Consider the following 46,435-nt stretch of genomic DNA (forward strand, 5'->3'; position numbering starts at 1 on the left):
GTGTGCTCTTCCGATCTGGCCTGGTTCCAGGCGGTGCTGGAGCGCTACGCGGGCTTCGGGGGGAAGGCTTCAGGCGGGCCGGGCGACACCGCCTGCGGCGCCTGGCTCGAGGCCGAGCTCGCCGGGCTGGGCTATGGCTGCGAACGCCAGGCCTTCGAGGTCCCCTACGCCGAGGTGCGGACGGCGACGCTCACGGTGGGCGCCCACCAGGCGACGGTGTTTCCCCAGGCCCTGGTGATCCCCACCGGTCCCGGCGGACTGTCCGCGCCGCTGCGGCTGGCGTCCTCGGACGGCGGGCTGGACGGAGCGATCGCGCTGATCGTCCTGCCGTTCCGGCGCTGGGTGAGCCTGGCGGAGCCGGCGGTCTCGCGCGCCCTCACCGACGCCTTCAGCCGTGGCGCGGCCGCGGCGGTGCTGGTGACCACCGGGCCGACGGGGGAGGCCGTGGCCCTGAACGTCAGCGCCACCGCGCCGGGCTTCGGCAAGCCCGTCGCCGTCCTGGCCCCCAAGGACGCCGAGCCCTTCGTGGCGGCGGCCCGGCAGGGGCAGGGCGCCACGCTCATCGTCGACGCCGCGTCCGGTCGGCGGCCGGCCTTCAACCTGATCGCCCGCCTCGACCGTGGCGCGCCCAAGACCCTGATCGTCACCACGCCCCGCTCGGGCTGGCACAGCTGCGTGGCCGAGCGGGGGTCGGGCCTGGCGGTCTGGCTGTCCCTGGCCCACGGCCTGGCGGCCGCCGCGCCGGGCGTGAACCTGGAGTTCGTCGCCACCAGCGGCCACGAGTACATCTATCTTGGCGGCGAGCAGTATCTCGAGCACCGCGCGCCCAGGCCGTCCGCCACGCGGATGTGGGTCCATATCGGCGCCAGCGCGGCGGCGCGCGACTGGCACGAGTTCGGCGGCCGGCTGCGGCCCCTGCCCAGCGCCGACCCCCAGCGGGTGCTGACCGCCACGCCGGAGGTGATCGACGCGGTGCGCGCGGCCTTCCAGGGGATCAGTGGCCTGGAGGCCGTCTATCCCGCCGACCGGGCCCACGCCGGGGGCGAACTGGTGAACGTGATCGAGGCGGGCTACGCCCCGGCGATCGGCCAGTATGGCGGCCATCGCTACTTCCACACCGCCGGTGATGATCTGCGCTGCGTCTCGGGCGACCTGGTGGCGCCGGTGGCCGCGGCCTTCCGGGCGGCGATCGCGGCCGCCCTGACCTAGACGCACGGGACCTCGACGGTCACATGTCGGCCTTCGTGGGGCGGCCGCCAAGTGCGCAACACCTTGCGCTGCAACGCCTCGCGGCCCGTGCGGGGCGCGTGAAGGGCCTTGTCTTCCATCCGCGGCGACCGACAGGTGAAACGAGGGGGCCTGGCTTGACTCTCCGCCCCAGCTGTCGCACCGCCGAAGGATGAAAAGACTGCTGATCGCGGCCGCCTGCGCCGCCCTGCTCACCGCCCTCCCGGCCCAGGCCGCCGACCTGGCGACCACCGCCGCGGCGCTGCGCGACAAGGCGCTCACCGACCCCACCGCGTGGGATGTCCTGGAGAGCCTGACCACCGAGGTCGGGGCGCGCCCGGTGGGCTCGCCGGCCATGACCCGGGCCAAGGACTGGAGCGTCGAGACCTTCAAGCGCCTGGGCTTTGCCAATGTGAAGGTCGAGAGCTTCGAGACCTCGGCCTGGTCGCGCGGGGCTGAGAGCGCCTCGGTGATCTCGCCCTGGCCGCAGCCCCTGCACATCCTGGGCCTGGGCGGTTCGTCCCCCACGCCGCCGGGCGGGCTGGAGGCCCAGATCGCGGTCTTCTCCACCTATGCCGACCTGCTGGCCCAGCCCGTGGGGTCGCTCACCGGCAAGATCGCCGTGGTCACCCAGCCGATGACCCGGACCCAGGACGGCTCAGGCTATGGCGGGGTCAACGCCCAGCGCACCTATGGGGCGGTCGAGGCGGCCAAGCGGGGGGCGGTGGCCTATCTGGTCCGCTCGCTGTCCACCGACGACACCCGCCTTCCGCACACCGGGGGGGCGGCGCCGGCCGGCATCCCCTCGGCCGCCCTCTCCACCGTCGACGCCGAGCTGCTGGACCGCATGGCGGCCCGCGGCAAGCCGGTGAAGGTGCGGCTGGAGATGGCCTCGAGCTTCAACCCCAAGGCCCAGGCCTGGAACATCTCCGGCGAGATCGTGGGCCGCGAGAAGCCCGACGAGGTGCTGGTGATCGGCGGCCACCTGGACAGCTGGGACGTGGGCACGGGCGCCGTGGACGACGCGGCGGGCGTGGCCATCATGACCGGCGCGGCCAAGGTCATCGCCGGCCTGCCCAAGGGCCCGCGCCGCACCATCCGAGTCGTCATGTTCGGATCGGAGGAGCAGGGCGGCAGCGGCACGGCCTACGCCGCGGCCCACAAGGACGAGATCGGCAAGGTGGTGCTGGTCGGCGAAAGCGACAGCGGGGCCGGGGCCATCTGGTCGGCCGACCTGCCCAAGGGCAGCCGCGCCACGCCGCAGATGGTGGCCTTCGCCAAGGCCGTCGCGCCCCTGAAGGTGATCATCTCCCGCACCGACGGCCGGTCGGGCGGGGCGGACGTGGGACCCATGGTGCGTCTCGGCGCCCCGGTGGTGGACCTGCGCCAGGACGCCAGCCGCTATTTCGACCTGCACCACTCGCAGGACGACACCCTGGACAAGGTCGATCCCAAGGCGCTGGCCCAGAACGTGGCGGTCTGGACGGCCTTCCTCTACACCGTCGCCGACAGCGATATCGATTTCCGCAAGCTCGCCACGGAGGCCAAGTGAGCCAACCCCTTTCCGGCCGCCATGTGGCCCTGCTGCTTGGCGGCCTTTCCTCTGAACGCGATGTGAGCCTGGTCTCCGGCCGTGAGTGCGGCGACGCCCTGGAGCGCCTGGGCGCCAAGGTCACCCGCGTCGACGCCGGGCGTGACCTGGCCCAGGTGCTGACCAGGTTGAAGCCGGACGTCTGCTTCAACGCCCTGCACGGCGAGTGGGGGGAGGACGGCTGCGTCCAGGGGGTGCTGGAGACCCTGAACCTGCCCTACACCCACTCCGGCGTGCTGGCCTCGGCGCTCGCCATGGACAAGGCCAAGTCAAAGGCGGTGTTGGCCGCCGCCGGCGTGACCGTCCCGGGCGGAGGGCTGTTCAACCGCTTCGAGGCCGCCGCTGAGCACGTCATGACGCCACCCTATGTCGTGAAACCCAACGCAGAGGGGTCCTCGGTCGGCGTCTTCATCGTCCTGGACGGCGCCAACCGGCCGCCCCAGGAGATCGTCTCGCCCGAATGGACCTTCGGCGAAGAGGTGATGATCGAGCCCTATATCCGCGGCAAGGAGCTCGCCGTGGCCGTGATGGACGGCAAGGCCCTGACCGTCACCGACATTGTGCCCAGATCGGGCTTCTATGATTACGAGGCCAAGTACGGGGATGGGGGGTCTGAGCACATCCTGCCGGCCCAGATTCCCTTGAAAACCCTGGAGAAAGCCATGGAGTTGGCCGAGCGCGCCCACGCTGCGCTCGGTTGTCGCGGGGTTACCCGATCTGATCTTCGTTATGACGACATTAACGACATTCTGGTCCTTCTGGAGGTCAACACACAGCCCGGCATGACGCCGACTTCGCTCGTCCCCGAGCAGGCGGCCATGAAGGGCGTGGACTTTGACAACCTGGTGCTTTGGATCACGGAGGACGCTTATGCCCGCGGTGCTGCGGGGGGGATCGCGAGTTTCGGCGAAACCCCGGGCTAGAAAGCCCGCTGGCTCCAAGTCTCGCTCCCAGGCCAAGGCGCCTGCGGGGTACGCCCCCGCGAAGCTGGGCGCCGCCCGCAACGTCGGCCTCTCCCCGCAACACGCCCTGATGGCCGCTGGCGGCGTGCTGGCCATCGTCCTGATCGCGACCCTGGCCACCGGCGACCGCGCCCACAAGGCTTCCGAGGCGATCAGCGGCGCGGTGGGTGGGCAGTTCGCTCACCTCGGCTTCCGGCTGAAGGCCGTCCACGTCCAGGGCGCCTCGGCCATGGCCACCGCCGACATCCTGGCCGCCGCCGGGGTCTACAAGGATCAGCCGCTGCTGGGCCTGGACCTTGAGGCCCTGCGGCAGCGCGTCGAGGCCGTCGGCTGGGTCAAGGAAGCCCGCATCGTGCGCCTGCTCCCAGACACCCTGGTGCTGGCGGTGGTGGAGCGCAGGCAGCTGGCCGTCTGGCAGCACGGCGGCCAGAGCCACGTGATCGACGACCATGGCCGGATCATCCCCGAGGCCCGGTCCGACAAGTTTCCCACCCTGCCGTTGATCGTCGGCGAGGGGGCCAATGAATACGCCGCCCAGATCCTGCCGGAGGTCGCGGCCCGCCCGCGCCTGATGGAGCGGATCGAGGCCCTGGTGCGGGTGGACAACCGCCGCTGGGACCTGCGGCTGAAGGACGGCTCGCTGGTGCAATTGCCGGCGGTGGACGAAGACGGCGCCCTGATAAAACTGGAGCAGCTGGATCAGAGCCAGCGCATCCTGGAACTGGGTTTCGAGCGGATCGATCTGCGTGATCCGAGCGTGGTGGCGGTGCGGCCGCGCGACGGGGCCCTTCCCGGGCAACTCGTCGCGAACGGCGTTTGAGGAAGAAGAGGGCGGACCCGTTGGTGACCCGTGTTGAGGACCGCAAGGAGAGCCGCGAGGGGCTGAAGGCCGCGCTTGGCCGCCAGCCGGTGATCGCCGCGGTGGACCTTGGCGCGTCCAAGGTGAGCTGCTTCATCATGAAGCATGACGGCGTGCGTCGTTCCGACCGCACCCTGACCGCGGCCGGCGTCGGCTATGTGCAGTCGCGCGGCGTGCGCGGCGGGGCGATCGTCAATCTGGACGAGGCGTCGGACGCCATCGCCCAGGCCGTCGAGCGGGCCGAGAACGTCGCCGGCGTCCAGGTGCAGGGCGTCACGGTCGCCACGGGCGGCGGCGCGCTCACCAGTCATCGCATTTCCGGCCGCGTCACCCTCGGTGCGCGCGCCATCTCCGACCATGACCTGGTGCGCGCCATCCAGGCGGCCCTGGCCCAGATCAAGCTTCCCGGCCGCCGCGCCGCCCACATCCTGCCCGTCGCCTGGGCCGTGGACAGCCAGTCGGGCATCCGCGATCCGCGGGCCATGTTCGGTCGCGTCCTGGCGGTGGAGCTGCTCGTGGTTTCGGTCTCCGAGGCGGTGTTCCAGACCCTGGGGGCCTGCGTGGAGCGGGCTCACCTGCAATTCGACGGCGTGGTCGCCGCCCCCTTCGTGTCGGCCCTGGCGGCCCTGGAGGAGGACGAGATGGACCTGGGCGCCGTCTGCATCGACATGGGCGGCGGCTCGACCTCGGCGGCCGTCTTCTCCGGCGGCAGCCTGGTCCACGTTGAGACCCTGCCCGTCGGCGGCAGCCACGTGACCGCCGACATCGCGCGTGGGCTTTCCACCTCCATCGCCGGCGCCGAGCGGATAAAGACCCTGCATGGCTCGGCCATCGCCTCGGCCAACGAGGACCGCGAGATGATCGAGGCGCCGCCGCGCGGCGACGATCCGGGCGCGGGCCCGGTGATCGCACCTCGCTCCCTGTTGAAGGGCATTATCGCCCCCAGGGTCGAAGAGACCCTGGAACTGCTGCGCGACCGACTGAAGGCCTCGGGCGCGCCTGTCGAGCCTGGCGCGGGCCTGGTGCTCACCGGCGGCGCGAGCCAGCTGGCCGGCGTCCGGGAAGTCGCCGTGCGTGTCTTCGACCGCCCGGTACGCCTGGGCCGTCCGCGCCGCGTGCCGCACCTGGCAGACGCCGCCTCGGGTCCCGCCTTCTGCGCGGCGGCCGGGGTCCTGCACCGTCACGCCTTCGGTCCTCGCGAGGCGGTCTCGGCCAAGGCGCTCGCCTCGGCCAAGCTGCGCCGCGATCCGGTGGACCCGGGCGCCAACCCTGTGGCCAAGGCCGCCGCCTGGCTGCGCGAGAACCTCTAGCCCTCCGATCCGGCCGGTTCATCCACAGGTTCATGCTGAAGCTGTGGCCGCCTCAACTTGGCTTTTTGACCTCAAGGTGACTCGTCAGCCCCTGTCGACTCACATTCGACTCAGTTGAGTGGCGTTCCTGTTCTTTGAATGTGATCAGCGTCTTGACGAAATTCGTGAGTCAGGGTGTCGCAGTTCGGGTTGGCAAAACGCACCTAAGCCTTACGCGCCAACAAATTTAGCTTGGTTAGCGGCTCGACGGACCTCCGACTCGCCTTATGCAGTTAACCGCCAATTAACGATGGTAGGCGTTTCCTTAACGCCATCCGTCGAGGGAGCCTGGCGGGCGGGTCGCCTTGTCTCCCAGAATGAATGACGGAGGACGTAGAGGTCCCAATGGCTATTGCACTTTCCGCGCCGCGCGCGACCGAGTTGAAGCCGCGCATCGTTGTATTCGGCATCGGTGGGGCAGGCGGTAACGCCGTCAACAACATGATCGAAGCTGGGCTGGAGGGCGTCGAGTTCGTCGTCGCCAACACCGACGCCCAGCAGCTGTCGTTCTCCAAGACCGACCGGCGCATCCAACTGGGCGTCCAGGTGACCCAGGGCCTCGGGGCCGGGGCCCACCCGGAAGTCGGGATGAGCGCGGCCGAGGAGTCCATCCCCGAGATCGGTGAGCACCTCGACGGCGCCCACATGGTCTTCATCACCGCTGGCATGGGCGGCGGCACCGGCACCGGGGCCGCGCCGATCATCGCCAAGTGCGCCCGCGAGCGGGGCATCCTGACGGTGGGCGTGGTCACCAAGCCCTTCCACTTCGAGGGCCGTCACCGCATGCGCCTGGCCGACGCCGGGATCAGCGAGCTGCAACGCTATGTCGACACCCTGATCGTCATTCCGAACCAGAACCTGTTCCGGGTCGCCAACGAGCGGACCACCTTCGCCGAAGCCTTCGGCATGGCCGATCAGGTCCTGCACTCCGGCGTCCGCTCCATCACCGACCTGATGGTGCTGCCCGGCCTGATCAACCTCGACTTCGCCGACGTCCGCACGGTCATGACCGAGATGGGCAAGGCGATGATGGGCACCGGCGAGGCGTCGGGCGAGGACCGCGCCCTGATGGCCGCCCAGAACGCCATCCAGAACCCGCTGCTGGACGAAGTCTCGCTCAAGGGCGCCAAGGCCGTGCTGGTCAACGTCACCGGCGGCCTCGACATGACCCTGCTGGAAGTCGACGAGGCGGCCAACGCCATCTCCGAGCAGGTCGATCCCGAGGGCAACATCATCTTCGGCGCGGCCTTCGACCCGACCCTCGAAGGCATGATCCGCGTCTCCGTCGTGGCCACCGGCATGGACGGCGCCTCGATCGCGGCCATCGAGCCCAAGGTCGAGCGTCGTCCCCTGACCGCGCCGCCGCTGCGCGCCACCGAGCAGGCGCACCAGCCCTATACGCCGCCGCCCGTTCCCGCGCCCGAACCGGTGCGTTCGATCTACGCCACCCCGGCCGCCCAGGCTCCGGCGCCCCGCTATGAGGCTCCGGTCTATCGCGCCCCGGTCGCCGCGGCTCCCGCGCCCGCGCCGACGCCAGCTCCCAAGGCCAGCTTCGACGAGGACCTGGAGGCCCAGGGCGATCTCTACGCCGCGGCTCCCGCGCCCACCCCGGCCCCCGCGCCGGTTCGGGTCGAGCCGCAGATCACTCAGGCCGCCGCGCCTCCGCCCGCTCCGCCCATGACCCGGATCGTCGATCCGTCCGTGGCTGACGACGAGGATGAGCCGCTGTTCGCCGACGCGGCCTTCGAGGATCGCCGCCCGCAACGCAGCGGCGGCTTTCTGAGCCTGTTCGGCAGCCGTCCGCGCTACGACGCCCCGGCGCCCGCGCCGGCGGCCCGTCCCGCCGCCCGCGGCGGCGCCCAACCCGCTGAGGCTCCAGCCCCGCAGGAACAGGTCGAGGGCCAGGAAGACCTGGAAATCCCGTCCTTCCTGCGACGTCTCGCCAACTAGGCGATCCGCAGTCGATCTTTGCGCAAGGCCGGGCTCACCCCCGGCCTTGTTGCGTTGGGGGCCGCTATTTCGCGTGTGAGGCGAGGGGGCCTAGGTCTTGATTCCGCTAATAAATCCCGACCTCGAGAATCGAAACATTCGGAAACAGGACGTGTCTTGCGGCGCCGCAGCATAACCGTAAAAGGGCATCTGAGGCGTATCGTGGCCACTTCCGGCCCGGCTTCGACTCAAAGAGGGCTCCGGTCTTGGCCGCATCCGCGTTTCAACACACCCTGCAGGGCCCGGCGATCTTCGCCGGGGTCGGCGTGCATACCGGCGCTCACACCCGCGTCTCGGTTCGCCCTGCGTCCGCCAACACCGGCATTGTCTTCGTCCGCACAGACGTGACCGATCGCGACAACCGCGTGCCGGTCAGCGCCGAGGCGGTCTGCAAGACCCAACTGGGCACTGTGATCACCAACGCCGCCGACGTCACCGTGGCCACCATCGAGCACCTGATGGCCGCCCTGGTGATGCTGAACATCGACAACGCCGTCGTCGAACTGGACGGCCCCGAGATGCCGATCATGGACGGCTCCTCGCTGCCCTTCGTCGAGATCCTCGACCGCGCGGGCCGCCGGGGGCAGGACGCCCCGCGCCGCTATATCGAGATCCTGGACACCGTCGAGGTCGTGGACGGCGACAAGCGCGCCACCCTCAGCCCCGCCGACGAATTCGAAGTCGCCTTCGAGATCGCGTTCGACTCCAAGGCCATCGGCCGCCAGCGAGTCGACCTGCCGATGAACGAGCGCGCCTTCCGCAGCGAACTGGCCAACTGCCGCACCTTTGGCTTCCTGCACGAGGTCGAGGCCCTGCGCGCCATGGGCCTGGCCCGTGGCGGCTCCATGGAGAACGTCGTCGTCATTGAGGGCGACCGCATCCTCAACCCTGAGGGCTTGCGCCGTCCGGACGAGTTCGTGCGCCATAAGGCCCTGGACGCCATCGGCGACCTGTTCGTGCTGGGCGCGCCGATCCTCGGCCGTTTCGAGGGCGTGCTGGCCGGTCACGGCATCAACAACGCCGTGGTCCGCGCCCTGGTGGCGCAGCCCCAGGCCTGGCGCTATCGCAGCCTGGTGGACAATCTGGCCCAGGCGGTCTGACTCCCCTTCGGCCCGCCTCTCTTTCGACAATCTCGAGCTTTAGCTGGGCCGTCGTCGGGTGGTTCCCTGCGTCCTCGCCTCCCTTCCGTTTGCGCCTCGCCGAGCGTGGTGTAGAAGCGAGGACTCGCAGCGCGGGGCCGCGCATTTGGTCTGTTTGAGGTGACGGTGTCCTTGCTTCGCAATTCCTGGGGTCGCCCGGCGCTTGTCGCCTGCATCGTCGCCGTGGCCTTGGCCGGCTGCGCCGGCAAATCCAAGCGGCCCAAGCTGGTCTATGAAGAGCGCCCGGTGGAGCTGCTCTACGCCACAGGCGCCGACCGTCTGGATCGCGGCCTCTGGAACCAGGCTGTCGACTACTTCCAGGAGGTGGAGCGTCAGCACCCCTATTCGGAGTGGTCGCGCCGGGCGATCTTGATGACCGCCTACGCCCACTATCAAGCCAACAACTATGCCGAGGCCATCGGCGACGCCGACCGCTTCATCTCGCTGTATCCCGGCAACCCGGCGGCGACTTACGCCCACTACCTGAAGGCCATCTGCTATTTCGAGCAGATCGTCGACGTGGGCCGCGACCAGGCCGCCACGGGCCAGGCGCTGGCCAACCTGCAGGAAGTGGTTCAGCGCTACCCGCGCACCGAATATGCCGCCGACGCCCGCCTCAAGATCGACATGGTCAACGACCAGCTGGCCGGCAAGGAAATGACCATCGGCCGCTGGTACCTGCGCCAGGGCGACACCATCGCGGCCCTGGGTCGTTTTCGGGCGGTGATCGACCGCTATCAGACCACCAGCCACGCTCCAGAGGCCCTCTACCGCCTGGTGGAGGCTTATCTGACCCTGGGCCTGGCCGAAGAGGCCAAGCGCAACGGCGCGGTGCTGGGCTTCAACTATCCGGGCGACGCCTGGTACGGCGATGCCTACAAGCTGCTGACCGACCGGGGCCTGCGTCCCGCGATCGAGCCCACGGGCAAGAAGGGCGGCCTGTTGCGCAACCTGCCGTTCCGCAAGGACAAGGCCGCGACCATCAAGCCGCCGTCTGCTCCGATTGAAGAACCTAAGGCGAACTGATCCCTTCCAGCGGGCCTGATTCCAGGCGATCTTGCCGGCCATGTTGATCGGGCTTTGGATCCGCGACGTCGTGCTCATCGAGGCCCTGGACCTGTCCATCGGGCCGGGCCTGACGGCGCTTACCGGCGAGACCGGAGCAGGCAAGTCGATCATCCTCGACGCGCTCGGCCTGGCGACGGGCGCGCGCGCTGACGCGGGCCTCGTGCGCCAGGGCGCCAGCCAGGCCATGGCCTCGGCCGTCTTCGCCCCGCCCCTGGACCACCCTGTCTGGGAGGTTCTGGAGGACAAGGGGCTTGCCTATGCCCGCGACGAGGATCTGGTGCTGCGCCGGACCCTGTCCGTCGATGGTCGCAGCCGCGCCTTCGTCAATGACCAGGCCACCAGCGTGGGAGTCCTGAAGGAGCTGGGTCAGCATCTGCTGGAGGTGCACGGCCAGCACGAGACCGTCGGCTTGCTGGACGCCCGGACCCACCGGCCGCTGCTGGACGCCTATGGCTCCCTTCGGCCGCTGGCCAGGACCGTGGGCGACCGCTGGGCCGCCTGGCGCGACGCGCGCGCCAAGGCCGACGAATTGCGCGAGGCGGTGGACCGCGCCGCCGCCGACGCCGAGGAACTGACCCTGCGGCTCTCCGAACTGGACCGCCTCGCCCCCCAGGCGGGGGAGGAGACGGCCCTGGCCGAGGAGCGCGCCATACTGGGCGCGGCCGAAAAGGCCATTACCGACATCAATGACGCGCGGGGCGCCTTCGAGGGCCTGAGCAGCAAGCTGGCGGCCGCTGTTCGCGCCGTGGAGCATGCGCGGGCCCGGGCTGTCCAGGCCGGCGCCGCCGAGGACGGGCCCGCCGTCAGCCGCCTGACCGCCGCCAGCGCGGCCATCGACCGGGTGTTCGGCGAGGCCCAGGAGGCCGAGGCCGCCGTGGACGCGGCCGCCGAGGCCTTCGACTTCCGCCCCGACCGGCTTGAGAAGGCCGAGGAGCGGCTGTTCGAACTGCGCGGCATGGCGCGCAAGCTGCAGGTCTCGGTCGAGGAATTGCCCACCCTGCGTGTCCGCTTCGCCGAGCGGCTGCGGGCGATGGAATCCAGCGAGGACGACCTGAAGGCCGCCGACGCCGCCGTCGCCCAGGCCCGCGCCGCCTACATGGCCGAGGCGCAGAAGCTCTCGGCTTCCCGCCGCGCGGCGGGTGAGCGCTTGGCTGCTGCCGTCATGAGCGAGCTGCCGCCGCTGAAACTGGACAAGGCCCGCTTCCAGGTGGCCGTCGAGACCCTGGCCGAGGACCGCGCGGGACCGACCGGGACCGATCGCGTGGCCTTTGAGATCGCCACCAATCCCGGCGCGCCGTTCGGGGACCTGGGGGCCATCGCATCGGGCGGCGAGCTGGCGCGTTTCGCCCTGGCGCTGAAGGCCGCCCTGGCTGGCCGCGCCGAGGGCGTGCAGCCGCTGATGATCTTCGACGAGGTGGACCAGGGGGTGGGCGGCGCCGTGGCCGACGCTGTGGGCCTGCGCCTGCGCCGCCTGGCCGCCGACGCCCAGGTGCTGGTCGTGACGCACTCGCCCCAGGTCGCCGCTCGCGCTGACGCCCACTGGCGGATCGCCAAGGCCGGGGATGGGGAGCGCCTGCGCACCGCCGTGGAGACCCTTTCGCCCACCGACCGCGAAGAAGAGATCGCCCGCATGCTGGCCGGCGCACACATCACCGACGCGGCCCGGGCCGCCGCCCGGGCGCTGATGCATGCTTGAGACCGCCAAACCGGTCGCTGATCTCGACGAGGTCGAGGCCGTCGAGGAGCTGACCAAGCTTGCCGATGAGCTGTCGAGGCACGACCTCGCCTATCACCAGCAGGACGCGCCGACGATCTCGGACGCCGAATACGACGCCCTGAAGCGCCGAAACCTGGAGATCGAGGCGCGGTTCCCGGAGCTGATCCGCGAGAACTCCCCGTCGCTGCGGGTCGGCGCCGCGCGGGCCGAGCAGTTCTCGCCCGTCGAGCATGGCGTGCCCATGCTGAGCCTCGACAACGCCTTCTCCGACGAGGAGGCCGTGGAGTTCGACGCCCGGGTGCGGCGGTTCCTCCGGGCGGACGCCGAGCCCATCGCCTATACCGCCGAGCCCAAGATCGACGGGCTGTCGGCCTCCCTGCGTTACGAGAAGGGCGTGCTGGTCCAAGGCGCGACCCGGGGCGACGGCCGGGTCGGGGAAGACGTCACCCAGAACCTGCGGACAGTGGCGGACATTCCCCACCGGCTGAAGGGCTCAGGATGGCCCGATGTCATCGAGGTGCGGGGCGAGGTCTATCTCGGCCACGACGGTTTCGCGGCCCTCAACGCCAGCGCCGAGGCGGCGGGGCAGAAGACCTACGCCAATCCGCGCAACGCCGCGGCCGGCTCCCTGCGCCAGATCGATCCGAAGATCACGGCGACCCGGCCCCTGCGGTTCTTCGCCTATGCCTGGGGCCTGATCAGTGAGCCGTTTGCTGAGACGCAGTGGGAGGCCCTCGCCAAGCTGAAGGCCTGGGGCTTCCAGACCACGCCGCAGTCGCAGCGGGTGGTGGGTCGCGAAGGCCTGCTGGCCGCCTATCGCGAGATGGAGGCCGCGCGGCCCAAGCTCGCCTTCGACATCGACGGGGTGGTCTACAAGGCCGACCGCCTGGACTGGCAGGCGCGGCTGGGCTTCATCACCCGGACGCCGCGCTGGGCGATCGCCCGGAAATTCCCTGCGGAACGGGCGCGGACCGTGCTGGAGGCCATCGACCTGCAGGTGGGGCGGACAGGCGCCGTGACACCGGTGGCCAGGCTACGCCCGGTCACGGTGGGCGGCGTGGTGGTGGTCAACGCCACCCTGCACAACGCCGACGAGATCGCGCGCAAGGACCTGCGGGTCGGCGACACCGTGGTCATCCAGCGCGCCGGCGACGTGATCCCCCAGGTGGTGGAGGCGGTGCTGGCCGAGCGTCCCACCGACGCCGTTCCCTTTGAGTATCCAACCCACTGCCCCTGTCCGCTGCGCACGCCGCTGGCCCGCGAGACCACGGCGTCGGGCGCCGAGACCGTGGTGCGGCGCTGCACCGGCGAGTTCGCCTGTCCTTTCCAGCGCATCGAACACCTGCGCCATTTCGTCAGCCGCCGGGCCTTCGACATCGAGGGGCTGGGCGAGAAGCAGCTCACCGCCTTCTATGAGCGCGGCTGGATGCGCGAGCCCGCCGACATTTTCCGCCTGGCCCGTGACGAGGAACGCCTGGCCGAGCTGCGGGGCAGCGACGGCTATGGCGAGACCAGCATCACCAACCTGGTGGCCGGGATCGACGCGCGTCGGCATATCCCGCTGGACCGGTTCATCTTCGGCCTGGGTATCCGGCATATCGGCGAGACGACGTCGCTCGCCCTGGCGCGGCACTACGAGACCGTCGAGGCCTTCATCGCCGCCGGGCAGGCGGCGGCGGCGCAACGGCCAGGTGCTGACTACCTGGCGCTCTCCACCCTGGACGGCGTGGGCCCCACGGCGCTTGAGGCCATTATCGCCTGGGCGCGGACAAAGCCCACGTCGCTGATCCCGGCCGAGGCCTCGATGGACGAGCGGCTGCGGCTCTCGATCCCCAGGATCAACAGCCGGGCGCGGCAGGCCTTGATCGACCTGTTCGGCGACTGGGCGAGCTTCGAGGCCGCGGTGACCAAGGCGGCGGGGCAGGGGCCTGGCGACGACTTTCTGGAGCTCGCCACGGTGGACGCCGTCGGCGTGGTGGCCGCCCGGATGATCGCCGAGTTCTTCGGCGAGCCGCACAACCGCGACATGGTGGCCAACCTGGCCTCAGAACTGCGGGAGGTGCAGGCGGTCGCCAGACCCAAGACCGACACCGCCGTGGCCGGCAAGACCATCGTCTTCACCGGCGCGCTGGAAAAGATGACCCGCGACGAGGCCAAGGCGCAGGCCGAGGGGCTCGGGGCCAAGGTCTCCGGCTCGGTCTCCAAGAAGACCGACCTGGTGGTCGCCGGGCCGGGCGCGGGTTCCAAGCTGAAGGTCGCCACGGACCTGGGCATCGAGGTGATCACCGAGGACGAATGGCTGGCCCTGGTGGCGGGCTGATGCCCGAGGCGCCGCCCACCATTGAGGAAGAGCTCAAGATCGGCCTGCAGCGGCTGCGCGAGCACATGCTGAACCTGGCGGAACTGATCTTCGACCGGGTGGTGGTCAGGGCGCCCGACCATGCCGTGGCCCTGCGACTGACCGGCGTCACCAAGCACAAGCTGGGGGACAGCCGCACGGCCCTGGAACGCCTGCAGGCCGCCACGGCCCTGGCGCCCGACGTCCAGATCGGCTGGTGGGACCTCTCGGTCGTGCTGCGGGAGGTGGGTGAGGGCGAGGCCGCCGCCCAGGCCCACGCGCGCGCGGTAGGCCTGATGGGGACCGACCCGGAGGCCGTCTCCCTGCCGCCCCTGGCCCAGCTCTCGCTGTCCCCCGACCGCCTGGTCCACAGCTTCACGATGGTGGACTACCCCTATACCGCCACGGTCCGCTACGGCTCGGGCCGCCCGTCGCATCCGGAGCTTGCCGCCCAGATCGGCGCAGGGCGAGGGCGGTACGAGGCGTTCCTCACCGAGTTGGGAGAGATCCAGGCCGACTTCGCGCAGATCCCCCTGGGGGGAAGCTATGACGACCCGACGCCCTTCTGGCTGAACAGCTGGTTTCCGGCCTTGGACGGCATGGCGCTGACCCAGATGCTTCGGCGGCACAATCCACAGCGGTTCATGGAGATTGGCTCGGGCCTTTCCACCAAGTTCGCGCGCCGGGCCGTGCAGACCTATGGCCTGCGCACCAAGCTGGCCTCCATCGATCCGGAGCCGCGCAGCGAGGTCGACAGACTGTGCGACCGGGTGATCCGACAGCCGCTGGAACGGGTGGACCTGACGATGTTCGCGGGCCTGGAGGCGGGCGACATCCTGTTCCTGGACTCCTCGCACCGCAGTTTCCAAGGCTCGGACGTCACGGTGTTCTTCCTGGAGATCCTGCCGCGCCTGAAGCCCGGGGTGATCGTCCACATCCACGACATCTACCTGCCCGACGACTATCTCAGCGGCCACCTGTGGCGGCTGTGGAACGAGCAGTACCTGCTGGCTACGGCCCTGCTGTTCGGGCCGGACCGCTTCGAGATCCTATTCCCCTGCTGGTTCATCGGCCGCGATCCCGCGCTGCGCGCCCAGGCCGAGGGCCTGCTGCGGAAGGGGCCGCTCAGCGGTCTCGATCTCTATGGCGCCTCGTTCTGGATGCGGACCACCTAGAGCGGCGCGCAGGCCTCCTCCATCCAGGTCCTCACCTCGGCGGGGACGCGGGGCCCGACCACCTTCAGGACGCGGGCGTGGTAGGCGTCCATCTGGGTGCGCTCTTCAGGGGTCAGCAGGGACACCTCGATCAGGCGACGGTCGATGGGGGCCAGGGTCAGGGTTTCGAAGCCCAGCATGGGGCGCTCGCCGCCAGCGATGGGGGCGGCCTCGGTCACATACTGCAGGTTCTCGATGCGGATGCCGTAGGCGCCTTCCTTGTAGTAGCCGGGCTCGTTGGACAGGATCATGCCGGGCTGCAGGGCCACGAAGTTGGGCAGTTTGGAGATGCGCTGCGGGCCCTCGTGCACGCCGAGATAGGAGCCCACCCCGTGGCCGGTGCCGTGGTCGTAGTCGAGGCCCCGGGCCCAGAGCGGCGCGCGGGCCAGGATGTCCAACGCCGAGCCCGTGGTTCCGGCCGGGAAGCGAATGGCGGCCAGGGCCAGGTGACCCTTGAGCACCAGGGTGAAGCGCTCCCGCATCTCCTGGCTGGGTTCGCCGATGGCCACCGTGCGGGTGACGTCGGTGGTCCCGTCCAGGTACTGGGCGCCGGAATCCACCAGCAGCAGGGAGCCTGACACGGTCTGCTTGTTCAGCCGCGTGGTGGGGCGATAGTGGACGATGGCGCCATTGGAGGCCGCCCCGGCGATGGTGTCGAAGGAGAGGTCCTTCATCGCCCCGGTCTCTTGGCGGAAGCCCTCCAGCCTGCTGACCACCTCCACCTCGTCGGGCAGGCTGGTCTGGGCCTCTGTGGCCAGCCAGTGGAGGAAGCGGGCGAGCGCCACGCCGTCGCGGGCGTGGGCCTCGGTGGTCCCGGCGATCTCGACCTGGTTCTTGGCGGCGCGGGGCAGGGCGCAGGGATCCTCGCCGCGCACGACCTCGGCGCCCGCCTCGGAAAGCGCCTCGAAGTACCAGGCCGAGGAGAGGCCGGGATCCACCAGGACCCGCTTGCCCTTGAGGTCGACGAGCGCGCCGGGCAGGTCGTCGGGGGTTTCCAGGGTGACCTGGTTTCCGAGCCAGGCCGGCAGCTCGGCGGTGACCTTGGCGGGATCGAGGAACAGGCGCGCCGTGCCGTCCTTGTTGAGGATGGCCTGGGCGAGCGGCAGGGGCGAGCGGATGACGTCGCCGCCCCGGACGTTGAACAGCCAGGCGATGGAGGAGGGGGCGGTCAGCACGGTGGCGTCAGCGCCCCGGGCCGCGAGCGCCTTGCCAATACGGGCGCGCTTGTCGGCGGAGTCCTCGCCGGAATACGCCAGGGGCTGAGCGACCACGGGGGCGATAGGCTGGGCGGGACGCTCGGCGCCCCAGGCCTGGTCCAGCGGATTGGCGGCGACAGGCTTCAGCTGCGCGCCGGCCCGCGCGATGGCCGCCTTCAGGCGGTCGAGGGCGTCGGGGCTGTGCAGGCGGGGGTCGTAGCCCACCACCTGACCGGGGCCCGCGGCGGTCTCGAGGTAGGCCGGGACGCCGCCCTCCACCAGGTCACGGATCTCGAAGGTGGCTTCGTCGACCTGGTCGCGGACCTGCAGGGTGTAGCGGCCGTCAACAAAGACCGCGGCCTTGTCCTTCAGGATCACCGCCGCGCCGGCCGAGCCGGTGAAGCCGGTGGCCCAGGCCAGCCGGTCGTTGGCCTCCGGCAGATATTCGTTCTGATGCTCGTCCTCGTGCGGCACGAGGAAGCCGTCCAGACCCTGAGCGGCCATGGCCTGGCGGATCAGGGGGACGTGGCGGGGCCCGAAGGAGCGGTCGGTGGTTTCTTCGAAGGTCTGGCGCATGGGCGCATGTAAGCCGTTCGGCGGGGGCTCGCAAAGGGCCCAAGCTTGCGGTTTGGCGGCAAGCTCGGCTACAAACTGCCCATGGTTCGCGCCCAGGCCCTCGCTTGCTCCAATTCCAACGGTCCCATCGGGGTCGTTCGGACGCGCACGCCCTAAGCCAGGGCCGCCTCGAACCAGACCCCGCCAACATCGGCCGGGGTCCGACAGACCAGAGAACCCGTCCGATCTCTTTCAAATCGGAGCGTTCCCATGACCACCACCCCGCCCTGGCTACCCATCGAAACCGAGCGATTGCTGCTGCGCGATTTCCACGAGGCGGACTTCGACCCCATCCACGCCTACGCCACCGACCCCGAGGTCGTTCGCTACATGACCTGGGGCCCCAACACGCCGGAGGTCACTCGCGAGGTGCTGGACCGCAATCTGGAACGCCAGAAAGCCTGGCCGCGCGAGCAACTGGACCTGGCGGTGGAGGTGAAGGCCACCGGCGCGATGATCGGGGTCGTGTCCCTGCACGACGCCAACACTGACAATAGCTCATTCGGTTACTGCTACAGCCGCGACGCCTGGGGGCAGGGCTATGGTACGGAGGCCGCCAAGGCCCTGGCGCGGATCGCCTTCACGGAACTGGGCCATCACCGCATCTGGGCCACCTGCGACGCCCGCAACCATGGCTCCTATGCGATCATGGAGAAGGTGGGCATGCGCCGGGAGGGCCATCTGCTGAAGGACACCAAGGCCAATGACGGTTGGCGCGACAGCTATGTCTACGCCCTGCTGGCCGAGGAATGGCGGGCGGCCAACGAAGAATAATATCCGGGTAGAAATTGACGGAGGCGGGCCCGTGCGCTACAAGGCCCGCCTCCAACTCAAGAATGTAGAGCGGGTCGGAAGGGTGAACCGGCGTCCGCTTCACCCTGACGCGCTGTCGCCGAGGATCAGGCCGTGGACAAGCAACGCCGCCGAGACATCGCCCGGGAATACAAGGAGCGGAAGGTCCCTGTGGGAATCTTCAGCCTGCGCTGCGAGCCGACCGGCGAGGCCTGGATCGGCATGAGCCGTAACCTGGACGGGGCCGCCAATTCCGCCTTGATGAGCCTGCGTCTCGGCTCGCACCGCAACGCAACCCTGCAGGCGGCGTGGAAGGCGCACGGTCAGGCCGCCTTTGTCTATGCCGTGGTCGAAGGCCTGGAGGAGGACCTCACCCCAATCGGCAGGGAGGACTGGCTCAAGGCGCGCCTGCGACACTGGATCGCGGCCCTGGAGGCTCGTCCCATCGTCGCCTGAGCTTGACGGTGGGGGTTGGTTAATGGTCGCGCGGCAAGGTGCAGCCTGAAGCGATCGGAGACCGCCATGACCTGTTGTTCCAAGCATGCCAATTGGCCCCAGCTTTCCCGTCGGGGCGTCATGGGCGCCATGGCGCTGGGGGGCGGGGTTCTCCTGAACAGCGGTCTCAAGCCGGGCGTCTCGCGGGCGGCCGGCCACTGCGAGGCCCTGCTGCTCACCTGCATGGACTATCGTCTGAACAGCGAGATCGACGACTACATGACGGCCCGTGGCCTGAAGCACAAATTCGATCATGTGGTGCTGGCCGGAGCGTCGCTGGGCGCCCTGAACGACAAGTACCCGGTATGGAACGAGGTGTTCTGGACCCACCTGGACCTGGCGGTGCAGCTACACCAGGTGCATCGCCTGATGGTCATCGATCACCGCGACTGCGGCGCCTACAAGCTGGTGCTGGGGGAGGGTGCGGTGAAGGACGCCGAGACCGAATTCAGGAGCCATGTGAAGCAGCTCTACGCCCTGCGGTCCCAGGTCACGACGAAACACCCTCATATGGAGGTGGAGCTTGGCCTGATGGGATTGGACGGGGCGGTCACACAGATCGTCTGACCGCCCCTCCCTACGCCTACTGGGGCGCGTCGGTGGCTTCCTGAGCAGCGTCGGACGCGGCGGCGGCCGTATCCTGCGCCGCCTCGGCGGTGCGGTCGGCGGCGTTACGGGCGCTGTCGGCGGCGGCCTGGGTCGAGGCGGCCATGCTGGAGGCGGCGTTGGCCGAGGCTTCGCTGGCGGCCTGAGCCGCGGACTGCGCCTGGGCCGTGGCCGTCTCCATCATCGCCTGACTACGGCCCGCATCGGTGGCGGCCTGCAGGTCGGTCGAGGTGGAGTTGTTGTTGAACATGAAGACCAGGCCGACGATGGCGACCACGGCCACCAGGGCGGCGATCCACCAACCGGCGGCGCCCGAGCCGCGGGCGGCGGGGGCGGCGGAGTATTCGGTGCGAACCGTGGCCGGCTGCTCGACGACGGTGCGTTCGACGTAGGGGTCGTTGGGATTGCTCATGGGTGCGTCCTCGAAATCGGTGGTGAAGACCACCGTCGCGCTTGAAAACGCCGATCCGTGAGGGCGGTTCCTAGTTCCGCTTGATCACCAGGGTCGCCCAGGCGTCGCGGTGGATGCGGCGGACCAGGGTGAAGCCCTTGGACCGGTAGGCCGCAAGGACGCGGCGCTCCTGGGTGCGCAGCAGGCCCGAAAGGATCGCGACGCCGCCCGGCCTCAAGGCCAACTTGATGTCGTGGGACAGGGCCACCAGGGGCGGGGCCAGGATGTTGGCGAACACCAGGTCGTAGGGCGCCTTTTCCCGCACCGAGGCGTGGCCCAGCCCGGAGGCGTGCAGGAATCGCACCTTGGCCTTGTTGAGCAGGGCGTTTTCTCCGGCGATGCGGACCGAAGGGGCGTCGATGTCGGTGCCCACCGCGATCGGCGTACCGGTGCGCGCCGCGGCGATCGCCAGCACTCCGGTGCCGGCCCCGACGTCCAGGACGCGCTCGTAGCGGTGCGCCTTCAGCAGGTCATGATAGGCCTGCAGGCAGCCGACGGTGGTGCCGTGGTGGCCGGTGCCGAATGCGGCGCCCGCCTCGATCCGCAGGTTGACGGCGTTGACCGGGGCGCGGCCCTTGTCGTGGGCGCCGTAGACGAAGAAGCGGCCGGCGCGCACGGGCGGCAGGCCCGACAGCGCCATGGCCAGCCAGTCGGCGTCGGCCAGCTTCTCCACCAGCACCTTGAGTTCGGGATAGGCCGAGAGGGTCGTGGTCAGGCCCTCCACCTCGTCGTCGGAGGTGGGGAAGGCGTCGATGCGCCAGACGTCGTGATCCTCGTCCTCCTCCAGGATGGAGTAGGTGGCGCTCTCCAGCATGGGGTCGGCGTCGATGGCCTCGGCGGCGGCTTCGGCGACGGCGCGGGGGCCTCGGGCGATGATCTGAACGGCGTCTGTCGTCATGCGCATCCGTCTAGAGGCGGACGCGCGGAAAGGCGAGGGGGTTAGGCCGGCGGCGTCCCGGCTTCGTCGGGCGCCGCTTCGGGCGTGGGCGTGGGGGCGGCGGCCTGCAGCCCGGCGAGGATATCGCCGCCCAGGGACGGATAGGAGGGGGCGGGCGCGACCTCAGACACGTACTTCACCGGGGCCATGCGGACGGGGGGGGCTTCGTCGACCACGCGCGCCGGCTCAGGTTCGGGCTCGGGTTCGGCCTGGGCCATCTCCACCGGATAGGCAGGCTGGGTCCAGTCGGTGCCGATGACGTAGTCCGGGACCTGACCGCCATAGCTGGTCCAAGTGGCGTCTTGCCGGATGCCGGGTCCGAGCCGCTCACCTGACGTCCCCGAGAGCAACTGCGGGCCGTCGAGATCGGTCATTTCGCGGATGTCGGGTTTGGAGACGCCGCCGATGACCAGCCCCGCCACGGTGGCGATGGCCATTCCGTAAAAGGCCTGCCGCAGATCGCGCATCTCTCGACTCCCCTGATTGCTGACTATAGCGCGCGAAAGCCGTTCTGGTTCAGTCAAGGTTGGCGTGTGCCAATACGATGCGAGAGGAAGTGGCCGGTTCGCCGCGCTGACGGCGAACTCGCCCAGCAGGATATGTCGAACCTCTGAAGATTCACCGCCCCGGGAATGTGCCGGTGCCCTGGCTGGCCCTGCTCTTGCGCTGGGCTCAGGCGGACCTGCGTTGTTCCCGCCGGTTCGTCTGCAGGAGATGACCATGACCCTCGAAGTTCTTGAGCAAGAAACCCACGATCCGTTCTTCGACCATTGGGCGCCGATGCTCCTGGTCCACGCCGCCAACGCCGTAGCCTTGGTTCTGCTGGTGCTCTTCTGGCCGGCATTCGCCCTGCTGGACCGCCTGGCAGGCGCCAGGCCCGCCGCCGCCTAGGCGCTCTCCCGCGCCCGCGCGGTGGCCCGCTCGATCAGGTCGGCGATGCGCGGGATGAGCTGGTGCGGCAGGTCGTGGCCCATGCCGGGGATGGTGTGCAGCTCCGCCCCAGGGATGGAGGCGGCGGTGTCCCGGCCACCCTCCACCGGCACCAGCGGATCGGCCTCGCCATGGATCACCACGGTAGGCGCGGTGATCGCGGCCAGCAGCGGACGACGGTCGCCGCAGGCGACAACGGCGGCCATCTGGCGCGCGCGACCCACCGGATAGTAGGCGCGCCGCGCGTCGGCGCGGATCCGCTCGATCAGGATTTCGTCCGGGGTCGGGTAACCGGGACTTCCGATCACCTTGTGGCTCTCCAGCCCGCTCCAGACATGCTTGTCCATATCCACCGCCGGGTCGACGCCCGGCTTGGTGAGGGCCGCCATGGCCTCGGGCTTGGCCGGCGGGACCGCTGGGTTGCCGGTGGTGGACATGATGGAGACCAGCGACGCGGTCTTCTCCGGATGATTGGCGGCCACCAACTGCGCGATCATGCCGCCCATGGAGGCGCCGACGACGTGGGCGCGCTCGACGCCCAGGACCTCGAGCAGGCCGACGCTGTCGCGGGCCATGTCCGCCAGATGATAGGGCACGTCCGGCGTCTGACCGCTCATCAGGGCGGTATAGATGGCCGTCATGTCCGGCTCGCCGTGCTCCTCGAACCGGTGCGAAAGGCCGACGTCGCGGTTGTCGTGGACGATCACGCGGTAGCCCCGGTTGGTGAGCTCGCGGATGAACTGCGGCGACCAGCGGGTCATCTGGGCCCCGAAGCCCATGATCAGCAGGACCGCCTCGCCCTTCTCCGGGCCGTAGACCGCATATTCGAGGGGGATGCCGTTGGCGATGATCTGGGGCATGCGCCCTCCCGAACATGTGAGTGATTGATGATCACTCTGCTTGCGAAGACCCAGGTCCGCAAGGCCACGCAGGGATGCAACTCTTTGCCGCACGACCCGGCAAACAGTTTAGCTTTCCCGGCGACTCAAAGGAGAGTCAAACAGCGTTGATCGGCGTCTTGGCGACGCCTTCCGTCGCTCCCCGGACCTGGCGAGAGCGACCTGGAGAAGACACCATGCGATCGCCCGCCGACATGGACATCGTCCAGATCGACATCAGCACCAAGTGCCATCTGAAGTGCTCCAACTGCACCCGGCTGATCCCGCACCAGACCCAGCGGGCGGACATGGAGCTGGAGACCTTCGAGCGCGCCGTGCAGAGCATGGAGGGCTGGAACGGCCCCAACAAGCTGATCGGCATCATCGCCGGCGAGCCGACCCTGCACGCCAATTTCGAGCAGATCTCGCTGCGCTTCGCCGAGCTGTGGGGCGGAGACAACACCAATAACGGCAAGTTCCCGATCAAGGACTTCAACGACTTCGCCAACGAGCGCCTGTTCGACCGTTCGAACGGCCGCGGCTTGTGGACCAGTCTCGGCGCGGGCTTCTACCGCAACTACGAGACCATCATGTCGGTCTACAGCCACTTCAACACCAACACCCACGAGTCCGCCGGCCAGCACCAGGCGCTGCTGATCACCCGGGCCGATTACATCGCCGCGACGGGGATTTCCGAGCTGCAGTGGGAGCAGAACCGCGACAACTGCTGGGTCCAGAAGCTCTGGTCGGCGACCATCAACGACAAGGGCGCCTATTTCTGCGAGGTCGCCGGGGCCATAGACCGGCTGTACTTCGGCGGGAAACACGCCTGGCCGGTCGAGCACGGCTGGTGGCAGCGCCAGCCGGGCGACTTCGGCGACCAGCTCGAGCTCTGCAACTACTGCGCGCTCGCCCAGCCCGGTCCGTCGCAGCTGGACATCCTGGAGCGCGACATCATCAGCCCGCAGCACCGCGACATCCTGCGCAAGCTGGGCAGCCCGGCGATCAAGAAGCACAACTACGAGATCTTCGATCGCGAACTGCACAAGCAGAAGCGAGAGGTCGAGAGCCGCGACAACTATGTCGGCAATGACGGGGCCGGCCGCCGGGTCGGCATCGGCCACAACTCCACCAAGCCCAAGAAGCTGTCCTGCGTGCTGGTTTCGGTCGGCTATGGCGAAGCCTTGGCCCAGACCCTGCCCCGCAACATCGACCAGTTCGACGACATGATCGTGGTCACCACCTCCACCGACCTGCGCACCCAGGAGGTGGCCGCCGAGCATGGCGCCACGGTGGTGATCTCCGACCGCTGTTTCGATGACGACCACGCCTTCAACAAGGGCAAGATGCTCAATGACGGCCTGGCGGTTCTGAAGGAGCCGGACTGGATCGTCTTCACCGACGCCGACATCGCCGTGAACCCGCAACTGCGCGACGTGATGTTCGGTCATTCCTGGAACCCCGGCTGCCTCTACTTCACCGCGCGGCGCGACAACGCCCCGGTGGAGGGCCAGTTCGACAAGGTGAACCTGGAGCCCAACGGCTACTTCCAGCTGTTCAATGCGCGGGCCAAGGCGATCCGCGACACCTGGCCGAAGATCGTCAGCGAGGACTTCTGCTCGGCCGGCAGCGTCGACACCTGGTTCTTCCAGCAGTGGCCTGTGGCCAACCTTATCGGCATCACCGACATCGAGGTGGACCACATCTCCTCGACCTCGCTGGGCCTGAACTGGAACGGCGTCGATCCGCAGCCGGGCAAATGGCGCCAGCTGGGCATCCTGACCACCAACGGCTTCTCGTCGTTCCTGGGCCTGGAGGCCATGCCGCCGGTGATTAAGCTGACCGACACCAAGTTCGGCCAGACCATCGTCATCGAGACCAAGGACCTGGAGAGCTACGCCCGGATCATCCCGACGGGCCTGGAGTTCCTCGGCAAGGACCTGGGCAAGAGCCACATCCACGTGGCCTTCAAGGACGGCGGGGAGCCCCCGGAAATCTCGACCCTGCCGCCGACCGTGGCGCCCGCGCCCGCGCCGGAGGCTGTGCCGGCCTAGTTCGGTTCCCTTATCCGCAAGGGGAGAAGGATTCGATCTGTCACCCCTTCTCCACGAAGCTGTCGATGACCTTCTTCTCGCCGGCCTTGTCGAAGGCGACGGTGAGCTTGTTACCGTCGACGCCCTTCACCTGGCCGTAGCCGAACTTCTGGTGGAAGACGCGGTCGCCGCGCTTGTAGTCGCTGGCCGCCGAGCTTTCGGCCACCAGGCGGCCCTCGCCCTCGATCACCTGTTGGCGGCCCGGATGGCTGCCCTGGTAGCCGCGCGACTGGGCGCGCTGCCAGCCGGGGGAGGAGTAGCCGGAGCCGAAGGCGGGGGTGGAGTCCCAGGTGCTGCCGTGCTGCTGCTGCATGCCCGGGCCGCCGCCGTAGTAGCCGGTCTCCGAGGACGCCTCGACATTGGCGAGAGGCAGTTCATCGACGAAGCGGCTGGGCAGCTGGCTGGTCCAGCGGCCATAGACCATGCGGTTGGCGACGAAGGAGATGCGCGCCTCCTCCCGCGCCCGGGTGATGCCGACATAGCCGAGGCGGCGTTCCTCCTCGAGGCCCTTCTCGCCGCTCTCGTCCATGCTGCGCTGGGAGGGGAAGACGCCTTCCTCCCAGCCGGGCAGGAAGACCAGGGGAAATTCCAGGCCCTTGGCGGCGTGCAGGGTCATGATCTGCACCGCGTCGGCCTGCGGCCCGCGATCCATGTCCATCACCAGGGAGACGTGCTCCAGATAGGCCTGGAGGGTGTCGAAATTGCCCATCGACTGGACGAGTTCCTTGAGGTTCTCCAGCCGGGTCTGGGCGGTGGGCGTCTTGTCCAGGCGCAAGGCGTCGGTATAGCCGCTCTCCTCCAGCACCTGCTCGGTCAGGCGGGCATGGTGCAGGGTCTCGGCCTGGGACCGCCAGCGGTCGAGGTCGCGCAGGAAGTTGGACAGCGCCGTGCGGGTGCGGGCCGCCAACTCGTCGGTGAGCACCACCTCGCGGGCCGCCGTCATCACCGGCACACCGTTCAGGCGGGCGATCTGCAGCAGCTTCTGGACCGTGGTGTCGCCGATCCCCCGCTTGGGGGTGTTGACGATGCGCTCGAAGGCCAGGTCGTCGTCCGGCGACTGGATCAGCCGCAGATAGGCATGGGCGTCGCGGATCTCGGCGCGCTCGAAGAATCGGGGCCCGCCCACCACCGTGTAGGGGATGGAGAGCAGCACGAAGCGCTCCTCGAAGGCGCGCATCTGGAAGGAGGCGCGGACCAGGATGGCCATGTCGCGGTACTTGCGCGGCTCCTTCTCGGCGCCGCCCTTCTTCGCGCGCTCGATCTCGTCGGCGATCAGCCGGCTCTCGGCCTCGCCGTCCCAGACCCCGCGCACGATGACCTTCTCGCCGCCGTTCTGCTCGGTCCACAGGGTCTTGCCCAGCCGGCCCTTGTTGGCGCTGATCAGGCCCGACGCCGCCGCCAGGATGTGGCTGGTGGAGCGGTAGTTGCGCTCCAGGCGCACCACGGTCGCGCCCGGGAAGTCGCGCTCGAAGCGCAGGATGTTGTCCACCTCGGCGCCACGCCACCCGTAGATCGACTGGTCGTCGTCGCCCACGCAGCAGACGTTCTGGCTGGCCTGGCCCAGCAGGCGCAGCCACAGGTACTGGGCGACGTTGGTGTCCTGGTACTCGTCCACCAGGATGTAGCGGAACCGGCGATGGAACTCGGCGAGCACCTCGGGCTGGCTCATGAAGATGGTCAGGTTGTGCAGCAGCAGGTCGCCGAAGTCGCAGGCGTTCAGCACCCGCATGCGTTCCTGGTACAGGCGGTAGAGGGCCTGGCCCTTGCCGTTCGCGAACTCCTTGCCCTCGTTGGCCGGCAGGCGGTCCGGGGTCCAGCCGCGGTTCTTCCAGTGGTCGATCAGCCCGGCGAGGGTCTTGGGTGTCCAGCGCTTGGCGTCGACGTTCTCGGCTTCCAGCACCTGCTTGATCAGGCGCTCCTGGTCGTCGGTGTCCAGGATCGTGAAGTTCGACTTCAGCCCCACCAGCTCGGCGTGGCGGCGCAGCACCTGGGCGGCCACCGAGTGGAAGGTGCCCAGCCAGCGCAGGCCCTCGGCCTGGGGGCCGATGATGGCGGTGATCCGCTCGCGCATCTCGCGCGCCGCCTTGTTGGTGAAGGTCACCACCAGCAGTTCCCACGGCTTGGCCTTACCGGTGGCCAGGATGTGGGCCAGGCGCGTGGTCAGCACCCGGGTCTTGCCGGTGCCGGCGCCGGCCAGCACCAGGACCGGGCCCTCGGTGGCCTCGACGGCGGCCCGCTGCTCGGGGTTCAGCCCCTCCAGATAGTCGGGGCCATGCACCCGCGCGAGATCGCTGATCCGCGGGGCGGGGAGGGGGGAGTCTTCAAACGAGTCATAGGACGACATTGGAACATATGTAGCACATCGGACCGCCGACTTAAGGGGCCGCGCGCCGTGATCTGCGCCCCAAGGAACCGTGACCACTGGGGTTCGTTGTCTTCCCGACTTTAAACCTGGGAGGCTAAATTGGCTGAGAACTCTGGAAACGGCGGGACGCCCGTCCTGGCCTTCATCGTGGGCGGCCTGCTGGTGGTCGTCGCGGTCATCGGCTTCATGATGTATTCGGGCGGTGGCTTCGGCCAGTCCAAGAGCGTGGACATCAATATCAAGGCGCCCGACATCTCGGCCCCCGCAGCACCGGGCGGCTGAACGTGGCGCAAGGCTCCAACGGGACCGGGCCCTGGCTGGCCTTTCTGGTGGGCGGGCTGATCGTGGCGGTCGCCGTGATCAGCTACTTCGCCTATGCGGGTCGACAGGCCGGGGCGGACCTTGGCCAGAACGTCGACGTCAACCTGACCCTGCCCAAACCGCCACCGATGCCAGACGCGCCAAGGCTCCCCGACGCGCCGATCCCGGTTCCGAAGTGACGCCATGACCGACGATGCGAAAACTCCGCCTCCGGCCGACCACCCGGGCGATCCGATACCCCGCGGGACCAGCCGCAACATCCCGCCGCTGGTCTGGGTGATCCTCGCCCTGCTGGTGGCGGTGACCGCCTGGGCCGCCATCGGGTATGACAAGACCAATGTCACGCCTCAGGGTGAGCCCGTCCCCGCGGTCGAGAACGCCGAAGGTGTGGCGACCGGCAAGGCCCCCTAGCGGCGCGCGAAACCCAGGGCGGCGACCCGGCAGGCCGAGGCCAACGGGCGCTCGCCCCGCGTCTCGTCGAGGCGTGCGATCAGACCGGCCAGGCTCACCGCCTGGTCCTGGGCCATCTCCTCCAGCACCGCCCAGAACTCGGGCTCCAGCGCCATCGAGGTGGCGTGGCCGGCGAGCAGGATCGAGCGTTTACGCAATCTGGGCATTTGCACCCTTAGTCTCAGGTGTCGCGGCGGGGATGCAACATCTTCGAACCAGAGCGCGCTGTCGAAAATCGGGCTTGCCAAAAAATGACGCCGGCGTCACCTTTAATCCGAACATGGTTCGCAAGGTCCCTCCCATGACCACCGCCGTCGTTGACGTTCGCTATTCCACCCAGCCGATGCCCAAGCCCGCCCTGCAGTGGCGCGTGGCGCTCAAGGCCCTGGGTCGCCTTCTGAACGACAAGGAGGCCACCGACCAGGTGTTCGAGATCATGCGGGCCTTGAACGGCACCGCGACCCGCGACGGCTATCTCAAGCTGCTGACCACGCCGCAGGGCGGGCGCATCGCCTATGAGCGTCCCGAACTCGCCGACAAGCTGATGGACGACGCCTGGCTCGACAGCTTCGCGCCCGGCACCGTGGGCGCGGCCTATCGCGACTTCGTGCGCACCGAGCAACTCTCCGCCGAAGGCCTCGCCGAGATCAGCCGCGAGGGCGCGCAGGGCGGCATCGACCTGCAGCACCCCTACGCCTGGATGGGCCGCCGCACCCGTGACGTGCACGACATCTGGCATATCCTGTCGGGCTATCACCGCGACGGCCTGGGGGAGGCCTGCCTGGTGGCGTTCTCCTACGCCCAGACCGGCGGCCTGGGCTGGGCCCTGATCGGTGTCGGCGCGGCGATCCGTTCGCGCAAGGGCGACCAGCCCTACGCCAAGGCGATCTGGCAAGGCTATACGCGGGGCAAGGCGGCTGCCTGGCTGCTGGGCGAGGACTATGAGCGCCTGCTCAACGAACCGCTCGAGGCCGCCCGCAAGCGCCTCAACATCACGTCAGCGACGCGATACATCGCTATTCCGCCGGAGGCTCGCGACTGGAGCTCGGAACAGCTGGCGATGGCCGCCTAGCTCTTGCTCTAACGCCTCGGTCTGGCGCATCCTTCGTGAAAACAAGGGATGGACGCCATGGAAGAGCCCAAGCGCGGACTTGGCGAGGCGATCGCGGCCTTGGGCCGCCTGCGCGCCACCGGCGACACCAAGCATGTGTTCGAGATCACCCGGGCCCTGAGTTCGCGCAAGCCGCCGGCCGGCTATGCCCGCCTGCTGACCACGCCCCAGGGGGGGCGCATGGCCTATGAGCGGGTGGAGCTGTGCGAGCGGTTCGGCGATGACGCCTGGCTGCGGAGTTTCGCGCCCGGCACGGTGGGCGCGGCCTACCGGGACTTCATCGCCCGCAACAACATCTCAGCCGCGGGCCTGGCCGACGCCAGCCAGCGGGCCGCTGTGGGCCAGCCTCAGTACGAGCATCCTCACGCCTGGTACGGCCGCCGCAACCGGGACATCCACGATGTCTGGCATGTGCTGACCGGCTATGGGACCGACGGGCTGGGGGAGGGGTGCGTGGTGGCCTTCTCCTATGCGCAGACCGGCAGCCTGGGCCTGGCCTTCATCGCCCTGCACGTGGCTCGGACGGGCAAGCAGACCCGGCCCGACCTGCCGTTCTTCGCCGCCGTCTGGCGCGCCTACCTGGCCGGACGCCGCGCGGCCTGGCTGCCGGGGGAGGACTATGAGCGGCTGTTCGCCGAGCCCCTGGAGAGCGCCCGTGAGCGGCTGGGGATCAGCCCGCCCGACACATACCGCCAGATCCTGCGCGCCTTCGCGCCCCAGATGGCGGCCGCGGCCTAATCCTCGCGCTTGGCGCCATCCAACAGGCGCACGACCTTCGCGGCCTCAGCCTTCTCGAGGGCCTTCTCGCCCCTGGTGCGCCCGAACTTGGCCCGATTGGCCACCGCCTGCGACTTGGCCTCCTGCTTGGCGCGGGCCTTCTTCGCCTTGTTGAAATTGACGATGTCGTTCATCGCGCCGCCGACTCCCGGGGCTGGATGACCACCGTCGATTCCAGGTGCAGGGGCCGCTCGATGGGGATGGCGTAGGGGGCGCGGCCGGGGAAGACGCAGTTCTGCATGGAGAGCTCGCGGCGCAGGATCCAGCGGGTGATCGGCTGGCCCTGGGCCTTGCAGGCCAGGCCGACGGCCCAGGCCGGGTAGGCGTTGGCGACGGGCCAGGCGAAGCCCATGGCGGGGCCGGCCGCCACGGCCTCGACCGCCGGCGTCACCGCTTCGCCGCGGGAGGCGAAGCTCAGGCGGTCGGGTTGGACCAGCCGCATGGAGAAGCCGCCATAGCCCTTCACATCGTCGCTGCCGCCGAGGCTCAGGCCCGGCGCGCGGGCGGTGATGGTGGTGTCGAACTCGATCCTCTGGCCCGCCGAGGTCGCCGGGCGGACCGTCACCTTGGTGATCTCGCGGGCGACATAGACCAGCTCGGGTTTGGAAGTGACGATCCAGTCGACGTCGACCGTGAGGACGCCCGACCCGTCCGGCTGGCCCTGGAACTTCGTGCCGCGCACGAAGAAGGTCAGGCTCTTCATGAACCAGCCGTCGGCCACCACCTCGTCGCCGAGCCGCACCTGGTGCCAGCTCCAGAACAGGCCGCGCTGGTGCAGGTGGTCGGCGGGTCGATCCTCGGTGAGCACTGCGCCGTCGGGGGCGTAGAGCGGGTGGACGTAGTTGAGGCGGCCAGGCTCGGCCGGGTCATTGGTCCTGGTCCGATAGACCAGCACGGTGCGGCCATTGTCGGTGAGGGTGACGCTGTCGGGCGCTAGCTTGGCGTCGATGGCCGCCTGCGCGGCGACAGGCGCGGACAGGACCAACAGGGCGGCGAGGGCGGAGGCGAACTTGCTCATGAATGCAGCCTAGCTTCTGACAAGACGTCGCGCATCCAGCCGCGGATGAAACTTTGGAAAGCCGGCGTCATGAAACCCCGCCGCGCTCTCAGGGGTTTGTCCCTGACCCAATCCCAGGAGACGCGCATGATCCAGACCTCAGACATCCTCGAACATATGGAAGTCGTCGGCTCGGACGGCGGTCACGTTGGCCGTGTGGACCATGTGCTCGGCACCGACATCGAGCTGGCCAAGATGGATTTCGGGTCGGGGATGAAGCATCACCTGATCCCGCTGACCTGGGTCGAACAGATCATCGACCAGAAGGTGCAGCTCAACATGACCAAGGACGCCGCCAAGGCCGCCTGGCGCGAGAGGCCCTAGCCTTCGAGGTCTGCCTTGCGGAAGGCCGGGTGCAGCGGAACGGCGACTCCCTCGATGCGGGGCTCACCGTCGCCACGCCAGAGGGTGCAGACCACGGCGGTGAGCACCGCCCCCGCGTCGGCCAGATGCGCCGCGGCGTCTCGAACCGCGCCGCCCGTGGAAATCACATCCTCGATCATCACCACCCGGCGCCCTTTGACATCCGAACCCTCGACGGCGAGGCAGGTCCCGTAGGACTTGGCCTGCTTGCGCACGAAGGCGGTGGGGATGCCGCTGATGAGCGACATGGCCGTGGCGATGGGCACGCCGCCCAGTTCCACGCCGGCCAGAATTTCGGTTTCGGCCGGCAGCAGCGGGATCATCGCCTCGGCCACCCGTCTCAGCAGGGCGGGGTCGGCCTCGAAGCGGTACTTGTCGAAATACTCGGTGGCCACCGCGCCCGACCGCAGGACGAAGGATCCCTGCAGCCGGGCGACGGCGTCGATATCGGTCGCGAGCGCGCGCCTGGCGTCCGCGTCCATGCCTATTTCAGCGAGCCGCAGAAGCGCTGGATCCGTCCGCAGGCGTCCTCCAGCACGCTGTTGGCCGTGGCGTAGCTGATGCGGAAGTAGGGCGAGAGGCCGAAGGCAGCGCCAAACACCACCGAGACGCCCTCCTGCTCCAGCAGTTCGACGGCGAAGTCGGCGTCGCTGGCGATGACCTTGCCGCTGGGCGCCGTCTTGCCGATCAGCTTCTCCACCGACGGGTAGACGTAGAAGGCGCCTTCCGGGGTCGGGCAGTGCAGGCCGGCGGCCTGGTTCAGCATGGAGACCACCAGGTCGCGGCGCTGTTCGAACAGCTTGGCGTTGGGCTTGATGAAGTCCTGGGTGCCATTCAGCGCCTCGACCGCCGCCCATTGCGAGATGGACGAGGGGTTGGATGTCGTCTGGCTCATCACCTTGGCCATGGACTTGATCAGCGCCTCGGGACCAGCTGCGTAGCCGATCCGCCAGCCGGTCATGGCGTAGGCCTTGGAGACCCCGTTCATGGTCAGCGTGCGGTCGTACAGCCCGGGCTCCACCTGGGCGATGGTCCAGAACTGGAAGTCGCCGAACACCAGGTGTTCGTACATGTCGTCGGTCAAGATCCAGACGTGCGGATGGCGCAGCAGCACGTCGGCGATCGCCCGCAACTCGGCCTTGGTGTAGGCCGCGCCCGAGGGGTTGGACGGCGAGTTCAGGAACACCCACTTGGTCTTCGGCGTGATGGCCGCTTCCAGGTCAGCGGGCTGCAGCTTGAAGCCGGTGGCGTCTGAGGTGGCCACGGCCTTCGGCGTGCCGCCGGCCAGCAGCACGATATCCCAGTAGCTGACCCAGTACGGGGTCGGGATGATCACCTCGTCCCCGGGGTTCAGGGTCGAGATCATGGCGTTCCAGATCACCGGCTTGCCGCCCGGCGAGACGTTCACCTGAGAGGTCTTGTAGGTCAGGCCGTTCTCGCGCTGGAACTTGCCGACGATGGCTTCCTTCAGCTCCACGATGCCGTCGACATTGGTGTACTTGGTCTTGCCATCGCGGATCGCCTTGATGGCGGCTTCCTTGATGTTGTCGGGCGTGTCGAAGTCGGGCTCACCCGCGGCCAGGGAGATCACATTCCGGCCCTGGGCTTTGAGTTCGCGGGCTTTCGCGTCCGCCGCCAGGGTGGCGGAGGGACTAACGCGGGACAGCGCGGCGGATTCAAGCGACATGGCGGGGAAACTCCCGGTCGAAGGGTTTAAGAAGAACGGGCCGGGGTGTAGCCGAAGGGGGCGCCCAGGCAAAGCCGCGAACCGCGCGGAACAGCCATTCTTCCGCCCGTTTGCCCAAAGGTCACAGGAGCCGTCATGAAACCCGCCCTGATCGCTATCCTCTCGGTGCTATCGGTCGCCGCCTGTCAGCGAAAGGCCGAGGGGCCTCCGCCCCCACCGCCAATCGGCGCGCCGCCGCCCGCGCCGCCCCAGCCGGCCCCGACTCAGGCGTCCTTCATCGGCCGCTGGGCCGCCACGGCCGACCTCTGCGCGACGGGCGCGTGGGTGTTCGACGCCGACCGGGTCTCGACGGCCGGCGAGGTGGGCTGCCGGTTCGGCTCGGTCTCGCCGACCCCCACGGGCTACTTGATCAATGCGAGCTGCACGGCGGAGGGACCGCCGCAGCCCAAGACCTTCACGCTCACCATGCTCGGCGGGACCCCGCCCTCGATGATCGTGGCGGGCGGCCCTTGGTCCGCGCCGGTGACCCTGCACCTCTGCGCAGGCTGAACCCGGCTTGACCGTCGCGCGGCGATGGGCGACGGCAGGCCATGCGTCGCCTTTTCCGCTTCGTGACCGAAATGGACGCCCAGGCGTGGCGAACGCTGGCGGTGTCCTTCGTGCTGTTTGGCGGGGTGGGGATCGTCTTCCTGTTCGGCGCCCAGGTGCTGGGCTTCAACGGCGAGGCCACGGTCGAGCAGTGGCTGGGAACCGCAACCGGACCCTGGGCCCTGCCGGCTGCGGTGGCGGCCTTCGCCCTCCTGGCCTTCATCGGCGTGCCGCAGTTCATGCTGATCGCCGCCGCCGTGGTGGCGTTCGGCCCCTGGACCGGGTTCGCCTACAGCTGGATCGGCACCATGGTGTCCTCGCTGGTGGGCTTCTATCTGGGTCGCTTCGCCGGGGCCCGCGCCCTGCAGACCATTTCCGGCGAGAGCATGCAGCGGTTCATGGGGCTGGTGGGCCGCAACGGATTTCTGGCGAGCCTGATCGTGCGGCTGGTGCCCTCGGCGCCCTTCATCGTCGTCAACATGGCCGCGGGCGTCACGCCGATGCGCGTCATCCAGTTCGCCGCCGGGACGGCCATCGGCATCATCCCGAAAATCGCGCTCACCGCCTTCGCCGGCAACTCCATCGTCCAGGCCATGAAGGGCGGGAGCACCAGGCACATCGTCTGGCTGGTGGCTGTCGCCGCCCTCTGGATCGCCATCGGCTGGTTTGCACGCCGCTGGCTGAAGTCGCGGGAGACTGACAAGCCATGATCAAGCTCTATTCCTTCCCCGGCACCATCAGCCTTGCGGTCCACATCGCCCTGGAAGAGGCCGGCGCTGACTACGAGCTGGTGAAGGTCGACTTCCTGAAAGACGAGCAACGCTCGGCCGAGTACCTCGCCATCAACCCCAAGAGCCGGGTGCCAGCCCTGGTGACCGAGCGGGGGGTGCTGACCGAGGCGCCCGCCCTGATGACCTATGTCGCCCAGGCCTATCCGGAGGCGAACCTCGCGCCGCTGAACGACCCCTTCGCCCTGGCCCAGGTCCAGGCCTTCAACACCTATCTCTGCAGCGCCGTCCATGTCGCGGCGGCCCACCGCCATCGCGGCTATCGCTGGGCCGACGACCCGGTCGCTCTGGCCGACATGCGCCGCAAGGCGCCCCTTGCGGTGGCCGAGCATTTCACGCTGATCGAGACGGAATATCTCGCCGGACCCTGGGTGATGGGAGCCGACTACACGATCTGCGATCCCTATCTCTTCACGCTCACCGGCTGGCTGCCGCGCGATGGGATCGACATGGCGCAGTTTCCGAAGGTCTCCGAGCACTTCGCGCGGATGGGCGAGCGGCCCGCCGTGAGGAGAGTTCTTGCGCAACTGGCCGCCTGAGGGCCGTCAGACGCAAGACTCTTGCGGTGAAGCCGCAGATTCTATAGATCGTGTCCGCATGCACTCGCACCTGCACAGCCAGCTTCTTCTTACGCTGGGGCTTAGCCGCCCCTGGGCGCCCCTGTAGCTGCGCATCTTCGCGGCCGGGCGCTTAGGGGATGACCCCGACGCTCGAGCCTTCTAAAACACCCCCGCGAAGAATGAAGTGATCCCATGACCGTATCTCCCGCCGACCAGGCCCCGTCCGCCAATGACACCGTTCGCAAGGAAAGCGACCGGGTCATCGTCTTCGACACCACCATGCGCGACGGCGAGCAGTCGCCCGGCGCGTCCATGTCGCTGGACGAGAAGCTGGAACTGGCCAAGATCCTTGAAGAGATGAGGGTCGATGTCATCGAGGCCGGCTTCCCCATCGCCTCCAACGGCGACTTCGAGGCGGTCCGCAGAATCTCCGAGATCGTCACCGAGAGCACCGTCTGCGGCCTGGCCCGGGCCGGCGTGGCGGATATCGAGCGCGCCGCCGAGGCGATCCGCCCGGCCAAGCGCGGCCGCATCCACACCTTCCTGTCCACCAGCCCCAGCCACCGTGACCACATCCTGCGCGCCAGCCAGGAAGACATCCTGGAAATGATCACCAAGTCGGTGACCCACGCCCGCAACCTGTGCGGCGATGTGGAATGGTCGGCCCAGGACGCCACCCGCACCGAGCAGGACTTCCTGCGCCGCTGCGTCGACGCCGCCATCAAGGCCGGCGCCGGCACCGTGAACCTGCCCGACACGGTGGGCTATTCGTATCCCAGCGAGTACGCCGACATCTTCCGCGACATCCTGGAGAACGTGGACGGCGCCGATCGCATCATCCTGTCCACCCACTGCCACAACGACCTGGGCCTGGCCGTCGCCAACAGCCTGGCCGGGGTGCAGGGCGGGGCGCGCCAGGTCGAGGTGGCGATGAACGGCATCGGCGAGCGCGCCGGCAACGCAGCCCTGGAAGAGGTCGTCATGGCCCTGAAGGTGCGCGGCGACCAGCTGCCCTACTTCACCAATATCGAGACCCAGCACATCACGCGGGCCAGCCGCTACACCTCGGCCATCACCGGGTTCCCGGTGCAGTTCAACAAGGCGATCGTCGGCAAGAACGCCTTCGCCCACGAGAGCGGCATCCACCAGGACGGGATGCTGAAGGATCGCGGCACCTACGAGATCATGAGCCCTGAGACCGTCGGCCAGGGCGCTTCGAACCTGGTGATGGGCAAGCATGCCGGCCGGGCGGGCTTCCGCGAGAAGCTGAAGGAACTGGGCTACGAGCTGGGCCAGAACGCCCTGAACGAAGCCTTCCAGCGCTTCAAGGATCTGGCTGACAAGAAGAAGCACGTCTTCGACGACGACATCATCGCCCTGGTGGACGATGCCCTGGCCAGCGGCGCCGACCGCATCCAGGTCAAGCACCTGCGCGTCGTAGCCGGCACCGAGGGCCCGCAGCAGGCCGAGCTGACCGTCACGGTCGATGGCGTCGAGAAGTCGGGCGCCGCCACCGGCGACGGGCCGGTGGACGCGGTGTTCAACGCCATCCACCAGGTCGTCCCGCACACCGCCATCCTGCGCCTGTTCCAGGTGCACGCGGTGACCGAAGGCACCGACGCCCAGGCCCAGGTCTCGGTGCGTCTGGAGGAGGACGGTCGGATCGCCACCGGCCAGGCCGCCGACACCGACACCCTGACCGCCTCGGCCAAGGCCTATGTCAACGCGCTGAACAACCTTCTGGTCCGCAAGGAAAAGAGCGCGCCGGACGCCATCGCCAGCGGGTTCTGACCGCCCCCCGTTTCTCGGGACAATCTGCGAATTTCCCGCCCCCGTCCGCGACGGGGGTGAGCGGGGGTCTGCGACATGCTCTGGATATTGCTGACGGCGGCGGCCGCGCCGCTGCAGGTGGCGCGCAACGCGTTGCAGCGCGGACTGGTTGCGGACGCCGGGCCCTGGGGCGCGACTCTCGTGCGCTTCCTGTTTGGCCTGCCGTTCTCGCTGCTGATCTTCGCCGTGGCAGCCTTCCTGACCCCAGACGCGGACCCGCGTCTGTCGGCGCGCTTCGTCATCGCCGTGACCGCCGGCGCCATCGCCCAGGTGTGCGCCACCGCGGCCCTGCTGATGGCCATGCGTCACTCCGGGTTCGCGGTGGCGACCTTCATGCAGCAGGCGTCGCTGCCGATCGCCGCCATCATGGGCTTTGTTCTGTTCGGCGACCAAATGAGCGCGGTTCAGTGGGCCGGGCTGGCGGCCACAACCGTCGGCCTGCTGGTCCTGTCCTGGCCGCGTGGCGCTGACGCGGTCACCGGCGCCCTGAGCGGCTCGCTGTTTGGCCTGGCGTCGGGCGTCGCCTTCGCCGTGGCGCTGAACGGCTACCGCCAGGCCGGTATGGCGCTGGACCCCGACCATCCGATCTATTCGGCGACGGCGGCCCTTTGCGTCGCCCAGACCCTGCAGTCCATCGTGCTCAGCGCCATCCTGGCCGTCACCCGGCCTCAGGCGCTGCGGTCGGTGCTGGGGTCGTGGAAGCAGTCGCTGGGGGCGGGGTTCTTCGGCACCGCGGCCTCGGCCTGCTGGTTCTCGGCCCTGGCCCTGGCTCCAGCCGGCCAGGTGCGCGCCATAGGCGTGATCGAGGGGCCGATCGCGGCGGCGGCGGGACGCCGGCTGTTCAAGGAGAAGCTGACCCTCGTCCAGATCGCCGGAGGCACGGCGACGGCCATCGGTGTGGTGATGACAGCCCTGGGGTAAGCCGCGCTATGCTGGGCCATCCGCCGACAGAGCGGGGAGGGAACACGCCATGATCTTCGACCTCGACGCCCATACAGAGGCCCTGCACCGCGACGGCTACACGGTGATCGAGGACTTCTGTGACGCAGACACCCTGGCGTCCATCCGCCGGGGTCTGGCGCCGCACATGGAACAGCACCGGGGCCGCAACGACTTCGAGGGTTTCGCCACCGAGCGGGTCTACACCCTGGTGGCGCGGGGCAAGGTGTTCGAGCAGGTGACCGAGGACGCGCGGGTGCTGGCCCTGCTGGACCGCTTCCTGCAGCCGGGCTACCTGCTCTCGGCCAGCCAGGCGATCTGCATCTATCCGGGGGAGACGGCGCAGGCGGTGCATACCGATGACGGCTTCTACCGCCTGAAACGGCCACGCCCGCCGGCCTCGATGAGCCTGATCGCGGCGGTGGACGCCTTCACCACCGAGAACGGCTGCACCGAGGTGATCCCCGGCAGCCACCTGTGGAGCGACGAGGAGGTGGCGGCGCTGAAGCCGTCGGATCTGCCGGGCCTGTTGAAGCCAATGGTCATGCCGGCCGGCGCCGCCATCGTCTTCCAGGCCACCCTTCTGCACCGGGGCGGGGCCAACCGCAGCAAGGCGCCGCGCCAGGCCTTCACCAACCAGTATTGCGAGCCCTGGGGCCGGACCCAGGAGAACTTCTTCCTCGGCGTGCCGCAGGAGCTTGTGAAGACCATGTCGCCGCGCCTGCAGCGCCTGCTGGGCTACGACATCTGGCCGCCCTTCATGGGCCACGTGACGGCGTCGCATCCGTTGAAGACCCTGGAGGACGGCTATGTCGCTCCGGTGCTGGTGGATCGGGTCGTCGAGAGCTAACCTAGCGTCAAGCGCCGCCGAAGAGCGGCCCACTTCCGGGAGCGAAACATGAGCCAGGCCGCCGAGTCCGTTGAAATCTCCGGCGAATTCCGCCGCCCGCGAAACCTCGCCCAGGAGATCAAGGGCTCGATCCACGACGACGCCACCGCCTCCAAGCTGGGGTTCCGGGGCGGGACGGTGGCCGGGTCGGTCCACATGGATCAGTTCGTACCGGCGCTCTTGGAACTCTATGGGCCGGACTGGTTCCGCAGGGGGACCCTGTCCCTGACCTTCAAGCACGCCACCGTCGACAACGAGGCGGTGCGGGTGTTCGCTCAGCCTGGCGAGGCGCGCGCACGGCTCTGGATGGAGAACGAGGCCGGCGACATCGTGGGCGAGGGGACCGGCTCCTGCGGCGGGCCCGACCTGCAGAGCGAGGTCCGCCAGCGGCTCGAGGGCCAGGGGATCGTGGGCGCCGAGACCCTGCGGATCCTCGGCAAGCTCAAGCTGGCGCCCATGGGGGAGGACGTCATTGTCTCGGCCTCCGCCACCAAGCGCCTCGACACCATCACAGAGCCCCTCCCCGCCTATGAGGGCAAGGACGAGCGGTTCGCGGGCAGCGTCCTGCCGCCTTCGGCCTGCGTGCAGCTGTTCTGCAGCGTCCAGCGCCAGCGCCTCGACCTGGACGGCCCTGCGGTGGGGCTCTACGGCGCCATCGAGATCGAATATATCGACGGCCCGCTGCTGGCCGACACCGAGTACAGCTCCCACGCCCGGATCCTGGCGCTCAGCGAAAGCCCGAAGACTGAGAACCTCTGGTGGGAGGTGGTGCTGAGCGATCCCCGGAGCGGCCGTGAAGTCGCCCGGATGCTGCAGTATCTGCGGTTCCTGAAGGGCTCGTCCAAGCTATATGGCTGAGGGGCGAGCGGGGCGCGTCGAGAGTTGATTCAAGGATTTTCGTGAAGCCTACCCGCCGGATCGCCATCATCACCGCCGGGGCCTGGATGCTTGCCTGCCCCTCTGCGCTCGCCGCCGACAGGCCGGTGACCGTGTTCGCCGCGGCCTCGCTGAAGAACGCCCTGGACGAGGTGGGGGTCGCCTATGCCGCCAGGACCGGAGGGGCGGCGCGGTTCTCCTATGCCGGCTCCCCGGCCATCGCCCGCCAGATCGAGCAGGGCGCGCCCGCCGACATCTGTATCTCCGCCGACAGCGACTGGATGGACTACCTGGCCGGCAAGGCCCTGATCGTCCCTTCCAGCCGGCGAAACCTGCTGACCAACCGCCTGGCCCTCATTGCACCGGCGGACGCCAAGGTGAGCCTGAAGGTCACCCGGGGCATGCCGTTGGCCAAGGCCCTGGGGGGCGGCCGGCTCGCCGTCGCCGGACCGGATGTCCCCGCGGGCAGGTACGCCAAGGCCTCCCTGACGAGCCTGGGTGTCTGGAATAGCGTCTCGGGCAAGCTTGCCCAGGCCGAGAACGTCCGCGCCGCCCTGCAGTTCGTGGCGCGCGGCGAGAGCCCCTATGGGATCGTCTACGACACCGACGCCAAGGCCGAGCCCCGGGTGAAGATCGTCGGCCTGTTCCCCGAGGCCAGCCATCCGCGCATCGTCTATCCGGCCGCCCTGGTGGCTGGCGGACGTAACCCGCGGGCGGCCGCGTTCCTGAAGTTCCTCAGCGGGCCCGAGGCTCGGGCGGTGTTCAGGAAGCACGGGTTCGTCGTGCTGGCGCGTCGCTGACTACTGCGCCTCGAAGAACGCGTCCGGCCCCTCGACCTCGATCAGCTTGCCACGCCGGATCTCGACGAACCGGGTGGCCGCCGCCCGGGTGAAGTAGCGGTCGTGGGAGACGAACAGGCAGGCGACGTCGGAGGCCTCAAGCTGGGCCTCCAGCGCCTCCTGGCCCTCGATGTCCAGGTGGTTGGTGGGTTCGTCCAGCAGGTAGAGGTTGGGCTTGGCCAGCTGCATCTTCAGGAAGGTCAGGCGCGCCCGCTCCCCGTGGCTGAGGTCGGCGATCGGCCCCTTGATGCGGTGATAGGGAAAGCCCGCCTTGGCCAGCAGGGCGTTGGCGTCCTTGGTCGTCGCCCCATCGGCGGCGGTCAGGTAGTCCAGCAGGCTGGTCCTCAGGGGCAGCTCGGCCATCTTCTGATCGAAATAGACCAGGCGGGCCTGCGGGTTGAACCGCACCGGCGCCTGGCCGTCATAGTGTTCCTGGTCCGGGTCGTACGCGCGGGCGAGCGCATTGAGCAGCATCGACTTGCCGGCCCCGTTGACACCGAGGATGGCGATGCGGTCGCCGGCGGCCACGTTCAGCCGCTCGATGGTGAACAGCTTGCGGCTGCCGTCGGGCACGGTGACCGTGTGGCCCTGGACCCGCAGGGCGACCTTGGCGTCGATCTCGCCGTCATGCAGCTCCAGCCGGCGCTCGCGAGCGACATAGCTCTCGGTGCGCTCGGTCTCGATGCGGTCGATGCGCTTTTCGGTGGCCTTGGCGCGCTTGTGGAAGGCGTCGTTCTTCACGCCCCAGACCCGGTAGCGGGCCGCGACCTTCTCCAGCCGCTCAATTTCCTTCCCCTCCAGTTGCCGGCGGACGGCGTCGGCGGCGTCGCGGTGCAGGAGCTGTTCGCGGGCGCGGCTGAAGGGCACGCTGAAGGAATGGGCCCCATCCGAGCGCAGGAAGATGGTCCGCGTGGTGGTCCGCTCCAGGAACTCCCGGTCGTGGCTGACGATCAGCATGGGCAGACGGTCGTCGTCGGCCAGCCAGCTCTCCAGGGTGTTGATGTTGGAGAGGTCCAGGTGGTTGGTCGGTTCGTCGAGGATCAGCAGGTCGGGTTCGGCCAGCTTGGCCGCCGCGGCGATCAGCATCAGCCGTTGCCAGCCGCCGCTGAGGGAGCCGAAGGCCTGCTGCGCGGTCTCGTAACTGACCCCGATCTCGTCCAGCAGGACATCGACCTTCCAGTCCTCGCTGCCGTCGGCGAGGGGCAGGGCGCTTTCCAGCACCTCGCGCACGGTCTTTTCGGAAAGGCCCGGCGGCACGTCCTGAGGCACGTAGCCAATCTTCAGGCCGCGGGACTTGATGATCTGGCCCTCGTCCAGCTCCAACTCACCCAGCAGGCATTTGAGCAGCGTCGACTTGCCCGCGCCGTTCTCCCCCACCAGGGCGGTCCGCGCCGCATCAAGCTGCAGGCTCACCCCCTCGAAGACCTTGCTGGCCCCGTAAAGGAACCGCGCCTTCTCGACCCCGAGGACCGCCTGACCGGACATGTGAGCGCCCTCCGGCCGCAAGCTTCAGTGGACGAGGGTTCTAGTCCCCGCGCGCCCGCGAAGCTGTCACTCCGAAGCGACACAGGCCAGCCATCTTGAACGCTCACTCAGCCCGTCAGCGCCGGGCGCCCGATCGGTGTTCGCCCCGCCATCATCCATTGGGCGGCTTCACCAGAACGTGTGCGGGTGGCGCGGTGACGCGGTTTAGCTGCGGCTGTCATTAAGCCTTGAAATCAACCCATTGGCAGGGCACACGCATGGGGTCCTGCAAGCGGAGGCTGAAGCGCTGGGCGGCTTGATTCGTCAGGTCGCTTGAGTGAAGCGTCTCAAGTCTTCGCAGACCCGCAGTCACCGTCTCCCACCCTCCAGGGCTCTGCATGATCTCGTCCCTCTTCGGCGCCATCTCCAACGATATCGCCATCGACCTCGGCACCGCCAACACCCTCATCTACATGAAGGGCAAGGGCATCGTGCTGAACGAGCCCTCGGTGGTGGCGTTGCGCAATGTCGGCGGCCGCAAGATCGTCCATGCCGTGGGCATAGAGGCCAAGCAGATGCTGGGCCGCACGCCCGGCCACATGGAGGCCATCCGCCCCATGCGCGACGGGGTCATCGCCGACTTCGAAGTCGCCGAGGAGATGATCAAGTACTTCATTCGGAAGGTTCACAACCGCAAGGGCTTCGTGAACCCCAAGGTCATCGTCTGCGTGCCGTCCGGCGCCACCGCGGTGGAACGCCGCGCCATCAATGACAGCTGCCTCAACGCCGGCGGACGCCGCGTGGGCCTGATCGACGAACCCATGGCCGCGGCCATCGGCGCCGGCCTGCCGATCCATGAGCCGACCGGCTCCATGGTCGTCGACATCGGCGGGGGCACCACCGAGGTGGCCGTGCTGTCCCTGTCGGGCATCGTCTATTCGCGTTCGGTCCGCGTCGGCGGCGACAAGATGGACGAGGCGATCATCAGCTACATGCGCCGCAACCATAACCTGCTGATCGGCGAGACCACCGCCGAGCGCATCAAGAAGGAGATCGGCACCGCCCGGGCTCCGGCCGACGGCGAGGGCCTGTCCATCGAGGTCAAGGGCCGCGACCTGATGCAGGGCGTGCCGCGCGAAGTGCGCATCAGCGAGAAGCAGGCGTCGGACTCCCTGGCCGAGCCGGTGGGTCAGATCGTCGAGGCGGTGAAGATGGCCCTCGAAGCCACACCGCCGGAACTGGCTTCCGACATCGCCGACAAGGGCATCATGCTGACCGGCGGCGGCGCCCTGCTGCGCGGCCTGGACGCCGAGATTCGCGATCACACCGGCCTGCCGGTGACGGTGGCCGACGACCCGCTGTCCTGCGTGGCGCTGGGCTGCGGCAAGGTGCTCGAACATCCCAAGTGGATGAAGGGCGTGCTCGAATCGACGCTGGCGTAATACTTGCAAATCGGCGTGGGGAAACGGGGCGTCCCGTCACCCTGAGGACGGGCGGCTAGGTGGCTTTTCGAGAAAGTCCGTTTGGCGAACTGAAGGTGCCGTTGGCCTGGACAGCCGCGGTGGCCCTGATCGTGGCCGTCGTCGTCGCCGTCGCCCTGCTGATGTCCGACCGCCGCGAGACCTTCCAGTCCGAAGCCTATGGCGTGACCCGCCAGGTGGGGGACGCGGTCGCCGCGCCCGTCAGCGGCGCGCTCGCGGCGCCCGGCCGCTGGACGGGCCTGGGCATGGAGAACATCCGCGACTACCTGTTCGCGGTCTCCGAGAACCGCAAGCTCAAGGCCGAGCTCAAGGAAGCCCGCCAGTGGCGCGATGTGGCCATTGCGCTGCGCGACACCAATGATCGCTACAAGTCGCTGCTCGGCCTCAAGACCGAGCCTCCGATCCCGATGGTCGCCGCCCGGACGGTGAGCGACAGCCGGGGCCCCTTCGCCAACACTCGCCTGGCGAACGCCGGCGTCGAGAAGAACATTCAACCGGGCAATCCGGTGATGAGCGAGAGCGGGCTCGTCGGCCGGATCATCGGGGTGACCCGGGGCGCCAGCCGCATCCTGCTGCTCACCGATATCGCCTCGCGCACCCCGGTGATGATCGACCGCACCAATGCGCGCGCCATCCTGACCGGTGACGGCGGCCCCAATCCGAAGCTGGAGTACCTGCGCGGCAAGGAACCGGTGAAGCAGGGCGACCGGGTGCTGACCTCCGGCGACGGCGGCGTGCTGCCGCGCGGCCTGCCGGTGGGGGTGGCCGTCAAGGGGCTGGACGGTCGCTGGCGGGTGATCCTGGCCTCAGACGCCGCGCCCATCGACTTCGTCCGGATCCTGCTCTTCCAGGACTTCTCGCAGCTTGAGAAGGCCCAGAAGGAGGAGCTGGACAAGATGCCGCCGCCGCCGCCCTCCGGACCTGTCGAAGGGGTTGGCGCGCCTACCACGCCTGGCGCGCTCCCGGCCAAACCGCCGACCACATTCACGGCCACCACGGTCACGCCACCGAAGCCCGCCCCGGCCAGGCCGACGACGCCGAAACCCGCGCCGCCAAAACCGAAGCCCGCGGTCAAGCCGGCCCCGCCGCCGCCGGCCGCCGTGACGCCGGCCCCCACGGCGAGCGCGCCGGCGGAGGTGCCATTTTGAGCCTCTCGGCCGCCCGTCCTCTGGATCCGTGGCGCTGGCTTGGCTTTCCCATGCTGCAATGCCTGGGCTGGACCCTACTGTTCGGCATCCCCCTGCGGGTCTTCGGCCTGCAGCTGCCTGAGCCGGTGTTCTGCATGGTCCCGGCCTTCGCCTGGGCGGTGATCCGGCCCTCGATCATGGCGCCCTTCGGCGTCCTGCTGATGGGGCTGATCCTCGACATCTTCTGGGGGTCGCCGGTGGGACTTTGGGCGCTGTCGCTGCTGACCGCCTATGGCGTCGTCCTGCTCTCCCGCAACTGGATGGTGGGCCAGAGCCGGCCGATGATGTGGGCCTGGTTCGCCGCCGCCTGCGCCATCGCCAGCCTGGCTGGGTTCCTGTTCACCCGGCTGGACGCCCGGGCTTCGCCCAGCCTGATCGCGGTGGCCTGGCAATTCCTCGCCACAATACTGCTCTATCCCTTCGCCCACAGGCTCATCGACAGGTTCGAAGACGCCGATGTGCGGTTCCGTTAGGACATCGGGCGCATGAGCGAGCCCTCTATCTTCTTTACCGAGGTCAATGAGCGGCAGGGGGTCTTCCACCGCCGAGCCTTCCTCATGGGCGGCCTGTCGGGCCTGGGCCTGCTGGCGCTCACCGGCCGCCTGGCCCACCTCCAGCTCGTGGAGGCGCAGCGCTATGAGAAGATGTCGGCCTCCAACCAGTTCAACTTCCGGCTGGTGCCGCCGCCGCGGGGGCTGATCGTCGACCGCAACGGGGTGGTCCTGGCCTCGAACCGCCCGAACTTCCGCCTGCTGGTGGCCAAGGACGGCAAGATGGATCCCGAGGGCACGGTGAAAACCCTCGCCCACTTCGTGCCCCTGGACGCCGAGCGCCAGGCCCGCCTGACCAAGGACCTGATCCGCGCCCCGAAGCGCTCGCCGGTGTCGGTGATGGAAGACATGAGCTGGGAGCAGTTCTCGGCCATCAATGTGCGCGCCCCCGAATTGCCCGGCGTCACCGCCGACATGGGCGAGGTCCGGGTCTATCCGCACGGCGGGGCCTTCGCCCACGTGATCGGCTACGTCGCCAAGGTGAACCGCGAAGATATCCAGCCCACGGGCCCGAATTCCGAAGCCATCATGCTGCACCCCGGCTTCCGGATCGGACGCCAGGGGGTGGAGAAGGCCTTCGACCTGCGCCTGCGCGGCCGGCCCGGCGCCCAGAAGGTCGAGGTCGACGCCAACGGCCGTGAGGTTCGCCAGGACTCCGAAGGCGATATCCCCGCCACCCCCGGCGCCGAGATCCAGCTCTCCCTCGACGCCGACATCCAGACCCGGGCGCTGGAGGTGATGGGCGACGAGAGCGGGGCGGTGGTCATGCTCGATTGCCGGACCGGCGACGTGCTCTGCATGGCCTCGGCGCCCAGCTTTGACGCCAACCGCTTCGTGCGCGGCATGACCCGGCCCGAATACCAGGCCCTGGCCAACTACGAGCGCAAGCCCCTGCTGGACAAGGCGATGTCGGGCCTCTATCCGCCCGGTTCGACCTTCAAGCCGACGGTGGCCCTGGCCGCCCTCGAAGCCGGCATCAATCCGGAAGCACGCATCCACTGCTCGGGGGGCTGGTACTTCGGCGGTCGGACCTGGCGGTGCTGGAAGCATGGGGGGCACGGCTCCCAGAACATGCACGACGCCATCAAGAACTCCTGCGACGTCTACTTCTACCAGACGGCCCTGCGGATCGGGCCTGATCCCATCGCGCGCGCGGCCCACGCCCTCGGCTTCGGCCAGACCTTCGACCTGGGAATTCCGGGACAGAAGAAGGGGATCGTGGGCTCCAAGGAGTGGAAGCGGAAGGCGGTGAAGCGTGAACCTGTGTGGCAGCCCGGCGACTCCGTCAGCTACGGCATTGGCCAGGGCTATGTGAACGTCAACGCCCTGCAACTGGCGGTGATGACCGCGCGCCTGGCCAACGGTCGCAAGGCCCTGAACCCGCGCCTGGTCCGCTCGATCGGCGGCAAGGAGTTGCCCAGCGGCGCCGCGGTGCCCGACCTGCCCTTCCAGCAGGCGCATATCGACTATGTGCGCGGCGCGATGATCGCCGTGGCCAACGACGTCACCGGCACCGCCTATCGCCAGAGCCAGCTTGGCCTGGGGGACGTGATGATGGCCGGCAAGACCGGCACCGCCCAGGTGCGCAGTTATGACGGCGTGGCCGACCGCAACTCCGCCAGCGTCCAGTGGAAGCTGAAGGACCACAACCTGTTCGTCGCCTTCGCCCCCTATGACGCGCCGCGCTATGCGCTGTCGGTCATCGTCGAGCATGGCGGCCTGGGCGGGGCCACGGCCGGCGCACCGCGCGCCCGCGAGGTGATGCGCGTCGCCCTGCTGAAGGACCCCGAGATCCGCGCCCGGATCGAGAAACCCCTGCCCATGCCCGAGCTCACCCCCGATGGACTTGCCGAGGGCGCCGCGCCA

At 68.8% G+C, this 46,435-nt stretch carries 46 protein-coding genes; 34 read left to right on the forward strand and 12 right to left on the reverse strand.

The window, feature by feature from the left end; genetic code table 11:
- The 11 genes from OCL97_RS18235 to OCL97_RS18285 form a co-directional block, all read left to right on the forward strand.
- The coding region (locus tag OCL97_RS18235) for a hypothetical protein (protein WP_377371245.1) at positions 1-1,209 on the forward strand (1,209 nt) is incomplete at its 5' end.
- Between the two features lie 190 nt (positions 1,210-1,399).
- The gene (locus OCL97_RS18240; protein WP_377371246.1) at positions 1,400-2,779 is read left to right on the forward strand and encodes a M20/M25/M40 family metallo-hydrolase; all 1,380 of its coding nucleotides are present in this window, start codon (positions 1,400-1,402) and stop codon (positions 2,777-2,779) included.
- Positions 2,776-3,741 carry a D-alanine--D-alanine ligase gene (locus OCL97_RS18245; RefSeq protein ID WP_377371247.1) on the forward strand — a complete coding sequence of 322 codons (966 nt, stop codon included), beginning with the start codon at positions 2,776-2,778 and terminating at the stop codon, positions 3,739-3,741. Before OCL97_RS18240 ends, OCL97_RS18245 begins: the two co-directional genes overlap by 4 nt.
- Positions 3,689-4,600, forward strand: coding sequence for a cell division protein FtsQ/DivIB (locus tag OCL97_RS18250; protein WP_304775114.1), 912 nt, complete (start codon positions 3,689-3,691; stop codon positions 4,598-4,600). Before OCL97_RS18245 ends, OCL97_RS18250 begins: the two co-directional genes overlap by 53 nt.
- 23 nt (positions 4,601-4,623) lie before the next feature.
- Positions 4,624-5,949, forward strand: a complete 1,326-nt coding sequence (gene ftsA / locus OCL97_RS18255; protein ID WP_304775116.1) for a cell division protein FtsA — start codon at positions 4,624-4,626, stop codon at positions 5,947-5,949.
- A 384-nt stretch (positions 5,950-6,333) separates the two neighbouring features.
- A complete protein-coding gene (gene ftsZ / locus OCL97_RS18260; RefSeq protein ID WP_377371248.1) occupies positions 6,334-7,938 on the forward strand; it encodes a cell division protein FtsZ in 1,605 nt (534 codons plus the stop codon).
- Positions 7,939-8,183: 245 nt separating this feature from the next.
- On the forward strand, positions 8,184-9,077 hold the full coding sequence (gene lpxC, locus OCL97_RS18265; RefSeq protein ID WP_377371249.1) for a UDP-3-O-acyl-N-acetylglucosamine deacetylase: 894 nt from the start codon (positions 8,184-8,186) through the stop codon (positions 9,075-9,077).
- A gap of 159 nt (positions 9,078-9,236) precedes the next feature.
- The gene (locus OCL97_RS18270) at positions 9,237-10,142 is read left to right on the forward strand and encodes an outer membrane protein assembly factor BamD (RefSeq protein WP_377371250.1); all 906 of its coding nucleotides are present in this window, start codon (positions 9,237-9,239) and stop codon (positions 10,140-10,142) included.
- Positions 10,143-10,182: 40 nt separating this feature from the next.
- Positions 10,183-11,880: a DNA repair protein RecN gene (gene recN / locus OCL97_RS18275; protein WP_377371252.1), complete on the forward strand. Its 1,698-nt coding sequence runs from the start codon at positions 10,183-10,185 to the stop codon at positions 11,878-11,880.
- A complete protein-coding gene (gene ligA / locus OCL97_RS18280; protein ID WP_377371253.1) occupies positions 11,873-14,221 on the forward strand; it encodes an NAD-dependent DNA ligase LigA in 2,349 nt (782 codons plus the stop codon). Before recN ends, ligA begins: the two co-directional genes overlap by 8 nt.
- Positions 14,197-15,414 (forward strand): class I SAM-dependent methyltransferase, encoded by a 1,218-nt coding sequence (locus OCL97_RS18285; protein WP_377371254.1) that lies wholly within the window; start codon positions 14,197-14,199, stop codon positions 15,412-15,414. The genes ligA and OCL97_RS18285 overlap by 25 nt, the downstream gene beginning before the upstream one ends.
- On the opposite strand, the gene OCL97_RS18290 is transcribed toward OCL97_RS18285, so the two are convergent.
- Positions 15,411-17,225 (reverse strand): aminopeptidase P family protein, encoded by a 1,815-nt coding sequence (locus OCL97_RS18290; RefSeq protein ID WP_377371255.1) that lies wholly within the window; start codon positions 17,223-17,225, stop codon positions 15,411-15,413. The two genes, OCL97_RS18285 and OCL97_RS18290, sit on opposite strands and share 4 nt — an antisense overlap.
- Positions 17,226-17,474: 249 nt before the next feature.
- Here OCL97_RS18290 and OCL97_RS18295 point away from each other — a divergent pair, with 249 nt between their 5' ends.
- The 3 genes from OCL97_RS18295 to OCL97_RS18305 all read left to right on the forward strand — a co-directional run bounded on the left by OCL97_RS18295 (position 17,475) and on the right by OCL97_RS18305 (position 19,118).
- The gene (locus OCL97_RS18295) at positions 17,475-18,038 is read left to right on the forward strand and encodes a GNAT family N-acetyltransferase (protein ID WP_377371256.1); all 564 of its coding nucleotides are present in this window, start codon (positions 17,475-17,477) and stop codon (positions 18,036-18,038) included.
- Between the two features lie 132 nt (positions 18,039-18,170).
- Positions 18,171-18,512 (forward strand): GIY-YIG nuclease family protein, encoded by a 342-nt coding sequence (locus OCL97_RS18300; protein ID WP_377371257.1) that lies wholly within the window; start codon positions 18,171-18,173, stop codon positions 18,510-18,512.
- Between the two features lie 66 nt (positions 18,513-18,578).
- Positions 18,579-19,118, forward strand: coding sequence for a carbonic anhydrase (locus tag OCL97_RS18305; protein WP_304775139.1), 540 nt, complete (start codon positions 18,579-18,581; stop codon positions 19,116-19,118).
- A 16-nt stretch (positions 19,119-19,134) separates the two neighbouring features.
- On the opposite strand, the gene OCL97_RS18310 is transcribed toward OCL97_RS18305, so the two are convergent.
- The 3 genes from OCL97_RS18310 to OCL97_RS18320 form a co-directional block, all read right to left on the reverse strand.
- Positions 19,135-19,569, reverse strand: a complete 435-nt coding sequence (locus OCL97_RS18310; protein WP_304775141.1) for a hypothetical protein — start codon at positions 19,567-19,569, stop codon at positions 19,135-19,137.
- A 70-nt stretch (positions 19,570-19,639) separates the two neighbouring features.
- Positions 19,640-20,506 (reverse strand): 50S ribosomal protein L11 methyltransferase, encoded by an 867-nt coding sequence (locus OCL97_RS18315; protein ID WP_377371258.1) that lies wholly within the window; start codon positions 20,504-20,506, stop codon positions 19,640-19,642.
- A 41-nt stretch (positions 20,507-20,547) separates the two neighbouring features.
- Complete coding sequence (locus OCL97_RS18320; RefSeq protein WP_377371259.1) at positions 20,548-21,012, reverse strand: hypothetical protein; 465 nt, start codon at positions 21,010-21,012, stop codon at positions 20,548-20,550.
- Between the two features lie 253 nt (positions 21,013-21,265).
- Between OCL97_RS18320 and OCL97_RS18325 the strand changes: the two genes are divergently transcribed.
- Entirely contained in the window at positions 21,266-21,436 is a 171-nt protein-coding gene (locus tag OCL97_RS18325) for a hypothetical protein (RefSeq protein ID WP_377371260.1), read from the forward strand.
- Here the strand turns inward: OCL97_RS18325 and OCL97_RS18330 are convergent.
- Positions 21,433-22,335, reverse strand: coding sequence for an alpha/beta fold hydrolase (locus OCL97_RS18330; RefSeq protein WP_377371261.1), 903 nt, complete (start codon positions 22,333-22,335; stop codon positions 21,433-21,435). The two genes, OCL97_RS18325 and OCL97_RS18330, sit on opposite strands and share 4 nt — an antisense overlap.
- Before the next feature lie 215 nt (positions 22,336-22,550).
- Here OCL97_RS18330 and OCL97_RS18335 point away from each other — a divergent pair, with 215 nt between their 5' ends.
- Positions 22,551-24,407: a hypothetical protein gene (locus OCL97_RS18335; RefSeq protein WP_377371262.1), complete on the forward strand. Its 1,857-nt coding sequence runs from the start codon at positions 22,551-22,553 to the stop codon at positions 24,405-24,407.
- Positions 24,408-24,447: 40 nt separating this feature from the next.
- Here OCL97_RS18335 and OCL97_RS18340 read toward each other — a convergent pair whose 3' ends face one another.
- Positions 24,448-26,790: a UvrD-helicase domain-containing protein gene (locus tag OCL97_RS18340; protein WP_377371263.1), complete on the reverse strand. Its 2,343-nt coding sequence runs from the start codon at positions 26,788-26,790 to the stop codon at positions 24,448-24,450.
- Between the two features lie 120 nt (positions 26,791-26,910).
- On the opposite strand from OCL97_RS18340, the gene OCL97_RS18345 reads away from it, so the two are divergent.
- The 3 genes from OCL97_RS18345 to OCL97_RS18355 are packed head-to-tail and all read left to right on the forward strand — an operon-like array spanning position 26,911 to position 27,543.
- Positions 26,911-27,093: a hypothetical protein gene (locus OCL97_RS18345; RefSeq protein ID WP_377371264.1), complete on the forward strand. Its 183-nt coding sequence runs from the start codon at positions 26,911-26,913 to the stop codon at positions 27,091-27,093.
- Between the two features lie 2 nt (positions 27,094-27,095).
- Positions 27,096-27,311 (forward strand): hypothetical protein, encoded by a 216-nt coding sequence (locus OCL97_RS18350; protein WP_377371265.1) that lies wholly within the window; start codon positions 27,096-27,098, stop codon positions 27,309-27,311.
- A gap of 4 nt (positions 27,312-27,315) precedes the next feature.
- Complete coding sequence (locus OCL97_RS18355) at positions 27,316-27,543, forward strand: hypothetical protein (RefSeq protein ID WP_377371266.1); 228 nt, start codon at positions 27,316-27,318, stop codon at positions 27,541-27,543.
- Here OCL97_RS18355 and OCL97_RS18360 read toward each other — a convergent pair.
- Positions 27,540-27,749, reverse strand: a complete 210-nt coding sequence (locus tag OCL97_RS18360; protein WP_377371267.1) for a ribbon-helix-helix domain-containing protein — start codon at positions 27,747-27,749, stop codon at positions 27,540-27,542. The two genes, OCL97_RS18355 and OCL97_RS18360, sit on opposite strands and share 4 nt — an antisense overlap.
- Before the next feature lie 134 nt (positions 27,750-27,883).
- On the opposite strand from OCL97_RS18360, the gene OCL97_RS18365 reads away from it, so the two are divergent.
- Together OCL97_RS18365 and OCL97_RS18370 are read left to right on the forward strand one after the other, a co-directional pair.
- Entirely contained in the window at positions 27,884-28,654 is a 771-nt protein-coding gene (locus OCL97_RS18365) for a Coq4 family protein (RefSeq protein ID WP_377371268.1), read from the forward strand.
- A 57-nt stretch (positions 28,655-28,711) separates the two neighbouring features.
- Positions 28,712-29,431: a Coq4 family protein gene (locus tag OCL97_RS18370; RefSeq protein WP_377371269.1), complete on the forward strand. Its 720-nt coding sequence runs from the start codon at positions 28,712-28,714 to the stop codon at positions 29,429-29,431.
- Here OCL97_RS18370 and OCL97_RS18375 read toward each other — a convergent pair.
- Together OCL97_RS18375 and OCL97_RS18380 are read right to left on the reverse strand one after the other, a co-directional pair.
- Complete coding sequence (locus OCL97_RS18375) at positions 29,428-29,604, reverse strand: DUF4169 family protein (RefSeq protein WP_377371270.1); 177 nt, start codon at positions 29,602-29,604, stop codon at positions 29,428-29,430. The two genes, OCL97_RS18370 and OCL97_RS18375, sit on opposite strands and share 4 nt — an antisense overlap.
- The gene (locus OCL97_RS18380) at positions 29,601-30,488 is read right to left on the reverse strand and encodes a DUF6807 family protein (RefSeq protein ID WP_377371271.1); all 888 of its coding nucleotides are present in this window, start codon (positions 30,486-30,488) and stop codon (positions 29,601-29,603) included. Before OCL97_RS18380 ends, OCL97_RS18375 begins: the two co-directional genes overlap by 4 nt.
- Before the next feature lie 126 nt (positions 30,489-30,614).
- Between OCL97_RS18380 and OCL97_RS18385 the strand changes: the two genes are divergently transcribed.
- Positions 30,615-30,851 (forward strand): DUF2171 domain-containing protein, encoded by a 237-nt coding sequence (locus tag OCL97_RS18385; RefSeq protein WP_304779217.1) that lies wholly within the window; start codon positions 30,615-30,617, stop codon positions 30,849-30,851.
- Here the strand turns inward: OCL97_RS18385 and pyrE are convergent.
- Positions 30,848-31,372, reverse strand: coding sequence for an orotate phosphoribosyltransferase (pyrE, locus tag OCL97_RS18390; protein ID WP_377371272.1), 525 nt, complete (start codon positions 31,370-31,372; stop codon positions 30,848-30,850). The two genes, OCL97_RS18385 and pyrE, sit on opposite strands and share 4 nt — an antisense overlap.
- Before the next feature lie 2 nt (positions 31,373-31,374).
- Entirely contained in the window at positions 31,375-32,577 is a 1,203-nt protein-coding gene (locus tag OCL97_RS18395) for a pyridoxal phosphate-dependent aminotransferase (RefSeq protein ID WP_377371273.1), read from the reverse strand.
- A gap of 135 nt (positions 32,578-32,712) precedes the next feature.
- Here OCL97_RS18395 and OCL97_RS18400 point away from each other — a divergent pair, with 135 nt between their 5' ends.
- From OCL97_RS18400 to modA, 8 genes are all read left to right on the forward strand, one after another.
- Positions 32,713-33,126, forward strand: coding sequence for a hypothetical protein (locus OCL97_RS18400; RefSeq protein WP_305761733.1), 414 nt, complete (start codon positions 32,713-32,715; stop codon positions 33,124-33,126).
- 41 nt (positions 33,127-33,167) lie between these two features.
- On the forward strand, positions 33,168-33,875 hold the full coding sequence (locus tag OCL97_RS18405; RefSeq protein WP_377371274.1) for a TVP38/TMEM64 family protein: 708 nt from the start codon (positions 33,168-33,170) through the stop codon (positions 33,873-33,875).
- Positions 33,872-34,492, forward strand: coding sequence for a glutathione S-transferase family protein (locus OCL97_RS18410; RefSeq protein ID WP_377371275.1), 621 nt, complete (start codon positions 33,872-33,874; stop codon positions 34,490-34,492). The genes OCL97_RS18405 and OCL97_RS18410 overlap by 4 nt, the downstream gene beginning before the upstream one ends.
- Before the next feature lie 213 nt (positions 34,493-34,705).
- The gene (locus OCL97_RS18415) at positions 34,706-36,304 is read left to right on the forward strand and encodes a 2-isopropylmalate synthase (RefSeq protein ID WP_305338624.1); all 1,599 of its coding nucleotides are present in this window, start codon (positions 34,706-34,708) and stop codon (positions 36,302-36,304) included.
- A gap of 75 nt (positions 36,305-36,379) precedes the next feature.
- Positions 36,380-37,264: a DMT family transporter gene (locus OCL97_RS18420; protein WP_377371276.1), complete on the forward strand. Its 885-nt coding sequence runs from the start codon at positions 36,380-36,382 to the stop codon at positions 37,262-37,264.
- Between the two features lie 49 nt (positions 37,265-37,313).
- Positions 37,314-38,132, forward strand: coding sequence for a phytanoyl-CoA dioxygenase family protein (locus tag OCL97_RS18425; RefSeq protein ID WP_377371277.1), 819 nt, complete (start codon positions 37,314-37,316; stop codon positions 38,130-38,132).
- Between the two features lie 48 nt (positions 38,133-38,180).
- Positions 38,181-39,029, forward strand: coding sequence for a hypothetical protein (locus OCL97_RS18430; protein ID WP_377371278.1), 849 nt, complete (start codon positions 38,181-38,183; stop codon positions 39,027-39,029).
- 41 nt (positions 39,030-39,070) lie between these two features.
- Positions 39,071-39,847 carry a molybdate ABC transporter substrate-binding protein gene (gene modA / locus OCL97_RS18435; protein WP_377371279.1) on the forward strand — a complete coding sequence of 259 codons (777 nt, stop codon included), beginning with the start codon at positions 39,071-39,073 and terminating at the stop codon, positions 39,845-39,847.
- Here the strand turns inward: modA and OCL97_RS18440 are convergent, their stop codons facing one another.
- A complete protein-coding gene (locus OCL97_RS18440) occupies positions 39,848-41,371 on the reverse strand; it encodes an ABC-F family ATP-binding cassette domain-containing protein (RefSeq protein ID WP_305703652.1) in 1,524 nt (507 codons plus the stop codon).
- 377 nt (positions 41,372-41,748) lie between these two features.
- Between OCL97_RS18440 and OCL97_RS18445 the strand changes: the two genes are divergently transcribed.
- From OCL97_RS18445 to mrdA, 4 genes are all read left to right on the forward strand, one after another.
- The gene (locus tag OCL97_RS18445; RefSeq protein ID WP_215341221.1) at positions 41,749-42,792 is read left to right on the forward strand and encodes a rod shape-determining protein; all 1,044 of its coding nucleotides are present in this window, start codon (positions 41,749-41,751) and stop codon (positions 42,790-42,792) included.
- 59 nt (positions 42,793-42,851) lie between these two features.
- Positions 42,852-43,979 carry a rod shape-determining protein MreC gene (gene mreC / locus OCL97_RS18450; RefSeq protein WP_377371280.1) on the forward strand — a complete coding sequence of 376 codons (1,128 nt, stop codon included), beginning with the start codon at positions 42,852-42,854 and terminating at the stop codon, positions 43,977-43,979.
- The gene (locus tag OCL97_RS18455) at positions 43,976-44,491 is read left to right on the forward strand and encodes a hypothetical protein (RefSeq protein WP_304780190.1); all 516 of its coding nucleotides are present in this window, start codon (positions 43,976-43,978) and stop codon (positions 44,489-44,491) included. Before mreC ends, OCL97_RS18455 begins: the two co-directional genes overlap by 4 nt.
- A 12-nt stretch (positions 44,492-44,503) precedes the next feature.
- Positions 44,504-46,435, forward strand: a 1,932-nt coding sequence (gene mrdA, locus OCL97_RS18460; protein ID WP_377371281.1) for a penicillin-binding protein 2, incomplete at its 3' end; no start/stop codon positions are given.

It is taken from the genome of Phenylobacterium ferrooxidans (genome assembly GCF_042714595.1).
Taxonomy (GTDB): domain Bacteria; phylum Pseudomonadota; class Alphaproteobacteria; order Caulobacterales; family Caulobacteraceae; genus Phenylobacterium; species Phenylobacterium ferrooxidans.

Bases quoted from the DNA above. Each gene is read 5' to 3' on its own strand.
- OCL97_RS18290 (WP_377371255.1), bottom strand. From the start codon at position 17,225: ATGCGCCAGACCTTCGAAGAAACCACCGACCGCTCCTTCGGGCCCCGC.
- OCL97_RS18370 (WP_377371269.1), top strand. From the start codon at position 28,712: ATGGAAGAGCCCAAGCGCGGACTTGGCGAGGCGATCGCGGCCTTGGGC.
- recN (WP_377371252.1), top strand. From the start codon at position 10,183: ATGTTGATCGGGCTTTGGATCCGCGACGTCGTGCTCATCGAGGCCCTG.
- OCL97_RS18375 (WP_377371270.1), bottom strand. From the start codon at position 29,604: ATGAACGACATCGTCAATTTCAACAAGGCGAAGAAGGCCCGCGCCAAG.
- OCL97_RS18395 (WP_377371273.1), bottom strand. From the start codon at position 32,577: ATGTCGCTTGAATCCGCCGCGCTGTCCCGCGTTAGTCCCTCCGCCACC.
- OCL97_RS18440 (WP_305703652.1), bottom strand. From the start codon at position 41,371: ATGTCCGGTCAGGCGGTCCTCGGGGTCGAGAAGGCGCGGTTCCTTTAC.
- ligA (WP_377371253.1), top strand. From the start codon at position 11,873: ATGCTTGAGACCGCCAAACCGGTCGCTGATCTCGACGAGGTCGAGGCC.
- OCL97_RS18365 (WP_377371268.1), top strand. From the start codon at position 27,884: ATGACCACCGCCGTCGTTGACGTTCGCTATTCCACCCAGCCGATGCCC.
- OCL97_RS18445 (WP_215341221.1), top strand. From the start codon at position 41,749: ATGATCTCGTCCCTCTTCGGCGCCATCTCCAACGATATCGCCATCGAC.
- OCL97_RS18285 (WP_377371254.1), top strand. From the start codon at position 14,197: ATGGCTGGCCCTGGTGGCGGGCTGATGCCCGAGGCGCCGCCCACCATT.
- OCL97_RS18420 (WP_377371276.1), top strand. From the start codon at position 36,380: ATGCTCTGGATATTGCTGACGGCGGCGGCCGCGCCGCTGCAGGTGGCG.
- OCL97_RS18400 (WP_305761733.1), top strand. From the start codon at position 32,713: ATGAAACCCGCCCTGATCGCTATCCTCTCGGTGCTATCGGTCGCCGCC.
- OCL97_RS18405 (WP_377371274.1), top strand. From the start codon at position 33,168: ATGCGTCGCCTTTTCCGCTTCGTGACCGAAATGGACGCCCAGGCGTGG.
- OCL97_RS18315 (WP_377371258.1), bottom strand. From the start codon at position 20,506: ATGACGACAGACGCCGTTCAGATCATCGCCCGAGGCCCCCGCGCCGTC.
- OCL97_RS18430 (WP_377371278.1), top strand. From the start codon at position 38,181: ATGAGCCAGGCCGCCGAGTCCGTTGAAATCTCCGGCGAATTCCGCCGC.
- OCL97_RS18355 (WP_377371266.1), top strand. From the start codon at position 27,316: ATGACCGACGATGCGAAAACTCCGCCTCCGGCCGACCACCCGGGCGAT.
- ftsZ (WP_377371248.1), top strand. From the start codon at position 6,334: ATGGCTATTGCACTTTCCGCGCCGCGCGCGACCGAGTTGAAGCCGCGC.
- OCL97_RS18340 (WP_377371263.1), bottom strand. From the start codon at position 26,790: ATGTCGTCCTATGACTCGTTTGAAGACTCCCCCCTCCCCGCCCCGCGG.
- OCL97_RS18250 (WP_304775114.1), top strand. From the start codon at position 3,689: ATGCCCGCGGTGCTGCGGGGGGGATCGCGAGTTTCGGCGAAACCCCGG.
- OCL97_RS18310 (WP_304775141.1), bottom strand. From the start codon at position 19,569: ATGAGCAATCCCAACGACCCCTACGTCGAACGCACCGTCGTCGAGCAG.
- OCL97_RS18305 (WP_304775139.1), top strand. From the start codon at position 18,579: ATGACCTGTTGTTCCAAGCATGCCAATTGGCCCCAGCTTTCCCGTCGG.
- OCL97_RS18295 (WP_377371256.1), top strand. From the start codon at position 17,475: ATGACCACCACCCCGCCCTGGCTACCCATCGAAACCGAGCGATTGCTG.
- OCL97_RS18410 (WP_377371275.1), top strand. From the start codon at position 33,872: ATGATCAAGCTCTATTCCTTCCCCGGCACCATCAGCCTTGCGGTCCAC.
- OCL97_RS18385 (WP_304779217.1), top strand. From the start codon at position 30,615: ATGATCCAGACCTCAGACATCCTCGAACATATGGAAGTCGTCGGCTCG.
- OCL97_RS18415 (WP_305338624.1), top strand. From the start codon at position 34,706: ATGACCGTATCTCCCGCCGACCAGGCCCCGTCCGCCAATGACACCGTT.
- OCL97_RS18335 (WP_377371262.1), top strand. From the start codon at position 22,551: ATGCGATCGCCCGCCGACATGGACATCGTCCAGATCGACATCAGCACC.
- OCL97_RS18240 (WP_377371246.1), top strand. From the start codon at position 1,400: ATGAAAAGACTGCTGATCGCGGCCGCCTGCGCCGCCCTGCTCACCGCC.
- OCL97_RS18320 (WP_377371259.1), bottom strand. From the start codon at position 21,012: ATGCGCGATCTGCGGCAGGCCTTTTACGGAATGGCCATCGCCACCGTG.
- OCL97_RS18325 (WP_377371260.1), top strand. From the start codon at position 21,266: ATGACCCTCGAAGTTCTTGAGCAAGAAACCCACGATCCGTTCTTCGAC.
- pyrE (WP_377371272.1), bottom strand. From the start codon at position 31,372: ATGGACGCGGACGCCAGGCGCGCGCTCGCGACCGATATCGACGCCGTC.
- OCL97_RS18425 (WP_377371277.1), top strand. From the start codon at position 37,314: ATGATCTTCGACCTCGACGCCCATACAGAGGCCCTGCACCGCGACGGC.
- OCL97_RS18380 (WP_377371271.1), bottom strand. From the start codon at position 30,488: ATGAGCAAGTTCGCCTCCGCCCTCGCCGCCCTGTTGGTCCTGTCCGCG.
- OCL97_RS18330 (WP_377371261.1), bottom strand. From the start codon at position 22,335: ATGCCCCAGATCATCGCCAACGGCATCCCCCTCGAATATGCGGTCTAC.
- OCL97_RS18360 (WP_377371267.1), bottom strand. From the start codon at position 27,749: ATGCCCAGATTGCGTAAACGCTCGATCCTGCTCGCCGGCCACGCCACC.